At 43.6% G+C, this 57,671-nt stretch carries 46 protein-coding genes (1 of these 46 running past the window's edge); 21 read left to right on the forward strand and 25 right to left on the reverse strand.

All coding sequences use genetic code 11. The annotated features are described in order from the left end of the window. Window positions 1-581: 581 nt before the first annotated feature. Window positions 582-1,496, forward strand: a complete 915-nt coding sequence (locus L2W36_RS08330) for a hypothetical protein (RefSeq protein WP_107166309.1) — start codon at window positions 582-584, stop codon at window positions 1,494-1,496. Between the two features lie 255 nt (window positions 1,497-1,751). Here L2W36_RS08330 and L2W36_RS08335 read toward each other — a convergent pair whose 3' ends face one another. The 8 genes from L2W36_RS08335 to L2W36_RS08370 form a co-directional block, all read right to left on the reverse strand. Next, entirely contained in the window at window positions 1,752-2,624 is an 873-nt protein-coding gene (locus tag L2W36_RS08335) for an HDIG domain-containing metalloprotein (protein WP_236109791.1), read from the reverse strand. Window positions 2,625-2,653: 29 nt separating this feature from the next. Beyond that, window positions 2,654-3,922 carry an integrase gene (locus L2W36_RS08340; RefSeq protein ID WP_236109792.1) on the reverse strand — a complete coding sequence of 423 codons (1,269 nt, stop codon included), beginning with the start codon at window positions 3,920-3,922 and terminating at the stop codon, window positions 2,654-2,656. A gap of 16 nt (window positions 3,923-3,938) precedes the next feature. Beyond that, window positions 3,939-4,127 carry a hypothetical protein gene (locus tag L2W36_RS08345; protein ID WP_038230201.1) on the reverse strand — a complete coding sequence of 63 codons (189 nt, stop codon included), beginning with the start codon at window positions 4,125-4,127 and terminating at the stop codon, window positions 3,939-3,941. A gap of 458 nt (window positions 4,128-4,585) precedes the next feature. Next, window positions 4,586-4,864, reverse strand: a complete 279-nt coding sequence (gene rplY / locus L2W36_RS08350; RefSeq protein WP_006071740.1) for a 50S ribosomal protein L25 — start codon at window positions 4,862-4,864, stop codon at window positions 4,586-4,588. 167 nt (window positions 4,865-5,031) lie between these two features. Then, a complete protein-coding gene (locus L2W36_RS08355; protein ID WP_236109793.1) occupies window positions 5,032-6,393 on the reverse strand; it encodes an ATP-binding protein in 1,362 nt (453 codons plus the stop codon). Beyond that, window positions 6,386-7,042 carry a response regulator transcription factor gene (locus L2W36_RS08360; RefSeq protein ID WP_038230203.1) on the reverse strand — a complete coding sequence of 219 codons (657 nt, stop codon included), beginning with the start codon at window positions 7,040-7,042 and terminating at the stop codon, window positions 6,386-6,388. The genes L2W36_RS08355 and L2W36_RS08360 overlap by 8 nt, the downstream gene beginning before the upstream one ends. Window positions 7,043-7,056: 14 nt before the next feature. Continuing rightward, entirely contained in the window at window positions 7,057-7,470 is a 414-nt protein-coding gene (locus L2W36_RS08365; protein ID WP_236109794.1) for a PepSY domain-containing protein, read from the reverse strand. Between the two features lie 70 nt (window positions 7,471-7,540). Continuing rightward, window positions 7,541-9,277 (reverse strand): DEAD/DEAH box helicase, encoded by a 1,737-nt coding sequence (locus L2W36_RS08370; RefSeq protein ID WP_236109881.1) that lies wholly within the window; start codon window positions 9,275-9,277, stop codon window positions 7,541-7,543. Window positions 9,278-9,347: 70 nt separating this feature from the next. On the opposite strand from L2W36_RS08370, the gene rsuA reads away from it, so the two are divergent. From rsuA to L2W36_RS08385, 3 genes are all read left to right on the forward strand, one after another. Next, window positions 9,348-10,046 (forward strand): 16S rRNA pseudouridine(516) synthase RsuA, encoded by a 699-nt coding sequence (gene rsuA / locus L2W36_RS08375; RefSeq protein ID WP_236109795.1) that lies wholly within the window; start codon window positions 9,348-9,350, stop codon window positions 10,044-10,046. 229 nt (window positions 10,047-10,275) lie between these two features. Next, window positions 10,276-11,481, forward strand: a complete 1,206-nt coding sequence (locus tag L2W36_RS08380; RefSeq protein WP_062459378.1) for a Bcr/CflA family multidrug efflux MFS transporter — start codon at window positions 10,276-10,278, stop codon at window positions 11,479-11,481. Next, window positions 11,481-12,134: a DUF2913 family protein gene (locus L2W36_RS08385; protein ID WP_062459382.1), complete on the forward strand. Its 654-nt coding sequence runs from the start codon at window positions 11,481-11,483 to the stop codon at window positions 12,132-12,134. Before L2W36_RS08380 ends, L2W36_RS08385 begins: the two co-directional genes overlap by 1 nt. 65 nt (window positions 12,135-12,199) lie before the next feature. Here the strand turns inward: L2W36_RS08385 and L2W36_RS08390 are convergent, their stop codons facing one another. Then, window positions 12,200-13,621 (reverse strand): DUF2867 domain-containing protein, encoded by a 1,422-nt coding sequence (locus L2W36_RS08390; protein ID WP_236109796.1) that lies wholly within the window; start codon window positions 13,619-13,621, stop codon window positions 12,200-12,202. Between the two features lie 266 nt (window positions 13,622-13,887). Here L2W36_RS08390 and L2W36_RS08395 point away from each other — a divergent pair, with 266 nt between their 5' ends. The 7 genes from L2W36_RS08395 to fabV all read left to right on the forward strand — a co-directional run bounded on the left by L2W36_RS08395 (window position 13,888) and on the right by fabV (window position 24,365). Next, a complete protein-coding gene (locus L2W36_RS08395; protein WP_006074745.1) occupies window positions 13,888-14,559 on the forward strand; it encodes an ABC transporter ATP-binding protein in 672 nt (223 codons plus the stop codon). Next, window positions 14,540-16,993 (forward strand): ABC transporter permease, encoded by a 2,454-nt coding sequence (locus tag L2W36_RS08400; RefSeq protein WP_006074744.1) that lies wholly within the window; start codon window positions 14,540-14,542, stop codon window positions 16,991-16,993. Before L2W36_RS08395 ends, L2W36_RS08400 begins: the two co-directional genes overlap by 20 nt. Then, the gene (locus L2W36_RS08405) at window positions 16,994-18,109 is read left to right on the forward strand and encodes a lipocalin-like domain-containing protein (RefSeq protein WP_236109797.1); all 1,116 of its coding nucleotides are present in this window, start codon (window positions 16,994-16,996) and stop codon (window positions 18,107-18,109) included. 309 nt (window positions 18,110-18,418) lie between these two features. Beyond that, a complete protein-coding gene (gene nhaA / locus L2W36_RS08410; protein WP_006074742.1) occupies window positions 18,419-19,588 on the forward strand; it encodes a Na+/H+ antiporter NhaA in 1,170 nt (389 codons plus the stop codon). A 389-nt stretch (window positions 19,589-19,977) separates the two neighbouring features. Further along, on the forward strand, window positions 19,978-20,613 hold the full coding sequence (locus tag L2W36_RS08415) for a TetR/AcrR family transcriptional regulator (RefSeq protein ID WP_081411584.1): 636 nt from the start codon (window positions 19,978-19,980) through the stop codon (window positions 20,611-20,613). Between the two features lie 79 nt (window positions 20,614-20,692). Beyond that, complete coding sequence (locus L2W36_RS08420; protein ID WP_006074740.1) at window positions 20,693-22,975, forward strand: acyl-CoA dehydrogenase; 2,283 nt, start codon at window positions 20,693-20,695, stop codon at window positions 22,973-22,975. Window positions 22,976-23,162: 187 nt separating this feature from the next. Beyond that, window positions 23,163-24,365, forward strand: a complete 1,203-nt coding sequence (gene fabV / locus L2W36_RS08425) for an enoyl-ACP reductase FabV (RefSeq protein WP_236109798.1) — start codon at window positions 23,163-23,165, stop codon at window positions 24,363-24,365. Between the two features lie 115 nt (window positions 24,366-24,480). Here the strand turns inward: fabV and L2W36_RS08430 are convergent, their stop codons facing one another. Both L2W36_RS08430 and L2W36_RS08435 read right to left on the reverse strand, forming a co-directional pair. Next, window positions 24,481-26,163 (reverse strand): aspartate:alanine antiporter, encoded by a 1,683-nt coding sequence (locus L2W36_RS08430; protein WP_088877499.1) that lies wholly within the window; start codon window positions 26,161-26,163, stop codon window positions 24,481-24,483. A gap of 254 nt (window positions 26,164-26,417) precedes the next feature. Continuing rightward, window positions 26,418-26,684, reverse strand: a complete 267-nt coding sequence (locus tag L2W36_RS08435) for a GrxA family glutaredoxin (protein WP_006074737.1) — start codon at window positions 26,682-26,684, stop codon at window positions 26,418-26,420. Between the two features lie 409 nt (window positions 26,685-27,093). On the opposite strand from L2W36_RS08435, the gene L2W36_RS08440 reads away from it, so the two are divergent. Continuing rightward, entirely contained in the window at window positions 27,094-28,320 is a 1,227-nt protein-coding gene (locus L2W36_RS08440; protein ID WP_236109799.1) for an iron-containing alcohol dehydrogenase, read from the forward strand. A gap of 53 nt (window positions 28,321-28,373) precedes the next feature. Here L2W36_RS08440 and L2W36_RS08445 read toward each other — a convergent pair whose 3' ends face one another. From L2W36_RS08445 to L2W36_RS08465, 5 genes are all read right to left on the reverse strand, one after another. Next, window positions 28,374-29,228 carry a MurR/RpiR family transcriptional regulator gene (locus L2W36_RS08445; RefSeq protein ID WP_006074735.1) on the reverse strand — a complete coding sequence of 285 codons (855 nt, stop codon included), beginning with the start codon at window positions 29,226-29,228 and terminating at the stop codon, window positions 28,374-28,376. A gap of 335 nt (window positions 29,229-29,563) precedes the next feature. Next, window positions 29,564-31,216, reverse strand: coding sequence for a pyridoxal-dependent aspartate 1-decarboxylase PanP (gene panP / locus L2W36_RS08450; RefSeq protein ID WP_236109800.1), 1,653 nt, complete (start codon window positions 31,214-31,216; stop codon window positions 29,564-29,566). Window positions 31,217-31,400: 184 nt separating this feature from the next. Then, window positions 31,401-31,913, reverse strand: a complete 513-nt coding sequence (locus L2W36_RS08455; RefSeq protein WP_006074733.1) for a hypothetical protein — start codon at window positions 31,911-31,913, stop codon at window positions 31,401-31,403. 98 nt (window positions 31,914-32,011) lie between these two features. Further along, window positions 32,012-32,917 (reverse strand): lysine exporter LysO family protein, encoded by a 906-nt coding sequence (locus L2W36_RS08460; RefSeq protein ID WP_006074732.1) that lies wholly within the window; start codon window positions 32,915-32,917, stop codon window positions 32,012-32,014. A gap of 90 nt (window positions 32,918-33,007) precedes the next feature. Then, the gene (locus L2W36_RS08465) at window positions 33,008-33,931 is read right to left on the reverse strand and encodes an HDOD domain-containing protein (RefSeq protein WP_006074731.1); all 924 of its coding nucleotides are present in this window, start codon (window positions 33,929-33,931) and stop codon (window positions 33,008-33,010) included. Window positions 33,932-34,305: 374 nt separating this feature from the next. Between L2W36_RS08465 and L2W36_RS08470 the strand changes: the two genes are divergently transcribed. Beyond that, the gene (locus tag L2W36_RS08470) at window positions 34,306-34,896 is read left to right on the forward strand and encodes a TfoX/Sxy family DNA transformation protein (protein WP_006074730.1); all 591 of its coding nucleotides are present in this window, start codon (window positions 34,306-34,308) and stop codon (window positions 34,894-34,896) included. Between the two features lie 52 nt (window positions 34,897-34,948). Here the strand turns inward: L2W36_RS08470 and L2W36_RS08475 are convergent, their stop codons facing one another. The 3 genes from L2W36_RS08475 to L2W36_RS08485 form a co-directional block, all read right to left on the reverse strand. After that, entirely contained in the window at window positions 34,949-35,494 is a 546-nt protein-coding gene (locus tag L2W36_RS08475) for a hypothetical protein (protein ID WP_006074729.1), read from the reverse strand. Window positions 35,495-35,804: 310 nt separating this feature from the next. Then, on the reverse strand, window positions 35,805-36,302 hold the full coding sequence (locus L2W36_RS08480; protein ID WP_062459398.1) for a response regulator: 498 nt from the start codon (window positions 36,300-36,302) through the stop codon (window positions 35,805-35,807). Window positions 36,303-36,313: 11 nt separating this feature from the next. Further along, window positions 36,314-38,266, reverse strand: coding sequence for an ATP-binding protein (locus L2W36_RS08485; RefSeq protein WP_236109801.1), 1,953 nt, complete (start codon window positions 38,264-38,266; stop codon window positions 36,314-36,316). A 147-nt stretch (window positions 38,267-38,413) separates the two neighbouring features. Here L2W36_RS08485 and L2W36_RS08490 point away from each other — a divergent pair, with 147 nt between their 5' ends. From L2W36_RS08490 to L2W36_RS08500, 3 genes are all read left to right on the forward strand, one after another. Beyond that, window positions 38,414-39,694, forward strand: a complete 1,281-nt coding sequence (locus tag L2W36_RS08490; RefSeq protein ID WP_171393114.1) for a DUF945 family protein — start codon at window positions 38,414-38,416, stop codon at window positions 39,692-39,694. A gap of 131 nt (window positions 39,695-39,825) precedes the next feature. Beyond that, on the forward strand, window positions 39,826-40,920 hold the full coding sequence (gene serC, locus L2W36_RS08495; protein ID WP_236109802.1) for a 3-phosphoserine/phosphohydroxythreonine transaminase: 1,095 nt from the start codon (window positions 39,826-39,828) through the stop codon (window positions 40,918-40,920). A gap of 202 nt (window positions 40,921-41,122) precedes the next feature. Next, window positions 41,123-42,418: a hemolysin family protein gene (locus L2W36_RS08500; RefSeq protein ID WP_236109803.1), complete on the forward strand. Its 1,296-nt coding sequence runs from the start codon at window positions 41,123-41,125 to the stop codon at window positions 42,416-42,418. A 105-nt stretch (window positions 42,419-42,523) separates the two neighbouring features. Here the strand turns inward: L2W36_RS08500 and cydC are convergent, their stop codons facing one another. From cydC to trxB, 3 genes are all read right to left on the reverse strand, one after another. Further along, window positions 42,524-44,245, reverse strand: a complete 1,722-nt coding sequence (gene cydC / locus L2W36_RS08505; protein WP_236109804.1) for a heme ABC transporter ATP-binding protein/permease CydC — start codon at window positions 44,243-44,245, stop codon at window positions 42,524-42,526. Then, window positions 44,238-46,025, reverse strand: coding sequence for a heme ABC transporter permease/ATP-binding protein CydD (cydD, locus tag L2W36_RS08510; protein ID WP_236109805.1), 1,788 nt, complete (start codon window positions 46,023-46,025; stop codon window positions 44,238-44,240). The genes cydC and cydD overlap by 8 nt, the downstream gene beginning before the upstream one ends. Window positions 46,026-46,140: 115 nt before the next feature. Next, window positions 46,141-47,094, reverse strand: a complete 954-nt coding sequence (trxB, locus tag L2W36_RS08515; RefSeq protein WP_088877488.1) for a thioredoxin-disulfide reductase — start codon at window positions 47,092-47,094, stop codon at window positions 46,141-46,143. Window positions 47,095-47,611: 517 nt separating this feature from the next. Between trxB and L2W36_RS08520 the strand changes: the two genes are divergently transcribed. After that, entirely contained in the window at window positions 47,612-48,271 is a 660-nt protein-coding gene (locus L2W36_RS08520; RefSeq protein WP_236109806.1) for a 2OG-Fe dioxygenase family protein, read from the forward strand. Beyond that, on the forward strand, window positions 48,255-49,478 hold the full coding sequence (locus L2W36_RS08525; RefSeq protein ID WP_236109807.1) for a cysteine desulfurase-like protein: 1,224 nt from the start codon (window positions 48,255-48,257) through the stop codon (window positions 49,476-49,478). The genes L2W36_RS08520 and L2W36_RS08525 overlap by 17 nt, the downstream gene beginning before the upstream one ends. 46 nt (window positions 49,479-49,524) lie before the next feature. Here L2W36_RS08525 and L2W36_RS08530 read toward each other — a convergent pair whose 3' ends face one another. The 3 genes from L2W36_RS08530 to L2W36_RS08540 all read right to left on the reverse strand — a co-directional run bounded on the left by L2W36_RS08530 (window position 49,525) and on the right by L2W36_RS08540 (window position 53,155). Beyond that, on the reverse strand, window positions 49,525-50,349 hold the full coding sequence (locus L2W36_RS08530; protein ID WP_236109808.1) for a DUF2797 domain-containing protein: 825 nt from the start codon (window positions 50,347-50,349) through the stop codon (window positions 49,525-49,527). A gap of 65 nt (window positions 50,350-50,414) precedes the next feature. Beyond that, a complete protein-coding gene (locus L2W36_RS08535; protein WP_236109809.1) occupies window positions 50,415-52,106 on the reverse strand; it encodes a sensor domain-containing diguanylate cyclase in 1,692 nt (563 codons plus the stop codon). After that, window positions 52,103-53,155: an extracellular solute-binding protein gene (locus L2W36_RS08540; protein ID WP_236109810.1), complete on the reverse strand. Its 1,053-nt coding sequence runs from the start codon at window positions 53,153-53,155 to the stop codon at window positions 52,103-52,105. Before L2W36_RS08540 ends, L2W36_RS08535 begins: the two co-directional genes overlap by 4 nt. A gap of 343 nt (window positions 53,156-53,498) precedes the next feature. Here L2W36_RS08540 and L2W36_RS08545 point away from each other — a divergent pair, with 343 nt between their 5' ends. The 3 genes from L2W36_RS08545 to L2W36_RS08555 form a co-directional block, all read left to right on the forward strand. After that, complete coding sequence (locus L2W36_RS08545) at window positions 53,499-55,208, forward strand: type I secretion system permease/ATPase (RefSeq protein ID WP_236109811.1); 1,710 nt, start codon at window positions 53,499-53,501, stop codon at window positions 55,206-55,208. Continuing rightward, the gene (locus tag L2W36_RS08550; protein WP_006070790.1) at window positions 55,205-56,509 is read left to right on the forward strand and encodes an HlyD family type I secretion periplasmic adaptor subunit; all 1,305 of its coding nucleotides are present in this window, start codon (window positions 55,205-55,207) and stop codon (window positions 56,507-56,509) included. The genes L2W36_RS08545 and L2W36_RS08550 overlap by 4 nt, the downstream gene beginning before the upstream one ends. Window positions 56,510-56,584: 75 nt before the next feature. Continuing rightward, window positions 56,585-57,671: the beginning of a calcium-binding protein gene (locus tag L2W36_RS08555; RefSeq protein WP_236109812.1), read on the forward strand. Its footprint extends 1,397 nt past the window's final position; 1,087 of the gene's 2,484 nt are visible here — the first part of the coding sequence; its start codon is at window positions 56,585-56,587; the stop codon falls past the right edge of the window.

Here is a 57,671-nt window from a genome sequence, read left to right on the forward strand (position 1 = left end):
CTTCTTTTCTTTCTGCTGGTATACGAGACAAAGTTTACTCAATACCGCCCATACTGGTTAAATTTTAACAGTGACAACAATCCTGCCAGAGGGGGATACCAAATAGTCAAAATCTAGTAACGAATTAAAATGACTGGCCATCACTTTTCATGAAGGATGGCTTTTTCGTTTTTATAGTAGTTGCAACCGTCTTTGTAAAATGGGGCAGGCCTTGTCTTTTGCCCTACGTATTCTCATCTATATGCCCGGTATTCACAAGAAATCATAACTCAGAATTGTCCATTAGACTTCGTACCCCATGACTCACCGCCATACTCAAAAATAAAGTACAATTTTTTGAAGAAAGCTTGCTGTGTTTTAAAAGATTTGTTATTCATAAAATATGAAACGAATTTATGTGAACGCAATTAACACGACCACTACCACCATGATAGATTTCGGGGGGTAGCTTTTTGCGTCTTTAAAAAACCCTCTGAGTGAAATTTCCAGAGGGTTTTTTTATACCTAAAACTCTAATTTAATTAGTGAAAATCAAAATTTTCTGAGTTGAACAGGATAGACAAGCTTTACTTGGAGCAGATATGAAATTAGCAAAAAATGAAAAGATAGATAACTCGGCTCCGCAGGTGCGTGGTGAAGCAAAGGCTCCCACTGGGGCGGCTGAAACAACGCCAGTCATCATTTACGGCAAGCGTCGTATCAAGGATGGCATGTTAGAAGAGTTTAAGATCCAATATCAAGCATTTTCCAAGTCTGTCTACGAGAGCAATCCAGACGTTAAGGCTATCTTTGCATTTCCTGACAAAGAAGAACCATTGGTTTACTGGCATGTTATCTGGGTTAAGAGTGCAAATGCTTTCGCTAACGATTGGGGCCGACCAACTGAGAGTGAACCGTTATGGGCTACTTATAAAAGTACAGCAGAAGATCCTGATACACTGATTGTGTATGGTGGTTGGGATAAGGATACACTTGCTGAGACTCAGAATATTCCATGTGTGCGTTACGATTTTAAGAAAAGCATGGCTGGTTTTATTAAAGCTGATGGCGGAGGAGAAGAGGGCCCTGCATTATTTGGATTTACAATGCGCTATGTAAAACCAGGCCAGATGAAAGAGTTGGGGACTTCTTTTCAGACTGTATGTAATTTATGGTATGAAAAAATTCCAGGGATCTTGATGGCCGCTGCATTTCCTGATGAAAAGACCCCGAATTTAGTCCATGACTTAAGACTCTTTGCAAACCATAGCGCATTTTTGGCGCATGTAGATAAATCAGATAAAGAGTTGACGGAAGCGATGGGAAGGTGGTTTGAAAACTACGACACAAGCATCCCATTCACAGGTCAGCTTTACGCCGCCAACACGAAAGATGATGCTCTACATACAAGCTCGATCAAGTCCAGCTCAACGCCGCGAGCGCAGCTTGAGACGTTCCATTTTGGGGAGTCTGGTATGTTGGGCCAGATGCCAAATATGACGAGAAACGACTCGTGAACAATCGACTCTAATAATTCGAAAAACCAGGCCAATGTTACGGCGCTTCATGCCTCTACATTGGCAGGTGCGCAACGCATAAACCATGGTATTACCTAATCTAAAATTGTCGCTATAGAGTGATTAATCTAAATTGTTTATGTCCAGAAACGTGCTAGCGAGAGCTATGTCAAATCTCGCTAGCATGCTCGACGAATGCGAATTTACGGAACATCAATTAAAGCTGATTAAAGTGCGCCTAACCTCGTACGTGTTCTACCCAAAACGCTTAAGGGGCGTTCTAGAACGCAAAAACCTAGTGACCTTTCCATTATCACGCACGACTTTAAACCAGAACCGGCTAGGCATCCCCTCAAACTTTCTAACACAGTCGTCGTCGCAGGCAGAGTCCTTATCTGCATTGCGAACAATGCTTACGATAGGGCTACTCACATTTCTAACGCTCGCGCTTGTCGCCCAGCAAGCCTCTAGAATGTCAAGCCAGCTCGGTTCCCACCTGTAGAGTGCGCTTATTGCTTCGGCAAGTATCACCATGGTTTTTTCTTCATGGCTATTTGGCACGTATTTAAGCTCGTTTGTACAAGCAGCATGGAAGCACTTGCCAATATCGTGAAAAAGGGCGCCGATGATACCTACTTGTACTTCCTCGTCAGACTTATTGAGCGCGGAGAGGCGATCGAGCGTAAGCTGGGTAACTTCTACCGAATGTGCTAACAGTCCATGTGGACACGAGTGATGATTGTCCATACTAGCAGGGATGGTGATGAATGCTTCCAACAAGCCTTCGTCATGCTGCAGTTTTTCAACGAAGGGTGTTAAGGCTGGGTGGCTCACCTTTTCTACAAAGTTGTTGAGCTTGAGAAAGTCATCGATGAAGGTGGCATTTAGGCTAGCCATTCTATTTTTGTAGCCTTCTGGCAGTGGAATCAAAAGGGGGAGTATGTTTTCGGAATCGGGTTTATGGGAGCGCCAATAGATATTATTCAAATAGACACTTCCGTGGCATTTTAAACTCGAGGCATTTGCTCCGAAGAAGCGAGTAGAGCTCGCATCACCTGCAAGTAAAATGTCAGCAAAAGGAACGGTTCCTGTTCCAACGTTTACGACAATACCAATTGAATATGACATGTCTTTCTCCTCAATTTTATTTTTTTGCACTATCTACAGGGCGCAGGCACACGAACTTCACAATTATTTTCCCAAATATCGAGTGGTTCGACCTCTACCCAGGTTAATTCAGCCTGTTTTGTGTAGATTTCGGTTGTCTTAGTATTGCTGTGAGCCATTCGTGCGCTTGGGTTGTAGCCGCGTCGTTCAAACTCTCTAGCGGACAAACCGCGTATCTCGTGAAAAGTCGGGCGTTCGGCTTTTGGTAGGTTCGCTTTTACACCTACTTCATCGCGAACGCGACTGAATGCTTTACTCAGGTACTGGCTATCAAGTTGAAAAGGGTGATCGTTGCCTTTCGCCGTTCCTCTTTGTGATTGGCGCGGACGTCGTCTAACTGCGTAGGGGCAAACAAGGCGATCGGTTTTTGCTAGTTCTATGGTTTCATAAATGCCTCGAGTCACAGGGATAGCGACCCGAGAGCTGTCATGGTTTCTGGATTTTTGTCTGTGGATGTAGAGCGTGCCATACACTTCGATACCATTGATGCGCATTGGCTGGCGTTTGTCGTTCCAAACAATGCCACATACGCCTTCTTTAGGGCGGGGGATGGTGTGTTTGATTCTCGTGATTTCTTTCACCGCATGAGTCGTTTCAAAAGCGAGTCTCATTGCTACTTTAAGAAACGTAGGGGCAGCGTCATGAATCGCCATGAAGTCTTCCATTGTTAATGGCTGACGTGTCTTCTTGCCTTCGCTGCGCGTGATTTTTCGGTTCTTTTTGTTGCGCATGAAGTTATCCAAGATGTAGGTCTTATCCGCGAGGTAGCTCGCCAACTTCTTAATATGAGCAAGAATGTTATTGAAGTTTTTAGCGCTCGTAGACTGGTAGTGTTCTTCAAGAAACTCATTGACCAGTTCTAAATTGAGGTTACGTGTTAGCACTCCTCCTAACTCGCTCTCAAGCTTAACCATGGTGCTTCGATACTTTTGTAAGTAACCGTCGGAGAGCTCTTCTCGTACGACTTCTTTATCCACAATCTGAATAGCGTCGCTTAAAGGAACATTGAAGCGGCTCCCGGTTGGTTTCTTGGCGTGGCCGTCATCGCTTATTCGGTCAAAAATAGCTGATGTGTCGCGGTAACGGATGTTGTAGTTCGTTGCTTGCATCTTAGCGATATGGGGCGAGACGCCAGGCGGGAGCGTGATACGAGTTTTATCGATGAGTTCCAACTGGAATCGGATTCGACCTTGCGCATCTCTGTAGCGATAGAGATAGGGTGGAAGGTCTGAATTGCGCGCGGTGCGTCTGCGTCCCATATCGTCTTACCAAAGCTTATAGATCAGTGCGAGCGGTAAGAGAAAGGACGTACTCGTCGATGACCACCAGCCTTTTACCTGTGGGAGTCAGGACGAAGGTGAGCAATCCGCGATCGAGCCAGTTATAGACAGTGCGGATACCAATCCCAGAGTCGGGATAGAACTCATCGAGAAATTGTTGGGGTTTCAAAGTCCGATATTTCATAAGCGCCTCCATTAGCAGCAAACATCACGCTTTTATTGTGGCGACTAAAAAGTAGAGGAAAGCGGATTAAGCAGCCCAAATGACGTCCCTTAAAGAAAAATGGCACTTTATTGAGTGTTGGTATGTTGGCTAAATGGCTTTCCAGCTAGGCAATGTTTTGAATGTTTATTCACTTTTCTAGCCTGATGGTAGGGGCTGAAACCGGGGTTTTCAACTACTGTATATTGTAATTATTTTGTAATTTTACTGATCGTGAAGGGGAGTGCGAAGAAGAGAGAAGGGTAAAAAGTCTTTATTAACCATAGGTTAAGAGAGTTTTGCTCCCTTTTAAAACGGTGAAACCCCGATGTTGGTAGCATCGGGGTTTCGAATTTTTCAAGAATTCTTGGTTGGTAAAGCCGAGAATCTTTTTTATGCAAAAGGTTTGGATTTGATCCGAATAATTCCTTGGTAGGGAATTAGATGCGGATGAAGTCCATGTGCTCAACTTTTGGCTTGAACGCGTGACGTTGAACGTCTTGTGGCTTAACCTTAACTTCTGCGCCGTCGATCACTAGAGTGATGCCTTCGTAGAATGCTGGCTTGTCCATTTGGTTGATCACGTCATCGTGGTTTAGAGCGATAGAAACAGGTGCTGCTTCACCACCGTAAACGATTGCTGGGAATTGGCCAGCGTGACGTAGGCGGCGGCTCGCACCCTTACCTAGTTCAGTACGTACTACTGCTTCGAATTTCATAGTATTTACTCTCAAAATAGTAAAATTAAAGTAACTGTTTTGACGTAGCGACCTAGTCAAAACTATAGCCGTTCCGAAGTATCGAATCGATACATTCAAAACGAGCGCGGATACTAACATTCAAATCTAGGCGGAGCAATAGCAAATCGCTTATAACGTTACAATTTTTACTCTTTTGCACGTTGCAGTTTAAGGACTGCTCGTAAACCGCCCAATTTGCTCGATTCCAAAGCTAAATCACCTCGATAGCTATGCGCCATCTCATTGACTATATTAAGCCCTAAACCGGTGCCGGGTATCGTTTCATCTAGGCGAACTCCACGTTTCAGCACTTCTTTTAGCTTCTCTTGAGGTATGCCGGGGCCATCATCTTCGACGATGATAGCGATCTCGTGATTATCGAGCAGTTCGGAATATACGCGGATGAAGCTGTTACCCCATTTGTAGGCATTTTCTAGTAGGTTGCCAAGCATCTCGTCGAGGTCCGCTTTTTCTACTGCTACGTATTGATCGGTATCCAGTTCGCTCACCAAAGCGATATCGCGCTGAGCATAAACCTTATCGAAAGCCAATGAAATCGCATCGACGCGTTCACTCGGTGATGACTTAACAGAGAGAATATTCATTGCGCCTGCCATTCGAGTTCGACCCAAATGGTAATCGATATGTGCTTGAATCTGCTCTATCGAGGGTTGTAGCCTCTGTCGGTCTTGTTCTGAAAGTTGGTGTAACTCATTCTTTAACACCGAGAGCGGTGTTTTGAGTGCGTGCGAGAGGTTACCTGCGTGATTACGTGCGCGCGCTAATAACTCTTGATAGTGGAACAATAAGGCATTGAGGTCGCTTACGAGTGGGGCAATTTCTTTGGGATATTGTTCGTCCAGTGTTTGTCGCTCACCCGTTTTTAATAGTTTCAGTTCTTTCTGCATCTTCCCTAAAGGTCTGAGTGACCAGCTGACTTGAACTACCACTAAAGTCAGAATACCAATGGAAAGAACACCTAAGATCAACCAAAGTTGGCCTGTCAGTAAATTTAAGGTGTCATCGATACGATCTTCATCTTGGCCAATAATTATTGTGACGCCGTCACTTATATCGGGTAAGAAGACTGTTCGCTTTATGGCAATAAGTTTCTCGTCTTTGGCACCGAAGTAAGTTGCTTTGTGTTTCTCATTCTTTATTCGAATGGTGCGATCCCATAAAGATCGAGAGCGTAGTTTGTCTGAACCACTGTCGACGCTCCAGTACATACCACTGTATGGCTGATTAAAGCGTGGGTCTGAAAGACGAGTTTGTAAAACCAGTTGTCCTTGTTTATTCACTTCTAGATTAGCGGCGATTTCATCCATAGTCAGTCCAAGCTTAGTTTCTAAGTCTTGACTAAGGTAATCACGGACTAGACCTGGAATGAGAATACCGGCGGCGATCATCATGGCTGACAACCACAAGGTGGCTGCCAGCAATAATCGCGTTTTTAGACTGAGTCGCTTGAACTCTGTTTTGAGCCGAGTCGCGCTAATATCAGGCATTAAGTTGATACCCTAAGCCACGTACGGTTTTGATGATTTTGGGAGCGATTTTTTTACGGATTCTACCGATGAACACTTCAATTGTGTTTGAGTCTCTATCAAAGTCTTGTTTGTAGATATGCTCGACTAACTCAGTACGAGAAATGACCTTGTCGGCATTATGCATAAAGTAAGCAACGACCTTATATTCCAGTGCGGTTAAGCTTACTGCGTTACCTTGCCACATTACTTTTGAAGTTCGTGTATCTAAGCTTAAGTCACCGACTTGCATCAACGGAGAGGCGTTGCCAGAAGCGCGTCGTAGTTGAGCTCGGATACGTGCAATAAGCTCAATCATCTCAAATGGCTTGGTAAGGTAATCATCTGCACCAGCATTTAGGCCCTCAACGCGCTGACTTAAAGTGTCACGTGCGCTAAGAATGACGACTGGTGTGTTAATGTTTTCGTCTCGAATGCCTTTAAGTACCGTCAAGCCATCAATCTTAGGAAGTCCTAAATCCAAAACAATAGCATCCCACTCTTCTGACGTAGCGCGGTAAAGCGCATCGATTCCGTCTTGGGCAAGTTCTGGCACCCAACCTGCGCTTTCTAGAGTTTCTAATATTTGTTCACCCAGTCTTGGGTCATCTTCCACGACAAGAATTTTCATTATTGTTCTCTATTTTATTTTCTTATGACTCTTTGAAGATTATGGCCTTTGATTTCCATCATCTCCAGTGTGGTGGCGTTATATTCGACTTTAATAACATCTTGTTCATGAAGCAATTTTAGCTCGTAAATCCACTCATCGTCGTCTTCTTCTAGTTCGACTTTGATCACTCGACCATTGAGGTCGCGTTCTACCGTCGCAAACAACTCAGAAAATGGTTTGATAAGCCCTTGCTGTACAGCGTCATAGACCTCGTCTTGGTCCTCTTCAAACTCAATGCGGGCACCATCCGGTTGCACATCCTGCACGAGGTCGTGACCACTTGGTTTGCTTGAGTCTAAGAAAAATTCGGCATGGGCGCTAAGCGGTACTGCCAATAATAGGGAGAGCGAGACGATAGATATTGTCTGTTTGGTTTTATTTAGCATGGCGGAGACCCAATATTTTCAACATAGTTAAAATATACATTTGCAAACATGAATGAAAGCTGAACAGTGATTAGTTCAGTTCGTCGTCAAAAACTTTGTCTCTCATTTTCCAAAATCGACCACTTTTTCTGGCTATGACGAATGCGGGCAATCGGAAACGATGTTGATTGTTCACGACTTTTGTTGGCGAAGTGGCATCAAACTCACGATGCTTGTCGGCCAAATGTGGGCGTACAAACTTAGCGAGAAACGATTCTTTCTGCTTTTTGGTATTTAATGACCAAAACTCGCTGACTTGGGCATCGTTCTCTCCAATATAGTTAACTCTAAGACTGTTTTTACCTTTTTCATCTTTATGAACAACAAGGTTCATGTCGGTGCATTCGAAGACTAGCGCGTCTTTGAGGTTAAGGGCTTCTTTGAGTTTTTTATCTGGGTCTACCAAAGTGGCGTCGCATTCGTGACAGATTCGCGCGGCGATATCGTTATCCGCGCCGCATTCAGAGCAGTACTTGGCTCTAAAGCGATAGTCACAGTGTTCACGTTCTCCGGTTTCTTCGTCGGTGAAATAGCCCTGACATTTGCGACCAAAGTGCTCAATTAAAAAACCATTGGCATCGAGTTTACCCCAGAAGTCATTATTGAACCCGCACGCAGGGCAGGGGATGGTGATAATTTCGGAATCAGAATCAGGTTTAGGGTTGCCGACTTCAGGTTGATACAAATCGTACGTGTTGCCCGCATAGTCTAGAACGAGACACTCTGACTTGCCCTCTGATAATCGTAAACCACGGCCAACGATTTGCTGATATAAACTGACGGATTCGGTTGGACGAAGAATTGCAATCAGATCAACATGGGGCGCATCGAATCCAGTAGTTAAAACCGAAACGTTAACCAAGAACTTGATCTTACGATTTTTGAAGTCACTGATGATAGCGTCGCGCTCAGGTGTTGGCGTATCACCAATGACAATTTGGCTGTTTTCACTCGGTAGCAGCGACAGGATTTCCTGCGCATGACGAACCGTCGCAGCGAAAATCATGACACCTTGTTTGTCTTCACTATAGCGTTTTATTTGCTCCACAATTTGCGGTGTTGCACGTTTTGATTGCTCAATAACAAGATCCATTTCAGATTCTTTGTATTTACCCATACTGGTAGGTTTGAGCTGAGAAAAGTCGTAGCTAAGGACCGGAGCGTCGATCAGTTTCGCAGGTGTTAAAAAGCCCTCATCGAGCAAGTATTGGATAGGAAGCTCGAAGATACAATCTTTAAAGAAACGAGCTTCGTCGTTGCGAACCAGTCCTTTGGTGTGATATTGATAGATCCAGCCAACGCCAAGACGATAGGGGGTTGCAGTTAAACCAAGGATCTTAATTCCAGGATTAATCTCGCATAGGTGGCTGATCACTTTTTGATAGCTTGATGTTTTGGTTTCTGGTACACGGTGACATTCGTCGATAACAAGCAGTGAAAATTGATTGGCAAATGCATCCAAGTTTCTAACTACTGATTGAACGGAGGCGAACACCACTTGTTCGGATGTCTCTTTTCTACCTAAGCCGGCAGAGAAAACAGAGCCTTTGAGTCCATAGCCTTCGTATTTTGCGTGATTTTGTTCTACGAGCTCTTTAACGTGCGCTAGAGCCAAAACACGACCTCGCGCTAGCCTTGCAAGTTCGGCAATAACTAAGCTTTTTCCAGCCCCAGTGGGCAATACGATCACCGCGGGGGTGTCGTTTTTGCGGAAATAGTGGATAACAGCTTTAACAGAATCGGCTTGGTAGGGGCGAAGCGTGTACATACGGCTCAGTTTTACTCTACATTTCAAAAAACCGCTCTATAATACCTCACGAAATGAAAACGAGGTATTCATGCGTTTAGATAAGTTTTTGTGTGACGCTTTAGGCGCAACACGTAAAGAAGCAACAAAAATCATTAAATCCGGTGATGTTACCGTTGATGGCTTAGTACAAAAGAGCGGTGCATTTAAAGTCACTGAAGATAACAGTGTCGAATGGCAAGATAGAGAGGTCCGCATGCAGGGTCCGCGTTATATCATGTTATTCAAACCAGATGGCTTTGTTTGTTCTCATGAAGATGGCTTTAATCACACAGCGTTTGTGTTGCTCGATGAGGTCAAAATGGAGAACCTTCATTTTGCAGGTCGCTTAGATGTTGATACAACAGGTTTGGTGTTAATTACAGACGATGGTCAGTGGTCTCATCGAATTACCTCACCGAAACATAAATGTGCAAAAACTTATCGCGTATGGTTAGCAGACCCTGTGCAAGATAATTACATCAAGGCATTCGAAGAAGGCATTGAACTTAGAAATGAGAAAGCGCCAACTCTGCCAGCACAACTTGAAATTATTGATGAAAAAGAAGTGTTATTAACCATTCACGAAGGCAAATATCACCAAGTCAAGCGTATGTTTGCGGCGCTAGGTAATAAAGTTGAAGGTCTACACCGTGAAAGCGTCGGTGACATTGTTCTTGATGAAATGCTTGAGCCAGGAGAGTATCGATATCTCACTCAAGAAGAAATTGACTCTGTCTGGAAAAAGTAATACTAATAAACTGTTTTGATAGATAAAACGTCTACTCGTCCAGAGTAAAAGTAATACCCGTAATGAGTCATTACTCTCGAACTCTGAGAGCCTTCCTTATATTACGGTTACCCCGAAGATAGCGCTCTGTTGTTGCGCTATCTCACTTCACTCAATGGGATAAATTGAGTCTAGGTTGTTTATTTGTTGGCACGGATCGCACACAAATAAAGATTTCATTAGGAGCGATATGAGTTCTAAACCAGTATCGCAGCCCGACATACCTCAACTAGGTTTAGTTCTTTTCCTAGTTCTCGGAGCCATAGGCGCGTTAACGCCTCTTGCTATCGATATGTACTTGCCCGCGATGCCAACTATCGCACAAGATTTAGGGGTAACAGCCGGGGCTGTTCAGATTACATTAACGGTATACACTGCCGGATTTGCTATCGGCCAACTTTTACATGGTCCTCTCGCTGATAGTTTTGGTCGCCGGCCGATCCTGCTATTTGGTGTGTTCTTTTTTGGCGTTGCTTCAGCGATATCAGCCACCGCGACGACCATTGAATCTTTAACTTATATTCGTACTGCCCAAGGCTTTGCGGGTGCAGCGGCAGCGGTCATTATCCAAGCTGTGGTTCGCGACATGTTCGATAAGGAAGATTTCGCGCGTACCATGTCTTTTGTCACCTTAGTCATTACCTTGGCTCCGTTAGTGGCGCCTATGATAGGGGGCCATTTGGCGGTCTGGTTTGGGTGGCGTTCGATATTTTGGGTGCTGACAGCATTTTCTGGAGTGGTAATAGCAGCGGTACTTTGGAAAATTCCGGAGACTCTAGCTCCAGAAAATCGACAACCACTTCGTTTTCGAACCACGATCAGAAATTACCTGAGGTTGTGCAAGAATCCGGTCGCGATGGGACTGATGTTCTCTGGAGCGTTTTCGTTTGCTGGTATGTTTGCCTTTCTTACCGCGGGCTCGTTTGTCTATATTGATATCTATGGTGTGACGCCAGATCAGTTTGGATATCTGTTTGGCCTGAACATTGTCACAATGATCATCATGACCAGCATTAATGGCCGTATGGTGAAGAAAGTTGGCCTACATGGCATGCTTCGTTTTGGGCTAAGCATTCAGCTGTTCGCAGGTCTAGGACTTTTAGCGAGTGGTATTTTAGATCTTGGGATTTGGGGCACGGTTCCTTTCGTTATGTTATTTATTGGTACGCTGTCGACCATCGGTAGTAATTCAATGGGCTTGTTGTTAAGCGGTTATCCAACGATGGCGGGCACGGCTTCTTCACTTGCAGGAACATTGCGATTTGGTACTGGCTCTGTCATTGGAGCGATTGTGGCAATGCTTCCGGGTGGAACAGTTTGGCCTATGATTGCATTAATGGCTATTTGTTCGGTATTATCCGCCGCCTTATATTGGACGTTTGGGAAAAAAGCATAATGTCTGACTACTATTCAGAGATCCAAAAAGTCGTAAACAGTGCACTTGAAGAATTGGCGAATGAGCATGCTTCAGGCAAATTGATTAATTCTCCAGTGACTAACAATCACTTTCTTGTTCGATGGGTAACAAAAGCGATAAAAACTCAGCGTTTTGGGAAAACGACCAGTGCTAACCTAATTCAATGGCAGAAATCTGGGCGTTCCAAGGGTAATGATTCAATGCTTGAACCTTTGTTTAAGCGCATTTCTGCTTACTATGCTGAGTTTTTTTCTGGTGACGTACAACCAGTAACTGATGCAAAGATTGAACAGTTTATTGAAGACATGGAAGCGGCGGGTTGGGGTGTCTGCACCTCAGAGATTCTGACTGATGGCAGTAAAGTTCAATTCTTCACCGATGGTCATAACTCTTTCGCACTGTGCGCGAATCAATGTGACGACTGCTTTGATGCAGAAAACCTGGTGAAGCCGATGAGTTGGTTTGTACGTGGTAATCATGCGGAGTTTGTGACTAAAGCGTACGAGGCTGGCTTTATGCTCCACAAACGCACTGATTACAAATCGAAAGTAAAGTATCACGGCGAATATCTTATTTATCCAATGAACAAAGGGACACAGCTAGCTGAAATCCCTCTGTCATTTAAAGCTTAAGTTAAAGCTTAGTAGTATGAGAGTATAATTGTCGCAAAGCATAGAGGTTGAAGTATTTGTAACGACTAGGCTTTGCGACAGATCGCCCTTACCATTCCTTTAAAAATGAACAAGTGTGCAGGCATCATTGCAAACCAATAAAGCAGACCTTTGAATCCTTGCGGGTGCCACCACGCAGTCACGTTGATTTCTCTTTTGTCGCCATGATCAGTAATGGTGAATTCCAGTCGCCCCAGTCCAGGGCCTTTCATTCCGAACAATAGTGACAGAAAATGCGGCTTGTCACATCGAATGACTTTCCATGAATCGATAAAGTCACCCACTTTTAATTCTGGTCCTTCAGGTGAGCGCCTTATTGGTCTTCCTGCACCAAACAGTACATCTAACCATTCTCGAGTGCGCCACAGTGTGTTAGCAAAGAAATAGCCTTCTTTCGGACTGCCGATTTGTTTGACGACCTCCCAAAGCTGCTCAGTGGATTTATCAGTGAAATAGCTGGCCCCAGTCTTCTTTGGGTAATAGCCAAATCCTGCTTGCCATCGCGTTAATGCCGCAGGGTCGTAGCCCCAAACATTGCTACGAACAAAGGTACCTTCTTTTTCTATGGTTTCTGAGACTGAGTCAGAGTAGGAAACCATATCTTGTGGGTAACGAGCTCTGATTGCTTGAGAATCGGCGATAAAGTCATGCTCTAGCCCTGCCAATAATGCTTTGCCAATGCTTGAAGGAACCGAAGTTACAACACCGAGCCAGTATGAGGCGAGTTTAGGTGTAAGAAATCGCGTTGACCAGAGTCGTAGTGGTTTGTTTATTTTGCTGCAAATAACGGCGAACTGCTCGCGGTAAGACAAGGTATCGGGGCCACCAACCTCATAAATAATTGAATCGGGTGATGTCTCTTTAGCCAGTTCGATTAGGTAATAATTGAGGTTTTGTAAAGCAATAGGATTCGCTTTGGAGTCCACCCATTTGGGGGCGATTAAGATAGGTAGGTTATAGACGAAATCCCTCATGATTTCGTAAGCGGCAGAGCCGGGGCCTATAATAACACCTGCACGCAGTTCGGTAATTGGCACTTTACTGGTACGAAGAAGCTTGCCGGTTGCTTTTCTGGCTGCAAGGTGCTCGGAATTACCAGTTTGAGGTTGAATTGCGCTGAGATAGATGACGTGTTCAACATGACCAATATCGAGCGCATCTTTGAAGTTTTGAGCAAGAGAGAGCTCGTAGTCCAAAAAGTCATGGCCATGAGCCATACCATGTACCAAGAAATAAACGATATCGAACTTAGGAATGAGTGCCATTGTGGCGTCTCGATTAGCGAGATCAAGATACTCAAACTTAAGCATCGAGTGGGGGACGACACGGCTTTTTAGGTAGTCTATTTGACGAGCCGCTGCTGTTACTTCGTAGCCTTGGTCCAGTAGGATAGGAATGAGCTGAGAACCGACATAACCCGACGCCCCTAATACCAATACGCGCTTCATATTCCGTTATCTCTCTTAATTGTTATCTCTATAAAATTTAACACATTTTTCTAGTTTATCTTCATTTGTTTACAATACATGATGGCTAATTAGGGTGTTTTCACGCGTATATGTTCCAAATTCCAATTCTTTTAAAAAACGATATCTTGAATCGAAATTGAGCTAAACCGACTCAATGTAGGGGCTTTATGGCCAAATTTGCTTCCTAGAACTGCAAATTTAGTGTAGATTCACACTCCAAATTTACCAGTGATTGAAGAGATTGAATGCTTAAGTTGTCAGACCTTTGTAAAGGCTATATTGACGGTGGAGAATTCCATCCTGTATTGCAAAGTGCAGAGCTAACACTGTCGCAAGGTGAACAACTGGCATTGATGGGTGAAAGTGGCTCGGGTAAGAGTACACTACTTAACTTAATCGCTGGCATCGATAAGGTCGATTCTGGGGAAATCTGGTACCCCGATTTTGCTATGCATGACGCAAAAGAAAGTCTTAGAACGGCTTATCGAAGAAATAACATTGGTCATATCTTTCAGCAGTTCAATTTGCTACCAACTCTTAATATTGCCGACAATATTCGATTCTGCAGACAGATTAAAGGACTGCCAGAAGATCGAGGGCTTTGGCGTCAGATTTTATCCGCTTTAGATTTAATGGCGTTGCTTGGTCGTTATCCAGAAGAGCTTTCTGGGGGGCAACAGCAGCGTGCGGCTATTGCTCGCGCGCTCTATATGGAGCCAAAAATCCTGCTAGCCGATGAGCCAACGGGTAGCTTGGATGAGCGTAACGCTGAAGCGGTAATGCGACTTCTTACTTCACTCACAAGACATCTAGAGTGTACCTTGCTTGTCGTCACCCACAGTGAAAAAGTCGCTTCTCACATGGACGGTTCTATCCGCCTTCAAGGGGGGCAACTTCATGTTATGGCCCGTAGTTAAAGCACTACTTGGCCATTATCGTCGCCACCCGCTACAAATACTTCTCGTCTGGCTTGGTTTAACGCTTGGTGTATCGTTATTAGTTGGCGTTACGGCTATAAACCACCACGCTAAACAGGCTTACGCAAGCGGTGAAAAACTTTTCGCTAATCCCGTTCCATACCGCATTCGTCCTAAGCACGCAGAAACCAAAATTCCGCAAGGCTTCTATATCCAACTGCGCCGCGAAGGGTTCAAACAATGTGTTCCTTTTGATATCCAAAAAGTAACTACAGTCGATGGTTTGGAACTTAACCTAGTTGGTGTAGACCCAATTTCTTTATTGCAGCTGCGTAATGTCGTCACTATTGGCGATATCGCATCGCAAGATATGATAAAAGTCCCGACGACAATTATTGTGAGTCATGATCTTGCCGAGCTTAAGGGTTGGCAAAATGGTGATACGTTGACGCTCAATAATGGAATTCAGTTAGGCCCTATCAAGATTGATTCTAAGAAAGGTATTCGCGGCACGCGTATCTTAGCGGATATGTCTTTAGTCCGTGCGATGAAAAAATCGTCTGGGTTGTCTGTAATTGCTTGTGGTGAGATGAGTGCAGCCAAACTTGAGAATCTTCGTAAGATGATTCCAAATGGTATGACGTTATCACGCAGCTCACAATCAGAACTGGAGTCGCTCACTAAAGCATTCCACACCAACTTGTCTGCGATGAGTATGCTGTCTTTCGTTGTTGGCCTGTTTATCTTCTATCAAGCGATGTCGTTGTCTTTAGCTCAGCGTCAGCCTTTGGTTGGTAGTCTGCGCCAAGTCGGTGTCTCGGGGTGGCAGTTGACTCAAGCCTTGTGTCTTGAACTAGCGGCTTTAGTGTTCTTGAGCTGGCTAGGTGGCAATCTGTTTGGCTTAGCATTGGCAAATCAGTTGATTCCGGCGGTTTCACAGAGCTTGAATGACCTTTATGATGCTAACATTGGTTTGAGCATTGAGTGGAGCTGGCAGTGGAGCTTATATAGCTTCTTATTGGCGTTCACTGGTGCTGTGGTCTCGTGCGGCTGGCCGTTAGTCCGACTTTTGAAATCTCAACCTATTCGACTTTCTGCTCGTCTATCGTTAATGCGATTTACCGGGGCAGAGTTTACATGGCAAGCGTTTGTAGCATGCGGATTTTGTGTGGCTGCAGTTGCAATTTATCAAGCACCTAAGTCGCAGAACTCAGGTTATGCCATCATTGTTTTGATGCTGTTAAGTGTCGCATTGATTACGCCGTTTATTACTTGGAAAATCTTCACGTTATTCTCGTACTCTCTCCGCTGGGTGAAAGTCCGTTGGTTCTTTGCGGACGCGGCAGCCAGTATGAGCTACCGCGGTGTTGCCAATATGGCCTTTATGTTAGCTATGGCTGCTAATATGGGGGTTGAGACTATGGTTGGTAGTTTTAGAGATACTACTGACCGATGGTTAACCCAAAGGCTTGCGGCCGATATTTACGTCTATCCAACCAACAATAATGCAGTTCGCATGAGTAAATGGTTGGAAGCTCAGCCCGAAGTTGATCGCGTCTGGTGGCGCTGGGAAGAGGAGATTCCGACAGATCATGGCATGATGCAAGTGGTTAGTACGGGTGACTCAGAAGGTGAACGCGACGCGTTAACTGTTAAAATTGCTGTTCCTAACTATTGGTATAATCTTCACCACTCTCGCAGTGTCATGATCAGCGAATCTATGGCACTTAAGTTAGATATTCGTCCGGGCGATTATGTCGATTTAGGCCCACCACTAGGTGGGAACTGGCACGTGATAGGTGTCTACTATGATTACGGAAACCCTTATCATCAAGTACTGTTATCGCAAAATCGTTGGCTAGCCAACTTAGAAGGTTCTGGTGATGTGGCGTTGGGCGCGGTGCTTAATGATAAGTCGCAATCGCTGTTTGTCGAAAGACGCCTGCAATCGACATTTAGGCTAAACAGTGAACGGATTTACGACAACACGTCTATTCACGCTAAAGCAATGACAACCTTTGATCGTACTTTTGCGATTGCTGACACCCTGGGCAATATCACTTTGGTGATTGCTGTGTTTGGTATCTTCTTTGCAACGATAGCAGGGGAGATCTCTAGACAACGTCATACCTCATTACTGCGCTGTCTAGGTATTTCGGCAAAAGAGCTAGTGTTAATGGGTGGCTTACAGTTGCTGGTGTTTGGGCTTATCTCTGCCATTATTGCTATGCCGCTTGGTATTGCACTGGCGCAACTGATTGTGGATATTGTGATCAAGCAGTCGTTCGGTTGGTCTTTACAACTGCAGATTGTCCCATGGCAGTATCTCACCACATGTTTGTGGTCTCTGTTGGCCTTGGTAGTTGCAGGAGCGCTACCAGTGCTGAAGTTGATACGTAATACACCGATTCATTCGTTAAGGGATGCGTTATAGATGAATCGTATGCAGAAGCTTATTTTCTCATGCTTGCTGGTAGTGGTGGTCGCTAGCACTTCAATTTGGCTAACGGAATCACGCGAGTCAAAGCCCAGTGTGACTAAAGCGACCTATATCAATACTGTATTTGGTTCTCCAGGTCGTAAGGTTTTTGAACCTGTTTTACCCGACCGAGAGGTTGAGCTACCAAGAGACTTCCGTTTTCATCCTGAATTCCAACATGAATGGTGGCAAATGGTGGTGCAGCTGAAAGACGAATCTGGTCAGGCATACTGGCTAAGATGGCGCTTTTTTCGCTATGCCAGCGATGACCGTATTGCAACGGGTTGGCAAGATCCACAGATCTACATCGCAAATTTAGTGATGAATAGCCATTTAGGAATGTTTACTGATCAGCGCATCGCTCGTGGTGGTATCGGTCAGGCGGGAGGTCTTAGCCGTCCATTTCGCGTTTGGATTGATGAGTGGTCTTGGCGTTCTCTGTCTAATCAGCCACTGCCCGGGAATCTGCGCTTATCCAGCGATAACTTCAGTGTGAATCTTCAGTTAAAACAAACCGGGCCATATGCTCTTATTGGCGAAAATGGCTACCACGCCAAACATGATCTACTCCCTCGCGCATCTTATACTTTTGAATCGCCGTTTGTTGCATCAACAGGAGAGTTGACCCTATCAGATGGTAAGGTGCTGAAAGTGACAGGCCGCGCTTGGTTAAGTAAAGAGTGGGGTAGTGAGCTTGTTGGTGCAAATTATGTCGGCGAAGATAACTTTCTTCTTTGGCTGAGCGATACTGAAGCGCTACAGGTGAGCCAATATCGTTACAAAGACAATATGCCCTATACCACGGCTGCTTTGATTGATATTAAAGGTAACATCATTAACATCCCATCGGAGGACATCATACTTAAGGCACTCAACTATACGGAATTTGCGTCAGGAACTCGTGTGCCTCTATCCTGGAATCTACAAATCCCCAGCCAAAATGTCGACTTGGTTATTAATGCTCGTAAGCGAGATAACTGGGTGAATTTCGTCGTACCACAATGGCAAGGGTCAGTTACGGCCAAAGGTTCAGATTCTGCCATTGGCTTTATGCAACTTAGTGGTTATTAGGTAAGAAAAACCTTTTTGTTGTTATATAGTTACAAGTAACAATCTGTTACTAATTCTCTTCTGCCTTCAACTCTCAAATGATATTGACTACAGCTAAGTGATTGAATTTATCAATGACTAGCTGCTCATCTATGCACTATACTTCTATCTAACACGGCCATTACTTGTGAGGATATCTCGAACGGTTTAGTTTTATATTTCGGAAATTCCTTAGTATAAACTCCGTAGAATCGATTTTTTCTGAAAATTAACTAGATATACAATTTTTAACATTCTGACAAGATGAATAACTATTAAGGGCTTTACAACATGAATGACGTCATTCGTAATTTTTTCAAGATGGAGTCAGCTGGAGGTATCATCCTCGTTATTGCTGCTGCGATCGCTATGTTCGTCGCAAACTCTCCATTGAACGAAATGTATCAAGGCGTGCTTCATACCTACGTGTTTGGTCTGTCTATCTCACACTGGATCAACGATGGTTTGATGGCGATCTTCTTCTTCCTGATCGGTTTGGAAGTAAAACGTGAGCTACTGGAAGGTGCATTGAAGTCTAGAGAGACTGCTATCTTCCCTGCGATTGCCGCAGTTGGTGGCATGTTAGCTCCAGCACTTATTTATGTACTGTTTAACATGGGTGATCCTGAAGCTATGAGTGGCTGGGCAATCCCAGCAGCAACGGATATCGCGTTTGCTTTAGGTATTATGGCGTTGCTGGGTAAGCGTGTCCCTGTAGCTCTGAAAGTATTCCTACTCGCGCTTGCTATCATTGATGACTTAGGCGTTATCGTTATTATTGCGTTGTTTTATAGCAGCGATCTGTCTACGTTGGCGTTAACTATTGGCTTTATAATGACCGCCGTGTTGTTCATGTTGAATGCGAAGAAGGTGACAAGCATACCTGTTTACCTCTTGGTTGGTGCGGTTCTTTGGGTGAGCGTATTGGCCTCTGGAGTGCACGCAACCTTGGCTGGTGTGGTTTTAGGCTTTGCTATTCCTCTTAAAGGCAATGAAGGCGAAAAGTCACCGCTGAAACATATAGAACATGCGCTTCATCCATACGTCGCATTTTTGATTCTACCTATCTTCGCGTTTGCCAATGCTGGCATCTCGTTGGAAGGCGTGTCAATGTCGGGTCTAACGTCGATGTTGCCACTTGGTATTGCGCTAGGTCTCTTGGTTGGTAAACCACTAGGTATCTTCAGCTTTAGTTGGTTAGCAGTGAAACTTGGTGTGGCAAAACTGCCTGATGGTGTGGACTTTAAGCAGGTGTTTGCGGTATCTGTTTTGTGTGGTATTGGCTTCACCATGTCGATTTTCATATCATCTCTGGCGTTTACTGGAGTGAGCCCCGAGTTTGATACATACGCTAGATTGGGCATTTTGATGGGCTCAACAACAGCAGCTGTTCTTGGCTACATATTGCTTAACTTCTCGCTTCCTAAAGAAGAGGCGCCAGAACCGAAGGTTCAATACTAACTGCCAGAAACTATGATTACACAAACCCAGCTTAGGCTGGGTTTTTTTATGTTTGAAAAACGGATAAAAAAAGCCCAAACCAATGTTGGTTTGGGCGGATACAAAAATAGGAGTTAATAAGAAAAAGCAGCATATGTCATCAACAATAACAATGGAAATCAGTGTCATGTCGGTAAAACAAGTCATTGTTGATAACACTTAAATAGACCCGATAACGATGAGTTAGTTCATTAAAAAAACACGTTTTTTTAGAAAATTTTCAAAGTTTAATGAAAACAGGTGGTTATAAACCTTATCCGACCAGTCTTGCGTGTTTATTAAAAAGTTTGATGTTAATCACTTGTTATCTTGCTGTTGCGAGAGTATATTCAAACATGTGTTTGATACGGATGATTGAAATGACCAATAGAGTAACTACCAAGGATAAGATTCTCGATGTCGCAGAGATACTGTTCGCTGAGCATGGATTCAACGATACCTCTCTACGAACTATCACTAGCAAGGCTAACGTGAATTTAGCCTCCGTGAACTATCATTTTGGCGATAAAAAAACTCTGGTTCGAGCAGTACTTAATCGTTATCTAGAAGCGTTTATGCCAGCTGTAGAAGCGGCGCTCTACGAACTGAATGAGCGTGAGCACTACACAATGGCCGATGTATTTGGTGCGCTAAAGTCACCTTTGCTTAGCTTGAACCAAGTGAAGCCGGGAGGAGCGAGCAGATTCATGTCGCTAGTTGGACGTGGCTATACTGATGTTCAAGGCCACTTGCGCTGGTTTATCACTACTCGGTACACCGAAGCGCTAGCGATGTTCACTCAATCCGTGATGAAAGCGAATCCAAAGTTAGATGCAGAAACCCTGTTTTGGCGTTTGCACCTAACACTGGGTACATGCGTATTCACTATGGCATCGAGTCAAGCATTATCAGAAATTGCTTTGAGTTCCTTTGATAAAGAAGTAGACGCAGAAGCAATCATCAACCAAATAATTCCCTATCTCGCTGCAGGTGTAGCGGCGGAATAATGACTACCAAGCTAAAACCTTAATCAAACTAATAACCCAAATAATAACAAGAAATAATCTGAACAAAAGGATAGGTATCATGAGCTCTCTGAGAAGAAAATGGATAAGTGACCCTGCATTCAAAATGTTTAAGAAGGTATTGCCACCACTATCGGCAACCGAGAAAGAAGCAATGGAAGCAGGGAGCGTATGGTGGGATGGAGAGTTATTCTCTGGAACGCCTAACTTTAAAACACTACACCAGTACCCCAAGCCGACGCTGTCAGCAGAAGAGCAGTCCTTTATGGACAATGAGCTTGAAACACTGCTAGAGATGCTAGATGACAACAAAATCGTGAAAGAAGACCGCGATTTACCGAAAGAAGTATGGGAATACTTGCGTAAAGAGCGTTTCTTTTCTCTCATTATCTCTAAAAAGTTTGGCGGTAGAGAGTTCTCGCCACTAGCGAACTCTACCATTGTAACTAAAATTGCGACTCGCAGTATTAGTGCTGCCGTATCGGTTATGGTTCCAAACTCACTAGGCCCGGGTGAGCTTCTGTCTCACTACGGAACGCAAGAGCAGAAAGATTATTGGTTGCCACGCTTGGCTGACGGTACTGATATCCCATGTTTCGCATTGACGGGCCCTGAAGCGGGTTCTGACGCTGGCGGTATCCCAGATAAAGGTATCGTTTGTTATGGCGAGCATGAAGGCAAAGAAGTATTAGGGATTCGCCTTAATTGGAATAAGCGTTATATCACGCTTGCACCAGTTGCGACTGTGTTGGGTCTTGCTTTCAAATTGCACGATCCCGACAAACTTATGGGTGACAAAGAAGATATCGGTATCACTTGTGCACTGATTCCAGCAGACCATAAAGGTGTTGAGATCGGTGAGCGTCATGACCCATTGCATTTGGCATTCATGAACGGTCCGACACGTGGTAAAGATGTATTTATCCCAATGGATTGGCTGATTGGTGGTCAAGAGTATGCTGGTCGTGGATGGAGAATGTTGGTTGAATGTCTGTCCGCAGGTCGAGGTATCTCACTTCCAGCACTAGGTACCGCTATTGGACACCTAACAACACGAACAACGGGTGCTTACGCTTATGTTCGTAAACAGTTTGGTATGTCTATCGGTAAGTTTGAGGGTGTAGCAGAAGCTATGGGCCGTATTGGTGGCTTAACCTACCTACTTGAAGCGACTCGAACATTAACGACTACCTCGCTGGATATGGGGGAAAAACCAGGAATCGTTACAGCGATTGCCAAATACCATATGACTGAGATGGCACGTACTATTCTCAATGACTCTATGGATATTCACGCTGGACGTGCCATCCAAGATGGTCCTATGAATTACCTTGCTTCGAGCTATTTGGGTATCCCGGTAGCTATCACAGTAGAAGGTGCAAACATCCTCACTCGTAACTTGATGATCTTTGGTCAGGGCGCAACACGTTGTCATCCATATGTCCTTAAAGAGATGGAAGCGGCAGCTAACCCTGATGAAAAACAGGCTGCTGAGGACTTTGATAAGTTACTGTTCAAACATATCGGTCATGCAACTAAAAACACCTTGGGTGCCTTTACTGCAGCATTAACGGGTTCTGCATTTGTCGGTGCTCATATGAGTGGTCCAACGAAACGCTACTACAAAGACCTAACTCGCCTAAGTAAAGCCTTAGCAGTGAGTGCCGACTTTGCCATGTTGACATTGGGTGGTGATCTGAAACGTAAAGAGATGATCTCAGCACGTTTAGGTGACGGTCTTGCTTACCTGTTCATGGCCTCTGCGGCGTTGAAGAAGTATGAAGATGATGGTCGTCAACAAGCTGACTTGGATTACGTTCATTACTCGGTTCAACATTGTTTCTACCATGCAGCGAAGTCACTGAACGAAGCTTACCGCAACTTCCCAGCACGATGGGCAGGGGTGACTTTGAAAGGTCTATTATTCCCGATTGGTAACCATTTTGAGAAACCATCAGACGATCTAGGGTTGAAACTAGCAAAAAGTATGATGGTACCGGGTGCGCATCGTGATCGCCTGACTCACCTATGTTACATCGGGCCAAAAGAGGACGATAATGTCGGTCTTATGGAAAACGCCTTTATCGCGATGTACAACATTCGTGACCTAGAGAAAAAGCTGTTTGTTGGTGTGAAAGAAGGCAAAGTGGCGAAGAAAGGTCTATTGGAAGATCGATTGAACCAAGCACTTGAAGCTAATGTTCTGACTGAAGAAGAAGTCGCTAGAATTCGTGAAGCGGATGCTCTTCGCTACAAAGCGATTCAAGTTGACCACTTTAGCCATGACATGTCTGAAGTAAGAACGCACTCAGAGTCCAAACCAAAGTTGAATAGTGTTGCCTAACTAGGACAGAAACTATTCTTGTTAATTGCAAAAAGCGCCTTTTTATAGGGCGCTTTTTTTATAGAAATCGAGGATTAGGCGCCGAAAGTGCTCCAACCACTTAGAAAATTCAAGGAAATTGACAGAAATAAGATGCGAACTGGGATTGAAACTCTTATCCTACTAGGGATTTTTTGAGGAACTGAATATGATCATCAAACCAAGAATTCGTGGATTTATTTGTACTACTACTCACCCAGTAGGTTGTGAAGCAAACGTAAAAGAACAAATCGCTTATACCAAAGCTCAAGGACCAATTGCAAACGCGCCAAAGCGTGTACTTGTTGTTGGTTCTTCTAGTGGTTATGGCCTGTCTTCTCGTATCGCTGCGGCATTCGGTGGTGGTGCGGCGACAATCGGCGTATTTTTCGAAAAACCAGGTACAGAACGTAAGACTGGTACAGCAGGTTTCTATAACTCTGCTGCTTTTGACAAGCTAGCAAAAGAAGAAGGCTTGTACTCGAAGAGCATCAACGGTGATGCTTTCTCTAACGAAGCAAAACAAAAAGTTATTGATTTAATCAAAGAAGATCTTGGTCAAATCGACATGGTGGTTTACTCATTGGCTTCTCCAGTACGTAAGCTTCCAGAAACGGGTGAGCTGATTCGTTCATCGCTAAAACCAATTGGTGAGACTTACACTTCTACAGCAGTAGACACAAACTCAGACACAATCATTGAAGCAAGTGTTGAGCCAGCGACAGAACAAGAGATTGAAGATACTGTTACTGTAATGGGCGGCCAAGATTGGGAGCTATGGATTAACGCGCTATCAGATGCTGGTGTACTTGCAGACGGTTGTAAGACGGTTGCGTATTCATACATTGGTACTGAGCTGACATGGCCTATCTATTGGGAAGGCGCCCTAGGTAAAGCAAAAATGGACCTAGATCGTGCCGCTACCGAGCTTAACGATAAGTTGGCTAAAACTGGTGGTAGTGCCAATGTAGCGGTTCTTAAGTCTGTTGTGACTCAAGCAAGTTCGGCGATTCCTGTTATGCCTCTTTATATCGCAATGGTATTTAAGAAGATGCGTGAAGAGGGTATCCACGAAGGTTGTATGGAGCAGATCTTCCGTATGTTCTCTCAGCGTCTTTACAAAGCTGATGGTAGCGCTGCAGAGGTCGATGAAAAGAATCGTCTACGTCTAGATGACTGGGAACTGCGTGATGATATCCAGAAGCACTGTGCAGAACTTTGGCCACAAATCACAACTGAAAATCTGAAAGAGCTAACTGACTACGTTGAGTACAAAGAAGAGTTCTTGAAGCTATTTGGTTTCGGTGTTGACGGTGTGGACTATGATGCAGATGTATCACCACTCGTAGAGTTTGATGTTATCGACCTATAATCGAGACATTAGCTGATAATGAAAAGGGGCGCTTTATGCGCCCCTTTGCTATTTGCGGTATATAGAAATAACAGTTTTAATAGAACCGTTGCCCTAGAGCTTTCGTTATAAAAGACTAGGACAAAATGATAAGTATGGTACCTGCTAGTGTCATTAGTATGTTAGCAATAGCATAGGTGCCCGCATAACCAAGTGCCGGTATAGTTGAACGTGCGTGTTCATTAACAACATCCATAGCCGGTGCGCAAGTTCGTGCACCCACAATCGCACCTATCAACAACGCTCGGTTCATTTTCAGAACGTACGCTCCAACAAGGTAAGCTAAAACAACAGGCACAACGCTAACTAAGAAAGCTATCGCTATGACCTGAGGACCGACTTGAGTTAAGTGCTCAAACATCTTGCCGCCTGCACTCAAGCCAATACCAACCATAAAGAACATCAAGCCAAGATCTTTGACCATGTTCAAGGCTCCCTGAGGAACATAACCAAAAGTAGGGTGGTTGGCTCTTAAGAAACCGAGCGTGATCCCTGCAAGCAAAAGACCTACAGCGTTACCTAGACCAAACGAAACTTGTCCAAAAGTCATGGTAATCAAACCAAACATAATGCCAAGAATAAAGAAGCTACAAAACGCAAGCAGGTCGGCCATTTGACTGTGGATCGAAATGAAACCAATTTTCTCTGCAAGGCCATGTACACGACTCTTTTCACCACTGACTTGAAGAATATCCCCTTTTGCCAGCACGATATTGGCGTCCATTGGCATTTCAATTTGCGCTCGAACGACTCGGTTGAGGAAACAGCCATACTCGGAAAGGTTTAGGCTCGATAAGCTCTTTCCTGCAATGTTGTCACTTTTTACTACGATCTCTTCTTCAACGATTCGCAGGTCGAGCAAGTTGCGGTCGAATACTTCTTTACCGTTGCGGAAGCTTGGGTCTAGACGAGCGTGACTGTCAGGGAAACCAACCAAGGCAATCTCATCGCCTTCTTGCAAAATAGCATCGCCATCTGGGTGAGCCAAGATGCCATTACGGCGAATTCGCTCGATATAACAGCCTGTTTGGCGATAAATACCAAGCTCTCTCAAGTTTTTCCCATCCGTCCAGTCGATTAGCTCTTGTCCGACACGGTAAGCACGAATAATAGGCAGATAGACTTTTCTCTGGCCTGAGCCGCCCAACCCCCGTTCTTGCGCGATTTGCTGTGCAGAGTCGTGCAGGTTTTGCTTTTGCAACTTAGGCAGTAACTTGGCAAGCATGATCATACTGATAAGGCCGATCAGGTAAGCCATTGCATAACCTACAGAAAGATTCTCTATGACCAAAGAGAAGTCCATTCCACGCGGAATCGTCGCAAGCCCTGAATTTAAGGCGTCTTGAGCACCTACTAACACTGGTGTAGCGGTCAAAGCACCGGCCATCACACCCGCGGAAAGACCGTAATCAAGTCCCAAGTAGTGGCTAGCAAAGTAGGTCACTGTCAGTGCGGTGACCAACACAACAAGACTGAGAATTAAATAATGTTTTCCGTCACGGAAAAAGATGCCAAAGAAGTTGGGACCAGCTTCAATACCCACACAGTAGATAAATAGCATAAAGCCGATGGTCAAGGCTTCCGCATTAAAACTGAAACCTAAATGTCCCATGACGAGAGAGGCAATTAAAACACCAATAGAGTTGCCGAGTTGAAGATTACCAAAGCGAATTTTGCCAAAAGCAAGGCCAATCGCTAAAGCGACAAAGATGAGAAGAATCGGGTTTTGATCTAGCAAATTTACTACGTCGATATTCACTGTATGTAGCTGCTCGAAGAGGCTTAAGTTGAGATTAATAAAGTGTGGCGATTGTAGCCGAAATAATCAAAAAGATAAGTGATTTTTTTTATGTTTTACTATTAGATTACGTATTTCTATCCTAATCCAGACAAAGCCTGACAATCGATGACAGTCTTGATGAAAACGGATGCAGCTCGCAAATAAAAAAGCCAGCTTATATCAGCTGGCTATTGAGACTCTTTTTTCAACTACACTATTGATAGTGCAGACGATTATTCGTCAAAAAGGCCAAGATTTTCTTTAGCGTAGGCTTCGAATTCAGTACAGCCGCCAATGTGCTCTTGGTCAATGAAGATTTGAGGTACTGTTTCAACAGGTTTACCTACAGTTTTCTCTAAATCTGCTTTTGAGATACCTTCTGCATGGATATCAACGTAACGGTAGTTAAAATCGTCACGTTTTTCTTTTAGCTTTTCAGCGTGCTCTTTTGCACGAACACAGAATGGACAACCAGGGCGACCAAAAATCACTACGAACATTGACTTTCTCCTTGAAGATTAAACTTTTTCTGAGCATCTAAAGAGACCAAGTCTCAGCTCTTTCATATTGTTGGAAACCACTATGCCTCAAGATGAAAAGGAAATAAAGTGGCAAATCCCACTTGCTCTAATAGGTGAAAACTATCAGAGCATAATTTACTCAGTTAGATGCAAAGTTGAACATAACGGAGTGTGATTTATGGCAAAGTTGTCGATATAAAATAGAGCAAAAACTAAGTAGCTTGGTTTAAATCAAGTTTTTGCAGCAAAGGAAACTGCATGCTTATCGAAGCTTTTCTTTTCTATGTTTGCACTACCAATAAGACTCACACTTAGAGTATTTGTATTGCTAGTTTCATAGGCAATGGTTTGATTAGTGAGTCGAATGGTATACCTAAAGGATATTGGTATGTTTCAGTTAATGACGTCTAGTCGTATTATCTTCGGAGAGGGCGCGCTTCAATCTTCCCTCTCAATCATCAATCAGTTTGGATACAGTGTGTTGCTGGTAACAGGGCAGGAGCGTCAAAGAGCCGACCCTGTGATTCATTATCTTCACAGCCAAAACATGCGTTATCAGCATGTCGCCATTCGTGGTGAGCCTAACATTACCATGGTCGAGGAAACGGCGATCATGGGTAGGCGTTTTAAGCCTGACATGGTGGTTGCTATTGGTGGTGGCAGTGTTTTAGATATGGGTAAGGCACTTGCTGCGATCATTCCCAATCAGGGTGATGTCTACGACTATGTTGAAGTTGTGGGTCGAAATGTGCCATTAAAAACCAAACCTATTCCCATGATCGCAATTCCAACTACAGCCAGTACCGGAGCTGAAGTGACCAAAAATGCGGTACTTAAATCTGGACAAGATAAGGTTAAAGTGAGTTTACGGAATCCGGATATGTTGCCTGATGTGGCGATTGTCGACCCTGTTCTAACCTACGGTACCGATGCTTACACTTCGGGGCGGGGTGCAATGGATGCATTTACTCACTTAATGGAAGCGTACGTTTGTGGTGAACCCAACCCATTGACTGATATGGTTTGTGAAGAAGGTTTGAGACGCCTCAGTTATTCCATTATCTCAGGTTGCAAACAAGATAATCCCAAATCACGTGCGGATTTGTCCTTTGCCGCGATGTTAGGCGGGATGGCGATAACTAATGCCAAATTGGGGGCTGCTCATGGCCTTGCCTCAGCGCTTGGTGGCAAAATTACCGCGCCACATAGCGTGATTACCGCACGACTCGCTCCACATGTTATGACTGAGAACATTAAAGCAGCGAAAAGAGCAGGACGCAGTGACGTGTTGAATCGATACCGTAATATGGCGCAAATTCTTACTGGACGAACCAATGCCAGTATTGAAGACAGCGTGCTATGGGTGAATATGATACTCGAAAGGCTTGAACTGCCACTACTATCCGAGTTTGGCGTTTGTAATACGTCTTTCGAGCAGGTTGCTGCTGATGCAATGAAGTCAGTAGCTATTAAAGGCAACCCTATACCATTAACTGAAGACAGACTTATTTTTATTCTGAATCAAGTGTGTCAATGTCAGTGCGATGGTCATCCGCAAACCCATGAGGACTCAAACCAAGTAGAGATTCGCAATAATCCAGTCGAGACAGATTAACGAGCAATAAAAAAGAGGCCATTGGCCTCTTTTTTTTAACGGATTTTCTATGACTAGTAGTTAGGCATTTTGTTGTAGCGAGAATCTTTTAATGCTTCTTTCACGCGTTTTAGGTTGTCTCTGAAGCCAGAGCCACGACGCAATGTAAAGCCTGTCGCTAAGACATCGATGATGGTCATCTGTACCACGCGGCTAGCCATCGGCATGTAAACGTCAGTGTCTTCTGGTACGTCGACAGTAATAGATAGTGAACTGGCCTTATCTAACGGCGAGTCTTTCGCGGTAACGGCAATAACTGTTGCACCGTTTTCCCTAGCAAGGTGAGCAATTTCAACTTGGCTCTTAGTACGACCTGTGTGAGAAATCAGTACGATAACATCGTTGTCTGAACAGTTGATGCAGCTCATACGTTGCATTACTACGTCTTCGTAACAAGAGATAGGAATGTTGAAACGGATAAACTTGTTTTGAGCATCTCGAGCAACCGATGAGGAAGCACCTAAACCAAAGAAAGAGATTCGCTTTGCTTGAGTCAGCAAGTCAACGGCACGATTGATTTGCATCGGGTCTAGGCTGTTCTTTGCAACGTCCAAGCATGCCATTGTCGACTCAAAAATCTTGTGAGTATAGGCATCCGGACCGTCGTCTTCTTCGACGTTACGGTTCACATAAGGTGTACCATTCGCCAAACTTTGTGCGAGGTGCAGTTTAAAGTCTGGGAAACCTTTGGTGTCTAAACGACGGCAGAAGCGGTTAACAGTTGGCTCACTAACATCCGCCATCTTAGCGAGTGTCGCGATACTTGAGTGTATGGCAGTCTGGGGGGATGCCATAATAACTTCAGCAACCTTACGTTCAGATTTGCTGAAGTTCTCTAAATTTTTTTGGACTTTCTCTAGTGTATTCATAGTGTTCACAGGGTAAAGAGAACAACTTGCTGGCGATTCTATTAGTGAAGAGCAAAAGGTAATTTCGCAAATCTCAATCTAACATTGAGTTCTTATAGTACGTTAGAAATACGCCAACTCCATGTCCTCAGTATAAACGAAGCAGCATACGAGCTGTAATAAAAGCTCACATGAAATCTTTAGAATATGACAGGCATCAAACAAAAAAATGGAAGAAAAAAACAATTGAAGAAAAAACAGCCAGAAATCGCCAGTTTCTAGCTCGTTTTTACCGTATTACTCCCACAAAACAGAAAGAAATTTTCATAACTGCGAGAATGAAATTGATTTCACTTTTAGTCTTTTGTACGAAGGATCTCGTGAGAGACTTGATCAAGTCTTGCCATTAAGTTAGGCACCGTTTTAGCAATATCTCTTTGTTCTTCAAGTACTGAACTTAACACATCCGTTGTAGTTAAAGGGTTGGCTAGTACGACTCTAAACACAATAGTGTCGCGCAGTGTCCATTGAATTGGATTAAGTTGTGTGCGAGATACAAAGGAGAGCCCGGTTTCTCGCTGTTTTTTCTGAATGACTTTGGTCAGTTCATTTAGCAAGTTATGGATCTCGGTTGTCTGCTCGGTTGAAGCACTAGCCAGTGCATTACGGACATATTTTGGAACGTAGCGATAGGTCAGGAGACACAATTCTGGTTCGCTTACGAGCTCGAAATCGTCTTGTTGTTTAATGAGGTCAGCAAAGTAACGAGCTTTCTCTATACTCTGATTGATCAACAGCTCATAACCTGGACGGCTAATTATATGCATTGCGGCATACACGAGCATTGCCATGCCTGAGCGTGAACCTTCTAGAGTGTGACTGCCCAAGTCTTTCGACCCTTTACGCAAAATATACTGAGCGTGGTGCTCGATGCTTTTCATGGCATCTGGTTGCTTAAACAACACCATACCCGCACCCATAGGGATATAAAGCTGCTTATGCGCATCAATTGTCACTGAATCCGCCAGTTCCACACCATCTAGTAGAGAGCGATATTTAGCCGACATCAAAGTAGCGCCGCCCCATGCCGCATCAACGTGAAAGTGACAAGACTCTTGTTGGCAGATTTGAGCGATTTCTCTTAATGGATCAACGTTACCTGTTTCGGTTGTCCCGGCAACGCCAATGACCGCAAAAGGTTTGATCTTGTCTTCTTTGAGCTGAGCAAATTTGGCTTTTAGATCTTCAGGGCAGATTCGGTTAGAACTATCCGTTTTAACTGCGACCAGACCTTGTTGACCAATGCCAAGGACGTCGGCAGCTTTTTTTAGAGAATAATGCCCACGTTCAGAGACAAGCACGGCTAGACCTTCATAACCGTAATGTTTCATTGCCTTAAACAACCCTTCTTTTTCCACGCCAAGAAAATCACCTTGTGCTTTTAACGCGTTATTGCGTGCCACCCAAAGTGCGGTGATATTAGCAATGGTGCCTCCCGAGCAAAATGCACCAAGAGAATGGTTAGCACTGTGCATCCATCGACTATAGAAAGGGTCGGACTCACCATAAATCAGTTTATGGAGCATACCCAGAACTTGGCGTTCTAGAGGCGTGAATGCTTTGGAGGTTTCAATCTTTACCAAGTTCTGATTTAGCGCGATCATAATTTTCGACAACGGCATCAAGAAATAAGGCAAGGCCGAGGTCATATGACCAATAAAACTTGGTGAAGAGGTGTGTACCGAGTGCGATACTAACGTATCAAGAAGGTGTTCAGTATGGTCCGAAACAAACGCTGGTTGTTCTGGAATAACAGCACTAGAAAAGTCCTTTTCAATTTCATGTAAAGGCTTTTCTTCTGCCACTATATGTTCGCGCAAAAACTGGTTTAAGTTCTTGGACAATCCTTCTTCGATTTGGGTCAGAGTTGAATCTGGTCCTTCAGGGATAGTGAAGATTCGAAGAAGGCTTTCGAAGCTGACATCAGCAATTTTCTGCTCAGATACCATACCGTGATCTACTATTATTCCGTTACTGCAAGCGGCACAATCTAAACCAATTAGCGGTGAAAGTCTCGCAAAAATTGGAATGGGAACTTAATTTTCATGGGGTTGCGTGCGAAGCATTGTGTGAATGGTCAAATAAAATGCAAAAAGCTGGCAGTTTGCCAGCTTTTAAAATGTCGTTAATCCACTATTTACACTCGGTTTTTTCTACCTTCTGGATAGCCGAGTTGTATTTATTAAGTGCGGTGTCGATCTTCTTTGGGTGGCTGAGTAAATCAGCAAACGCGCTACGCAGATCGTAGTTCTGTTCATGAGGTTTAGCTTGACGATCAGCGAAGCTCTTAGCAGCAGCTTTACCTAACATATCATTACGCTGTGCTAGCGCTTTTACATCTTGTTGTTCTAGTTGTAGCCAACTTTCGATAGAGCGCTCAGTTGCTACTTTGGTTGGTTCGTTCTTTAAGTAGTAATGAACGGCCTCGCGATTAAGTTCAAAATGGTTTTTACGACCATCTAGAAACCATTGTCCAACGCTTTCAAGTTCTGGATATTGCTGGGTCGTTAATTGAACGAGATCATCATACCATTGGATAGATGCATCGATATAAGCATCGTATTTCTTCTCTAAGCATTGCGTGTCAGCTGAAAATGAGGAAAAAGAAGTTCCGACGAGCATTGCTGCGATAAGCCATTTTTTCATTATATTGTCCTTTGAATTGGGCTAACTAAATTATTAATACGTCTTTATTGTTGTTTTGATAGCGAAGCATATCTGAAAAATCGCTGTTTTCCTGCGATCTAACCAGCAAGTGATACAAAAAATAACATCATCACTGGTACCAATAGACTCAAAATAAAACCACTAACGATGGCGACTGGGACGCATCTTACGCCACCAGTGCTTTGAATGACGGGTAGGGTAAAGTCCATCGCAGTTGCTCCTGCATAACCTATGGCGGTACAGGGTTTTCTGGTGATTAACAATGGGATAAAGACAAGTGCAACCAGCTCTCTTAACAGTTCAATCATAAAAGATGCGCCACCGTAAACTGGTCCAAATGCATCGCCCATTAGAATTCCTGCTAGTGAATACCACCCAAATCCTGACGCCATAGCAAGACCTTTGTAGACAGAGATATCAAGTACCATTGCAGCAATTGCACCACCTATGAGAGAGCTCACGACAATAATGAGTGCGATCGCCATGCCTTGCTTGTTTACCAGAATCTGTTTTAGCGTGAGTCCGCTGTTTCTTAATTGAATACCGATAAAAAATAGTAGAGCGAGCAGAATCCACTCACTGGCAGTTTCTACCCAGCCTAAACCTATTGGCAACAATAGGCCGGCTACTAAGCCTGAACCGACCACTAATATGAGCTTTAGTGACTCTAACGCCATGGCTGAAAGGGGTAGGTTACTTGTCAGATTTTCGGTCTTTAGTGGCAGAATACGGTCGACCAGTGGTAAAGACAGCAAATTGCAGGCACCGATTGACACAAAAAACACCAATGTCATGGTAACAATGGTCTTGAGGTTGCTTCCGAAGTTATCTAATGCGGCTAGGCTCAGTCCCATTAGGAACAAGATGATGTAAATCAGCCATGAGGTCGCTTTATTTAACGTCTCAAGCAATGATTTATTATTAATAGAAAAAAAATAACCGATGACTAGCGGCGTAAAAATATACAGCATCCCTGAAAACATTGACGCGACGATCCTTCGTTATTATTAGCGTATGCGGTATTGTGAGAGGTTTACTTCACAAAAACAAGAGTGAGATAGGAGATTGCTCTCCTACATTCCTGCTGAGCGGATAATTTCTGATGTCTTGGTTTTGAATTCCTGATCAGACATCGTCGTTAACTTATACAGCACTTCTGCACCATCTACGTTTATTTCAACTTCATGTTCTTCTAATGCTTCGTGATCTTGCTTTCGATACAACAACACGTGATTGGCGATTCGTGCGATATCGAGATAAGACACTTCCGGTCGCTCTAGAGACTTAGGTTGATTCGACGCCACTTCGATAAAGTCATTGTCGAAGCCCCAAGTTTTTAATACTTGCTCACTGGTGATAGGGCAGCGCGAGTGGAATATTTGCATCGCGAGGTTGGAGTCAAGGTAGTTGCCTTTCTCTAAATAGAGGTGATACTCGTTGACTAGGCAGAACAGTCCAATGTCTGCTAGGAAGCCAACAAGTAACGCTTTTTCTTGCTCAAGATATTGATAGGTTGTTGGCGCTTGATCTTGGAAAGCTTGGGTGACCATCACCATGGTCGCAGCGAGCTCTCTTGATACTGCTGCACTTTGTACCAAAACATCCTTACATTCCTCAGTCAGATTGACGGAGTGCTTAAGAAGTTCTATTGATTGGGCAGTTACAATATCTCTGACACGAAGGATACCTAAGCGAGAGACCGCGGTATTAAGGTCCTTACAGGTCACATTGCCACGATTAAAGATGACAGAGTTGGCGACTTTGAGCACGATAGCTGCTAGTCCAGGATCTTCTAACAGGCAATTTGCGATGTCCGAAATCCCGGTGGACTCTAAGGAGCACAGTTTTTGAATCTTGAGAACAACTTCGGAAATTGGAGGAAGAGATATTTTTCCGGTATTAATTGATTGTTCTACGAGCTCAGCAAATTCGGTTTCTAAGCTCTCTATAAATAATTGTTGGTTGTCTGGTAGCCAGTAAAAAGATAAGTGGTTCATAAGATTTCGACAGCTGGAGATAGAAGGTCAGTTTACCTGTCAGGCTTTACAATTGACAATAACCTAAATGCCAAAATGTAGTCTTAGGTCAATTGTTTGACGTTTGAAACACCATTCAATTAGAAAATTGTTAATGAAATCGGTTGTATAATAGGAATCATGTGAAGTGACTCGCAAAGCTTTTGCTTTTAAGTCGCACATTTGTGACGTTGAGCCAGACTTATTTTGCATTGTGAACTATTATAATTACACATAAAACAAACAGAGCAGTTACTACTTATCTTGACTGACTCTAAATAATATTTTTTCGCATTTATCCGCTGCTATTTCTGGTGATCGTATTAATCGGGGTAAAAGATTAAGGATCAAAGGAAATGATAGAGCAATCTTTTTACGACTACACAATTCAATTCGGTATCTCTCAAAAGCGCTCCATGTTTGGTGGTACAGGGCTGTTTAAAGACGGTGCTATGTATGCGCTTATCAGTAACGATAGAGTTTTTATTCGTGGTGGCTGTGCTTTAGACGAGACGCTACAAAACCTAAATTGTGAAAAGTTTAGGCATGTTAAAAAGCAATCTACAGCAACCGTTAATTACTATGACATTACGGCGTTGTTTAATGAAAGAGCACCGATGCTAAGTGACTTAGTGCAGCGTTCCATTACTAATTCTGTTGAACAGCAATCGAGCAAAAAGTCTGTAGAAAATAGAAGACTTAGAGACCTACCGAATATGCAGCTCACGCTCGAACGTATGGTGAAGAAGTCTGGCATTGAAGATGTAAAAACATTCTTGGAGTTGGGTGCGCCGCAAGTGTTCAATAAAGTAAAAAGAACCTATGGCAATGATGTGGATGTAAAATTGCTTTGGAAATTTGCAGGGGCGGTTGAGGGAATACACTGGAAGTTGATTCAAGACCCCCGTAAACAGCAACTGCTACAGTACTGCTCAGAAATTGATTAAATAAAAAAGGTCGTGCTTAGCACGACCTTTTTCGATCCGTTCGCTAATAGCCTTAGAATGCAAAGCGAGCAGTAAACATAAGTTGATCACCATAGATATGGTTGATACGGCCCTCTAAGCCTAGTGAGAATAGTTCAGTTGAGTGGAAGCGACCATATACGCTACCCATCCAACGATCTTTATCACCAACGTTCAGGTAACCGGCTTTACCACCAATCTCAAGCTGTGGACCTAACCATTGGCGCACACCTAGGTTAACTTCCATACCTGTGTCTGTTTTGTGATGCTCACCGCTATCGTGGATGTGAGCAAGCATTTCACCAGTAAAGTCCGCCCAGTTATTTACCGGAGCGTGGAAGCCAACACCACCAGAAAAGTCGTAATCGCCTTCAAACTTAGAATCAATGCTACCAACGATATGAGCGTTAGGGTGGATTGACTTGCTAATTGCAGCACCGAATGTCATCGGACTTGCACCAATTCGAGCTTCAGCATAATCATAGTTGAAGTTACTCATTGTAGCTCGTGGTTCTTCTTGGTTTGCAAACGCCTGCTGAGAAGTGATTACCATCAGAGCGGCTAATAGAGTTTTGCGCATAGTGTCTCTAAACCTTTTTGTTGAAATTAATTCCTTGCCCATAAGAAGCACGCGCGTCGCATCAAGCTTATGGCGACAATCATTATCGGAGTATGATAATCCAATTTGTGATTGATTCACCAATAAAAAGTGTCTTTAACGAGGGCAAATTCCCAAAAATTTACATTGTCATACAGATTTCAATCAAAACGTCCGCATTCTGTAAGGAATTAGTAACAGAAAACCTGAGAGTAGCCACGCTATAATTCCCGCAACTACAGTCTGTTATAAAGTTATAGTTCACAGAATTAGCACTTGGGATGAAACTCGGTTATTCGCCAAAGCTCATTCGATTATCTGATAGGGCCTTAAAAATCCGTTCTGTGTCTAAGATTCGACCCCAAGGGGCGAGGTTCTTATCGTGTTCTATCACAAAATCAGTAAGTTGCTGTTTAACTACTTCTCTCAGGTGATCGCCTTTCCATGGTTTACTAATGTAGAAATCAAGACAGGCATGATTGACAGCTTCTATTGTATCTTCGTGGCCTGCTTGTCCTGTTAGTAATACCTTACGACAGTGCTTGAACTCTTCATTTTCACTAAGCTCGATAAGGAAGCTGACGCCTGTTTGTTCCGGCATGATGTGATCGCAGAGAATCAATGCTAGTCTTGTACCATCTTTAGCGTGTTCTTGAATCACTTCTCTTGCTTCATCAACTGATTCAGCACCTTCGACAACAAAATGTTCCTCATAATCATCGAGGTCCTGTAGAACACTGTCCAACACTTCTCGCTCATCATCTACACATAGGATTAGGTATTCGCTCATCGTAATACTCCTTATAATTTGTCATCGTTGTCGACAGGGATGAGTACAGACATATTGGTATAAACACCAATTTCAGAGTCGACTTCTATCCAGCCTTTATGTTGGTTCAAAATTTGTTGGCAAACGGAAAGACCGATACCCAGTCCGAAGTTGCCTTCTTTCTTGGTCGTGAAGTTAAGTTCGAATATCGACTCAAGTTGATCGGGAGGAATGCCAGCACCATTGTCGATAAACTGATACATGTTATATAGCGAACCTTCCCGAGCGACGCAGTCAGTCCGAATTGTCAGCTGCCCTTTTTCAGGGAGTGCGTCTAGCGCATTAGAAATAAGGTTGGTCCAAACTTGCTGCAAGGCAATGGGTTTGCAAAGTACCGGTTGGAGCTTTCCATACTCTTTAATGAGAGAGTGCCGTTTTAGTCGGTTCTCAAAAATGACTAACGTATCTTCGATGCCTTCATGTAAGTCGACACATTCGTAAGATTCATTATCTGGTCTCGCATAGCCTTTTAGGCTCTTGACCATGTCGGCAATTCGTTGGGCACACACTTGAATAGAACGCAGAGTGGCCCCGGTTACTTGAAAGTTCTCAAGTTTATCTAGCTCACTCGTTAGCTTATCTGGTGACAGCGTTGCTTGCGCTAAAAGCTGTTCATTACCTTGTAAGTTGAGATTGACCAGTCGTTTGGCTAGTCGGCGCTCTTTGAGCGTCTCTTGAAGCTTTTTAGTTCTTGCTCTTATTTCCGAGGTGGAGAGTGGTGTGGAGTGTCTAGCTTGCTCAAGGACATTCAATCCGAGTTCAAAAGTGGATGGGTCATGGTTTTGCTTAAGTATAGAATCAATTTTCTCTGAAACGGTCTCTGCACCTCTCAAAATCGCAGAAACTGGGTTGTTTAGCTCATGGGCAACACCTGCGACAAGCTGCCCTAACATTGCCATTTTTTCTTGTTCTATGAGCTGTTGATGGGCCGATTCCAATGATTCCAATGTCTTTTGCAACTCGAGTTTAGTATCAATACTACGTTGTAAGCGACGGTTAAAGTGTCTCAGCAACAAGTTAGTGAAGAGTGGCAGTAAGTCGGTATTAGAATGCATTACTTGAGTGAATACCTTTCTATCTAACTTAATAACTTGCGTTGCGGTCAATGTCATAGCGGTTGAGAACGAGCATTCGCCAGTTACAAAAGACATACCGCCGACAATACCGCCTCGACTGTGTCGTACTACTTCACGCTGTTGACCTAACTCATCTTTTTTATACAGTGTCACCTGACCTTCGACGATAAACCACAGAAATTCATTAGGCTGGCCTTCAACGGTTAACAGGTGTTCGGGCGAATACTCTCTTACCGCACGAGTTTCGTCTTTTTGGGCAAAAAATCCCAACAGAGATTCAATGACTTGGGCGGCGAGTTCTTTGTCTGATAGTTCATGGAAATCGTGAATAAAACTGGCCCGATAGGAGTGCATTTTTTGGTCGATGTGGGCGCGGAGAATCTTCTGTTGATCGAGTACCTTGCCATAATGAAGTAGGTTGTCTTTCTCGTGAGTGATAACGAATTGAGTGAGCTCTTTGACGACCGTTTTGTGTAACTCTTTTTGTTCTAAGGGTAGAGTAAGGCAGTGGTCTAGTCGTCCTTCGTTGACTGCATTTAAAATCGCTTGAACGTCTTGGAAGTTAGTTCGGCTCACCAGTATCTTTCGCGCTGATTGAGCATGAAGAGTTTGTTCTAGCTGAATAAGAAACTCTCCACCATCGAAAAGACGACTATGTCTGGCAATTACCATCGCCAGCTGTTGCCCTTGAGCACCGATATATTGCAACAGTTCGTGTCCTTCACTGATGGACGTCACCAGATGAATATCAAAGTGTGACTGATAGAGAGACAGCTCAGTATCCAGAGTGTCCAAATTAATCAGATCATTGTCTAAACAGAGTACGGCGTATTGATTTCGCTTTGTCATGAACCTGCGCTATTCGATTCTCTCAACAGTAATTTTAATATATCAATAAAAAGCATGGGGTTATGAGAACTAGGTATGAGATTGGAGATCCTAGCGACTTGAGTTAGACTGAATGAAATATACTTCACAAAATGTCTTAAATACTCTATGAATCAATTGAAAAAATATGGCGCAATCGGCGGTGCAGTAGCGCTTGTTTTATGTTGGCCACTGGCTGTTGGACATATCGGGCAACAAGTTGTTGAGGATGGTGTAGAGCAACTAAACAACGAAGGTGTTACAGCAGAGATTGTAACTTACGATCGCGGTTACCTTTCTTCTAACGTAGAAACTCGCTACCAAGTTAACGATCCTGTTCTGAAAGAACAGTTAGAAGTGGATGGTTTGCCCACAGAAATTGTGGTTCAAAGTGAAATTAGTCACGGCTTATTCAGCTTAACAGCGAACTCGCATATCCAGAATTACCCTGATTTCCCTCTCGCGTTAAAAACAGTGACGCAGCTGAATGGTAATACTGAATTTGAATTGTCACTCGATAGTTGGAGTTATCAAGGAGATGATGCACAGAAAGTTAGCATGTCTATTTCTCCGTCAGTGGCAACAGGTACTGCAACCGTTCTAGGCCAGTTGACGTTCAATGCTAATATCCCTTCGATTCAATTGGATTTTGAAAACGGTGAACAACTGACATTAACAGACTTATCTGCAAATGGTGTCGGGAAAAAAGAGCAAGGTTTTTGGCTTGGTGATCAGAGTGTGATGTTAAAAAACTTCACCATTCTCGATGAAATGCATACTAGCATTTTGAATATTGATGATCTTGGCTACACCTTCAAATCGTCTTTTGATTCTGAAGTGGATCGCATTGATACCCAACACATATTCAGTATGAGTAATATGACCTATCCGGATGGTGGTCAACTGAGCGACCTCAAGGTCGACTTTGCGCTAACCTCGCTAGATAGAGAATCATTCGAAGGACTGGTCGACTTGTATCAAACTAATCCAACTATCGCGCAAGCAGATATTACTACTTTAGCCCCTTTGATTGAGACGTTGTTTGCGCGTGGCTTTAACGTTGCGATGAACGACATGCACTTCAAGGTAGCGGACGATGAGTTCAAATCTAACTGGCTACTAAAAGTGCCTGAAGGGACTGAAAATGTATCACGTGATCCAAGTGTGGTGATGCCAGCGCTGACTGGTAACATGAATGCGTATATGTCAGAAGGCATGGTGAATGTTAACCCGATGCTTGCTCAAGGTATTGATGAATTGGTAGTGATGGAGATGGTGACGCAACAAGATGCAGGCTATCAAATGAAGGCTGATATTGAAGGCGGTCAACTAGTATTTGCTAATGGCCAGAAAATTCCACTAGTTGCACTTTTCTTGCCGCTCTTGATGGGGCAATCAATGGGGCAATAATCGCTAAGTGAGTACAAATTACACTAGTGATTAGAAAAGAGGTCTGATGGCCTCTTTTCTTGCTTTTTATCTCCGTAAAAACGTGATATTACTGGCACTTCTTTATGTATTTAGTCAGGAGTATAAAGGTCATGGAGCCGATTTCACATAACGTATTCAATTTCAGTGCTGGTCCTGCTGGGTTACCTCGAGCGGTACTACAAAAGGCACAATCTGAGTTGCTTGATTGGAATGATTTGGGTACGTCGGTGATGGAAATCAGCCATAGAAGTAAACCTTTCATCAAGGTTGCGGATGAGGCTGAACAAGATTTAAGAGACCTGCTAAATATTCCTTCCAACTATAAAGTACTTTTCTGCCAAGGTGGTGCGAGAGCACAATTCTCTGCTGTACCACTTAACTTATTAGGTTCAAAGACCAAAGCAACTTACATTGACGCTGGTTACTGGGCCGAAAGTGCGATTGATGAAGCTGAAAAATACTGTACACCTGTTGTGCATAAAGCGAAGACAGAAATAGATGGAAAAGTTGCGGTTCAACCTGTGAGTGAATGGACCATTGATGCCGACTCGGCATACGTTCACTTCTGTCCAAATGAAACCATCGACGGTATTGAAATCAATGAACTACCGCAGACTGAGCTACCAATTGTAGCGGATATGTCTTCGACGATTCTTTCACGTCAAATCGATGTGTCTAAGTACGGCGTTATTTATGCGGGCGCGCAAAAGAACATTGGACCTGCCGGTATCTGTATTGCGATTGTACGCGATGATTTGCTTGATCTAGCCAACGATGTCCTACCGACCTTTTTAAATTACAAAGTACTCGCTGAAAAAGACTCTATGTACAACACGCCGCCAACTTTTGCGTGGTATTTGTCTGGTTTAGTGTTTAAGTGGCTGAAAGAGCAGGGTGGTGTTGCTGCAATTGAAAAGATTAACCGAGACAAAGCGGCGATTCTTTACAATCACATTGATGCTTCTGACTTCTACCACAACAATGTACACGAGAACAATCGTTCGCTAATGAACGTGCCGTTCCAGCTATCAAAGCCTGAACTAGATGCTAAATTCTTGGAACTGGCAGATGAACGTGGTTTGCGTGCACTGAAAGGCCACCGCGCCGTAGGTGGTATGCGCGCATCGATCTACAATGCGATGCCGATCGAAGGTGTACAGGCGTTAGTGGATTTCATGAAAGAGTTTGAAGAGCAATTCGCTTAAACGGTACTGACCATTTCTGATAGAGCCGAGCAGTTAAGCTCGGCTTTTCTTTTGGGTAAATGACAATTTTCTCTCGTATTAATATTATCTATTGTGTCCATAAATAACCCAATAAACAGAACTCGGTAATTATGCACTGATTCACAGCTTCATCGCTGACAACTCGTTTATGCTTGCTATGTGTGCATCACTGGATTGGTTTATGGACATTATCTTATTAGCAGGTTTAATTGGGCTGAATGGTTTATTTGCCATGTCAGAAATCGCATTAGTGGCAGCGAAAAGTGGTCGACTGCGAAAAATGGCAGAACGACAGAAATCTGCGCAACTTGCGTTAAAGCTTAAAAATAACCCCACATTATTCCTCTCTACTATTCAAATCGGTATTACTGCAATCGGCATCCTCAGCGGGATATTTGGTGAGGCAGTTTTATCTGCACCGTTGTCAGTCTGGTTGCACTCAAAAGGCATAGACCCGGAACTTGCGAATATCTTGGCTACGGCGAGCGTAGTTATATCGATTACCTATTTCGCGATCGTAGTAGGAGAGCTGGTACCCAAGCGGCTCGCCCAAAACAACGCAGAGCGAATTGCCATTCTCGTTGCCTATCCAATACATTGGTTATCATTATTAACCAGCCCTTTTGTTAAGCTGTTATCGGTATCCACTGATGCGGTGCTTCGTCTCTTTGGTCAAAATGAGGGACAAAGTGATTGCGTGACCGAAGAAGACATCATTTCTTTAGTGCGAGAAGGTTCAGAAACGGGCGCTATAGAACAGCAAGAGTTAGTGATGATCCGTAATTTATTGCATCTAAATGATAGAGCGGTAACGTCACTTATGACGCCCCGTAGCGATATACATCATCTTGATATAGATAAACCAATTGAACAAGCGCTCAAAGAACTTAGGCAAACTAAGCACTCTGTATGGCCTGTGTGTCGTGGTGGTCTTGATAACATCATTGGTACGGTATCTTCAAAGAATCTATTGGATGAGTATGAAGTGCTTTCGGCGGGTAAACTCGCGAAAATGTTACGTAAGCCAAGGTTTGTTCCTGAATCAATGAAAGGGTTAGCTCTTCTCAACCACATGCAGCAAACCAGCTCTGAGATGGCGTTTTTAGTTGATGAGTATGGTGACGTCCAAGGGTTAGTTACTCATTATGACTTGCTTAAGTCTATTGCTGGGGAGTTGGGGATGGCTCCGCAACAAGTTTGGGCTAAGTTGCTTGCTGATGGAAGTTGGATTATTGATGGATTAATTCCAATCAACGAGCTGAAACATAAGCTGGATATTCAAGAACTAGAGGGTGAGTTTGATGAGGGCTTCCAAACCTTGAACGGTTTTTTGTCCTGGCAGCTAGGGAGTGTGGCAAAAGCCGGGACACACATTTGCTATCAACAATGGGACTTTGAAGTACTGAAGGTCAAAAATAATCGCATCACCCAAGTAAGAGCACGTAGAGAGTGTGGAACTCAAGATACAGAGAAGTAGGATAAATAGAAAACTATTGCTACTACAATTAATTGGATGAAAAAGCCCGCTTCAATATGTTAGTGACATAGGGAAGCGGGCTTTTAGTATGGTGAATATTAGCCGTTAAAGCGTTTGATGCAGTTCGTAGTATCGACCTTTCTCGTCAAGAAGCACTTGGTGGTGGCCGTACTCCAACACTTCACCGTCTTCGAGTAAGCAGATGGCGTCAAATGTTTCTAAATGCACTAAGCGGTGAGTGATGAAAATAACCGTTTTACCGTTAAAGTGTTGGTCAAACAACTGCATGATTTGTTGCTCAGTCTTTTTGTCTAAGCCTTCAGTAGGCTCATCAAGTAATAAGATCGGCGCATCATGTAGCAGTGCTCGTGCGATACCAATACGGCGCTTTTCGCCACCGGAAAGTTGACGTCCGCCATCACCCAACCATGCGTCCAAGCCATTGCCTTCAGCCAAATGTGCCAAGTCTACTTTATCTAGAGCAGCGATAAGCTCCTCATCAGAAGCGGACGGTTTCGCCATAAACAAGTTATCACGTAGTGTGCCATTCAAGATGTCGACTTTCTGGCTAACAATGCTAGTTGCTTCGCGAAGTTGACCTTCACTCCAGTTTTGAATCTGAGCACCGGAAAGGGTAATCGTCCCTTGGTCGACATCCCAGTAACGTGAAATGAGCTGCAACAGCGTTGACTTACCTGAACCAGTTTGACCAACAATGGCCAAACGATGCCCACTCTTCACTGAAAGTGACACGTCGCGAAGTGCTTTTTCGTTAGCGTCTGGGTAGCTAAAGCAAACGTGATCGATATCGATGGAGTACTCGTTCGAATGCGTTACAGGCTCGTCAGGGAAGGTGACTTCCGGCGTTGCTAGAATCACCTCATTTAGTCTCTTGGCGGAGGTCAGCGTCTGACCTAGATACTGGAATGCACCTGCAATAGGCATCAGCAGTTCAAAGCTTGCCATAGTCGCAAAGGCCATTAACGCGATTAGTGGGTCAGGCTGATTTCCACCCACGCCATCCGCTGCTAGCCACAGCATCAGTATGAGCAGCCAACCATTAGCAAGAATCAGCAGACCCTGAGCCAAACCAGATATTTTTGCGTGAACCAACTGGTTAGTAATCAACTTGTCTTGCGCAGTCACAATAGCTTTTCGGTAGCGAGATTCAGCGCCAAAAAGCGTCAGTTCACTGTAACCTTGTAACCAGTCTAAGGTACGAATGCGAAGCTCAGCTTTATTTAGTGTTAACGCTTCCCCATTCTTGCTTCCCAAGCGGTAGAAAACGATTGGCCACGTGATAAGCAGCAGCATTAGAATTGCGCCAAGCGTGAGGCCTAGCGTCATGTCAAACCAACAAAGAACAGCGGTCAGACATAAGATACCAAATACACCGACGATAATTGGGCTAATAAGACGCAAATAGACGTGGTCCATGGCATCAACATCTGCCACAAGACGGTTGAGCATATCCGCATCGCGAATGTTGACGGCTTTACCGGGAATAAGCGGCGCTAACTTGGTGAAAAAGAAGATTCGAAGATCGGTGAGTAGTTTGAAGGTAGCGTTGTGGCTGACTACACGTTCACCCCAACGTCCAGCGGTGCGCGCCATTGCCGCGCCACGTACACCGGCACCTGGCAACATATAGTTAAAAGTTTCGCGAGCAATGGTTAAGCCTGCGACCGCAGCAGCAGATATAAACCAGCCTGATAGAGTGAGTAGGCCAATGGACGCAAAAAGTGTTGCAAAGGAGAGAAGCATACCCAAAGACAGGCCAAACCAATGCTTTTTATACAATTTTAAGTAAGGGAGTAAATCACGCATCTAAATTCCCCTTATCTTGAGCAACGGATGATTGATGGGCAGATAACATGGTGCGGAATAGGCCATCTGAGTCTGAAAGCGAATCATAACTGCCTTGTTGTTCCAGGCGGCCTTGATTCATCACTAATATGGTATCTACGTTCTTCAGTTGAGAGAGCTGGTGGGTGACCATCAATGTCGTTTTACCTGCGGTACTGGTGTGTATACCTTGAGTAACAAGACGTTCACTTTTGGCGTCCAGACTTGCAGTCGGTTCATCTAGTAACCAAAAGTTACCGTTTTGTACCATTGCTCTTGCTAACGCGATACGTTGAGCTTGACCGACCGAAAGACCTCCGGAACGATCGGTAACTTGATAATCCAATCCATGTTTTTCGACAAACTCAGCCGAGAACGACGCCAAAAGAGCATTGTTGACTTGCTCTTGGTTAACATCATTATTACCTAGGGTGATGTTGTCGCGAATCGTTCCGTGAAGTAGCAGTGGGTTTTGGCCAACCCAGCTGATGTTTTTACGCCAGTCGGTTTGGTCGAGGTCTTTAAGTTCAATACCTGCCACTTTTAATGAACCTTGATAAGGCATAAATCCTAAAATGGCGTTGACCAAACTGGTTTTGCCTGCGCCGCTCGGGCCGACTAACGCAGCGGCTTCGTTGGCGTTTATTTTGAAGCTAATTGGACCGACAAGGCGAGTCCCCTCAGGGCTGAAAACTTCTAGATCTATTGCTTCGATAGAGATGCTTTGAGGGTGAGAAATGTTCTGACTGCCCTGTGGTAATGCGGTAACTTCTGTATCCAAGAACTCGACAATACTTTCTGCTGCACCGACGGCTTGTGCTTTAGCATGGTAGAAAGTACCTAAGTCGCGCAGTGGCTGATAAAACTCAGGTGCTAAAATCAAAATGAATAAGCCAGCGAACAAGGTAACGCCGGCACCATAATGACCAAAGTTAAGCTCACCAATATAGCTGAAGCCAAAATAGACAGCAGTGATGGCGATGGAGATTGATGTAAAGAACTCCAAAACCGCAGACGAAAGGAAGGCAAGTCGCAATACATCCATTGTGCGTTTACGAAATACTTCAGACGCACCACGTAGTACCTCTGTCTCAGTTTCTGTGCGATTGAAGAGACGAATTGTTGTCATGGATTGCAATCGGTCATAAAAGTGACCAGAAAGACGTTGTAAAGCCTTAAAGTTTTTACGGTTAGCGTCGGCAGCCTTCATTCCGACGAATGCCATAAACAGAGGAACAAGTGGTGCGGTGACAAGGAAAATTAGACCTGCAGCCCAGTTGATAGGAAATACAACAATAAGGATGATAATAGGGACAGCAACAGCGAGGGACATTTGCGGCAAGTACTTAGCGAAGAAATCTTGCATTTCTTCCACCTGTTCAAGAACTAGTGTTGCCCATGTGCCAGCAGGTTTGCCTTTTATATAAGTTGGTCCTAGTTCGCGTAACTTATCAAGGATGAGTTGCCTTATGTAACAACGTATCTGCTCGCCACATTTGAATCCAGCGATTTCGCGCCCCCAAGCACATCCAGCACGCCCAGCAACGGCTACTAGTAACCCTAAGAAGTGCGGAATGAGTTCATATTTGTCGACATGCTCAATAATGAGTTGGTGCAATATTGTGGCGATAAGCGCAGCTTGCGCTAGCAAAAACAGGCTTGAAAGAACGCCAAGGCCAATCGCAATAGCGAGCCAGCGTTTAGCAAGCTTACTTTGCGTCTTGAGCCAATTATTCAAGCTCCGTTGTTTTTTCTTATCCATGTAGAAGGCTTAATGAGTATTATTATTAGAAGAAACGGCGATTATACAAAAAGAAACCCACAGGGCATACCTATGGGTTTCTTGTTTTCAAAAATAATGAGACGAAATGTTAAATTTATGACTGTGCGTCAAGGAAACGCTCAGCATCTAACGCTGCCATACATCCTGTTCCGGCTGAAGTAATCGCTTGGCGGTAGTTATGGTCCATTACGTCGCCAGCAGCGTAAATACCGGGAATGCTTGTTTGCGTAGCATTGCCTTCTAGGCCGGATTTCACAACAATATAGCCGTTGTTCATTTCAAGCTGACCTTCGAACAAGTCAGTATTCGGCTGATGACCAATGGCGATAAATGCACCCATAACATCAATGTGTTCAATTTCTTCTGACTGTGTATCTTTAATTCGTACGCCAGTGACGCCCATATCATCACCAACGACTTCTTCCAACGTACGGTCGGTATGCAGGACGATATTGCCTGACTCTACTTTGTCCATCAAACGCTTAACGAGAATCTTTTCCGCACGGAATGTGTCTCTACGGTGGATTAGGTGAACCTCTGAAGCGATATTTGATAGATAAAGAGCCTCTTCAACAGCGGTATTGCCGCCGCCAACAACCGCAACTTTCTGGTTGCGATAGAAGAAACCGTCACATGTCGCACAAGCTGAAACACCACGTCCTTTGAACGCTTCTTCTGATTCTAGGCCAAGGTATTTGGCTGATGCGCCCGTTGAGATGATAACTGCATCGGCAGTATAGCTCTGAGAGTCGCCAAACAACTTAAACGGGCGAGTACTGAAATCGACTTTATTAATGTGATCGAAGATCATCTCGGTCTCAAATTTCTCAGCGTGCTCTTTCATACGATCCATTAGAGCAGGGCCCGTCAATCCTTCGGCATCACCTGGCCAATTTTCCACTTCAGTGGTCGTTGTGAGCTGTCCACCTTGTTGCATTCCTGTCACTAGAACAGGATCGAGGTTGGCACGTGCCGCATAAACAGCCGCGGTATAACCAGCAGGGCCAGAACCTAAGATAAGCAATTTACAGTGTTTTGTGTCAGCCATTTTGTTGTCTCACTTCAGTCATTCTTATTGCACCTTCTATCGGTGCATCTTAATTACCTAATATATTGGGGTTACGGTGAATTAATCAATACTAGATTTGTGATAACTGATGTCATTTTGAGCAGTTAGTTGTTAATCGAACGCATCAAATGCATATTTTCCATTTGTTCCGTCCGATTAGAGATAAATACTAGGACTGATAATCTAGATGGTGGCTAACACTTTAACGATTCACCTTTGCAAAGACGATGAGTTAATAGTTATTTTTTTCATAAATCATTGTTAAATAATATAATATTTTCTTGTCTAGTTAACAATGCTAGGTTTTTAGTGGGTTGAAATCGATAATTGGAATATGATGCTAACTAATAGATGTATTGCAGGTAATTGTGCCTTTTTATTGGAATGTATGGTTTAAAAGGCTGTGAAATGTTGATCTTGCAGAATTGTTAATATTTAATGGTTTGTAAATAAAATGTGAAACGCATTGTTTTTGGCATAACATTGAAAGGAGTTAATGATGCTGCATAGTGTTGAAAGTACATTACATCTTACTAACCTGAGTGGCCGTTCCACTGAACAATTGGCCCCATCTTTTGCCACGCTACCTAACACGGAACATGCTGATGGCAAATATCGCTTACGTCGTTATTCGGTGGTGCGTTTCGAAAAAGGTCAAATTGTAGACAAAGGTGATAATTGCTTTGTTCAGTCTGAGCATTTTAACCACTTTCAAGGCGATGTGATTAGACAGTTTGAACCCGTTTTAGAATCGACTCTGCAGAGCTCTGCGATGTTGGAACTGGTTACGCTTTTTGTTAACACGAATGCCTTACCTGACGGACAGGAAATTGAAATTCATCAGATGAGGATCGCAGCGGTTTACGATGAAACCGAGGTTGCTCCAGAAGGTGTACATCAAGATGGATTTGACCATATTGCCTTGGTCGGTATTGGTCGAGAAAACATCGTAGGCGGTGAGATCATGCTCTACAACGATAATGGTGAAGCTCCGTTTTTCAGAAAAGTACTGGAAAATGGGGAAGTAGCTATCCTTGACGACTCTAAGCTTTGGCACAATGCTCAGCCAATCCGCTGTATTGATAATCAAAACGCAGGCTACATGGACGTGTTTGTATTAACCGCTAAGGATATGCGCAATGCACTTCACTCCTAGTTCTGCTCGAGAGCACTTTTCTGCTCTTCATCAATCTTATAACGGCCAGTCAGTGGTATTCCTTGATGGTCCCGGAGGTTCCCAAGTACCAGGCTCAGTTCTTAAAGCCATGACGGATTACCTTGGCCAGTACAATTCCAATTTAGGTGGTCACTACTTTTCTAGCAAAGAAACAGTGGAGCTTGTTACAAAAGCCCGCCACCACGGAAAAGCACTACTTAATGCCGAAGAAGTGGACAACATCGTGTTTGGCGCCAACATGACATCGTTGACATTTCAGTTGAGTAGAACGATAGCGAGAAACTGGCAGCCTAATGATGAAGTCATCGTTACGGCGCTGGACCATTACTCAAATGTATCAAGCTGGCAACAAGCTGCAGAAGATAAAGGTGCGGTGGTCAAACAGGTTAAAGTCGATGAAAGTGACTGCTCTTTGGATTTTGAACATTTAGAGAGTCTAATTTCTGAAAAAACCAGATTGATTGCCGTGACTTACGCGTCCAATACCACTGGTTCTATAACTGATATTAAGCGTATTGTGGAGCTGGCAAAACGGGTAGGGGCACTAGTCTATGTCGATGCGGTTCACTTTGCGCCACATGCATTGGTAGACGTACAAGACCTAGAGTGTGATTTTCTGGTCTGTTCTGCATACAAGTTCTTTGGACCTCACTTAGGGTTAGCCTATATCTCACCGACGTGGTTGCAGTCATTGAAACCATATAAAGTCGAACCAGCAACAGATATTGGCCCAGGGCGGTTTGAAACTGGCACGCAAAACTTTGAAGCGATGGCTGGTTTCATTGAGGCGGTTCGTTATCTAGCTAGCTGGGGTAAAGGGCAGAGTTTACGGCAACAACTTGTGTCCGCGTTCAAGGATATTGGTTACCATGAAGAGCAAATAAGCCGCTACTTTTTGGAGCGACTATCGCGATGTGATTCGTTAAGCCTTTATGGAATAGCTGACTCGGCTCATAGCAGGCGCACACCGACGTTTGCCCTTCGTTCAAGTCTGCATTCACCAGAATTGATGGCAAAATCTCTTGGTGAACAAAATATCTGCGTATGGAATGGTCACTTCTACGCACTAGGATTGGTCAAACAACTCGGACTAGAAGATAAGGGCGGTGTATTGCGGGTCGGTTTTATGCATTACAACACTCTCGAAGAAGTTGACCGATTTTTCGATGCCATAGAGAATATCTAGTGATAGAAAAGCCCGCGTTTGCGGGCTTTTCTTTGGATGTTTTTCGTTAGGCGGAAACTTCAACTTCATAGGAGGTGAATTTGCGAATATTGATCACTCCAGTATCAAAGATTAAGTACTGACCTTTGATACCCTGTAACGTTCCTGTGACCACGGGCTCTTTATCAAAGTTATGCGACTTAATCTTGGTCGGATAAACTTCAACTGGATAGCTGATCGGCGTAATCACTTCGCTTAGTACTTCTATCGCATCGTTACCATATTGAGCTTTAATCTCTGCAATTTGGTCGGCGACAAGCGGTAATAGTTCTTGTGCTTTTTCCACTAACTCCATCGGGTCACCATCTTGCTTTAACAAGGTTCTCCAGTTGGTTTTATCCGCAATGTGTTTGGCAAGCTCAACTTCGATCAAGCCTGATATCTGACGCGTTTTAACTTTCAGAATCGGTAAACCTTGTGTTGCCCCTTGGTCTATCCAACGAGTAGGAATTTGCGTATGACGTGTAATACCTACTTTCAAGCTGGAGGTGTTAGATAAGTAGACGAAATGATCAACCATGCAATTGGCTTCGCCCCACTCGGGTTCACGACAAGTGCCTTGATCATAGTGGCAAGTTTCAGGCTTCATAATGCACATATCGCAGCTTGCTAGTTTTTTCATGCAAACAAAGCAATGGCCTTGTGAATAGCTCTTCTTTGTTTTTTTGCCACAAGAGCTACAGAAAATGTTACCAGTATGGGTAAGGGTCAGCGTCTTTCCAATAAACGAGGTGAGTTCTACTTCTTGTTCACCAACGGGTAAACGGTATTGAACTTGCGAATCTAGAGAGGCACGCATTTTGGACAGCGTACCTGAGGCTAATAGTGACATGACATTACTCTTTTAGTTGTTTTGCCCAGTGTAGCAAAAACAAGAGTTAGAATCTGTCGAAAAAACTATCGAAAGGGAGTGTGCCAATAAGTTTGAGCATGGCCATTTTTCTTAGCTTCATACATAGCTTTATCAGCCAATTGAATGAGTTCTATGGGCTGACTAGAAGATTCTGGGTAAATGGCAACACCTATACTAAGTGATAGATTTTGATGGTGTAACCTTTCACAGCCAACGAGTCTCTCCATCGACTGATGCAGCTTGTCGCAAATCGTATGTATGATGGTCAACTGCCTAAGATTTGAAAGCAAGATGATGAACTCGTCACCACCATGCCGACATACCAGATCACTGCTACGCAGCTCTCCAGCCAGAACATGAGCTATTTTCTTTAAGAGTTCATCTCCGGCATGGTGTCCGATATGGTCGTTGACCAGTTTAAAGTTATTAACATCAACAAACAGTAGTGCAAAGTGAAGTTGATTGATTCGATGGTGTTGGATTTCGTTCTCTAACCGAACAGAAAAATCTTTTCTGTTCGGCAGGCCTGTTAAATCATCCTTGCGAGCAAGTTCTTGAAACTTTTGTTCCGAGTTCTTGAGCTTTTCATACTGGACGTTGAGATTGTTTTGAAGGTAATTGAGTGCTTGCGCGACATCTCCAATCTCATCTCGTTGGTTATATTGATAAGGAGTTGTTTTCTTTCCCAACGTAATCCTTTGTGCAAAGGAGGCAATGTGAGTGAGGGGCAGCGTAACGTATCGAAATAGAGAAAATGAAAATACAGATGCGATTGACAGCAATACCATAGTAGTAATCAGTACGCTCTTGATTGTGTTTTCCCGCCACAGGCTACCGATGGAGTCTTGTCTGACGTGGCCCAAAATATAGGCACTCGAAGTTTGATGGATCTGAAGCTTTGCTAACGCGAAGCTTGCGTAATACAAGCTGTTATCTTTAGTGTTCGTATTTAGTTCAAAGAAGCTTGAATGTCCGTGATTAACGGTTGTCAGCGCATTTGGATAGTCATTCTGGACTTGTTCAACTTTTCCTCTCATAAAACTAAACTGCTTGTCTCTGTCTGGGTGAAGCAAATAATCTCCATTGGTGTTAGCGATCATAAACGTTGTCGGGTCATCCATTAAAGAGGTCGCTTTTTCCATTAAGGCTTTGATATCGATAGTGAACAATAAAGATGTACTTTCATCACTCTTGAGATTGAGAGGATAAACAATAAATACGTAAGGCGTAGATTCATGATGAACGATACGGTCATAATGGGTAGAAACTGGAGAGACGTAGATTTCTCCCGCATGAATTTTTGTAGCTTCGACAAACAATGGAATATGAGTAAGGTTGTTGAGCTCATTTAGTTCTACAGCATGTATTTTCTGGTTAGGCCCTGTTTGAATTCTGAGGATTTCTCTAAGTGCTGTGTTTTGGTGGATAATCGAGACACTGTTATAGGTTGAGTTGTTTTGAATAAATGGAATGATGGCTGCTGCCAGCTCAGTTTTAGCATACTGTTTGTCGAGCTTATCTTTGACCAACATCGCTAACATATCATTGGTTCGCTCAATATCTTGCAGTTTCTCCTGCAAAGCGCGAGTGGCAATTCCTGTGGTTTGTACCATTTTTGTTTTGATATTATCGGCAAGCAGTGCCTTAGAGCCTTGATAGCTTAGCCAAGCTAGAGTTGAAAATGAAACTAACAATGTACATGTGAACATCAGTGTAATTTTCGTAGAAAGCTTCATTGCCTCGTTCTCTTGGTATGTTCCATTACCGTGGGAAGTGGCTTACCGCTGTATACTGAATCCCACATGGCTTCACGTTTTTCCGGTGATTCTACAGGTGAAAGCCATATCAACTTTTCCTTATTATCGCTTTCAGAAAACTGGTTAAGAGGACTTTGTAGTCCATGACGCTTAGTTAGTTCAAGTTGAACCCATGGTTCTAGCACAAAATCAATCCAGCGGTGAGCAAGTTCAGTCTGTTTGGAAGTAGACAAGATTGACCAACAATCTAACCAAGCCAATGCTCCCTCTTTTGGAATCGTATATTCTATATTGGCACCCGTCTTTTTAAGCGAATCAACTTGTTGATGGCCAAAATTCGCAAACATGATTGATAGTTCAAAGCGATTAAATAGCTCTGTTGCCTCCTCGAGTGAACGATAGAACGTTAACGTATTCTCTCTCAGCGATATCAGTTTTTTAGCAATGAGCTCGTCGTCTGATTTTGGAATCTTAAAAGGATCGGGTAGCTCCAATGCCAGTGCGGCTAAACTCACATTATGTGTCCCGCCATCATATCCAAGTGTTTTGTGATGGTATTCCGGTGACCAGAAATCTTGCCAAGAAGTTGGAGCAGATTTTACACGATCGGCATTGTAGATGATTCCCATTGATGAATAGGTATAGGGGAGGCCGTAGATATTACCTTTAAAGGTGATTTCTGGGTTTGTTGACAGTGGTGCGAATTGATTGCTGATCCATTTACTATTTTCTATTTTGGATATGTCGATTGGAATAAATTTTCGCAATTTGATATATCGTTGTAGCTCAGAGGAGTTTAGGGCAACAAGGTCATAATCTTGATTTCTATCATCAAGTTTCTCTCTTAACTGTTTGTCATTATTTACATAAGTTACTTCAATGTCGATGTTATTTTTATTTTCGAAAATAGATACAATATCTGTGTCGGTATATCCATGCCAAGATAATATTTTTAAAATCTCTTTTCCGTAAACAATATGACTGAAGAAACTCATGCACAAAATTGGTGCAATATAAATGCGCATCATAATAATGCCTAGGTTAATTAGCTTTTTAGATTATATGAATCAGTCATCTCTAATTTCAAATTGTTAGTCTGGTATTAAACGAAAGTTTATTAATATAGTTATCAAAATGCGATTTATATCACAATATTACTGATTTTTGTGACAGTTAATGCATTAATTGTGTAAAAGTTATGTAACGGGTCTCAAAAAGTGGAACAAGTGTGGTTGGTTAGGGTTAGCCAAGCATTTTGTAAATAAAGTGTCAGAAATAGGTCTAATATCGAAGTCGGCAATATTTAAATAATTCCTTTGTCATTTTTATTTATTAAATCAATGACAGGATAAATAACCGTCTGAGGCTAACATGACGTCTACTTTAAGCAAGGATGCTGGTAGTTTTAATAATACGCAGTACTTTAAAATAAACAAGAAAGTTCTTATTTTTATTACCGTGGTTTCTATTGCGGTAAATGTGCTTTTTCTTGTGCTTCCTTTATTTTCGATGCAAGTTTTTGATCGTGTTCTTTCTTCCGAAAGTCGCGAAACGCTTGTAATGCTTGCAATAGTTGCATTGTTCCTCTTATCTATTCAAGCGCTACTCGATTGGGTTCGCGGGCAAGTAATGTTGCGTTATGGATATGGCGTTGAGCAACAGTCCGCAGACTTCGCCTTTAATGTTTCTATGCTCAAGTCACAACAAAGCAATGGAATATTCAGCCAATCTCTAACTGATTTATCTCGAGTTAAAGAAACTCTCACTTCTCCTGGGATCTTTGCGTTATTTGATGCTCCATTTGCACCTGTTTTTTTAGCGGTCATGTATCTCATGCACCCGCTACTTGGACACTTTGCGTTAGCAGGCGCAACGGTTCTCTTTGTTATATCGATCATAAGTATGATAGTGACGAAGCGCTTGCAGAATAATGCAAGCCAACATGCGAGTACGTTCAATACATTAACTAGTGATTGGCTTAAAAACGCTGAGATTGTTCAAGCATTAGGTATGAATGACAATTTGGTCGCGAAGTGGCGTAAGGAATCAATAAATCCGACAGTAGACAAAGCGAACGCAGACAGAATTTCTCGAGCGATTTTAGCACTTGCTAAGTATGCTCGGATGCTGTTGCAAATTGGAGTGCTATGCGTTTCGGTCATTCTGGTATTAGAGAACGAAGTTGGTGCTGGAGTATTGATTGCCGCATCGATGATTATGAGCCGAGTTTTAGCGCCAGTTGAGCAGGCGATCCATAACTGGCAAAACTGGTTAGAAGGTTGGAAAGCACATCAAAGATTACGCAAGTCTTATCTCGAACAACCAAAAGAAGTCGTCGAACTACCAAAGATTAAAGGCGCTGTCGGATTCGACAAAGTTTTCTTAGGTCACCAAGGTAGTGAGAAGCCGTTGCTCGAAGATCTTACTTTTTCCATTCCTGCTGGTGCATCGGTAGCTATTGTTGGAGGCAGCGGTGTAGGCAAATCAACATTGGTCAAAGCTATTCTAGGTTTGGTTAAACCTGTAAGCGGTGAGGTGCGCATTGATGGCGCAACACTTAACCAGCGCCAAGTATCAGATCTAGGGAGGCAAGTTGGCTATGTTTCTCAAAATAGTCAGTTGCTATCGGGCACGATTGCGCAAAATATTTGCCGATTCGATGAGAATGTTGATGCGAAGGACATCGTCGATGCAGCCAAATTAGCTGGTGTTCACGAGATGATTCTGTCACTCCCAAATGGCTATCAAACACTGGTTGGTGCACTAGGAATCCGATTGTCTGGTGGACAACAGCAACGAATTGCCTTGGCTCGTGCGCTATATACAAAACCAGCCTTACTTATATTGGATGAGCCCGATTCTAATCTTGACCATCCAGGGCAGGCGGCACTGATCGATTTCATTGCTCATGCACATCACAAGCAAATTACCGTCATTGTCATTTCACACCGTATGTCGATTATTCAGCATACCAGCTTATGCATGGTGTTAGGTGAAGGACGCCTCCAGCAATACGGTAAAACGACCGAGATCTTAAATATTCCAGCATCGTCAGCAAACAGCATAGGGAGTGTGTCATGAAACTAAATCATTCAGAGACATCCCGTTCGTTCAATCTCTCTTTGACCAACTTCATTCTGTTTGGTTGGCTCGTATTGTTGGTTTGCTTTATTGGAATTGGCTATTGGAGTTATAGCGCACCATTAAGTTCAGCCTCGTTGGCACCAGGGAAATTGGTGACAGAGCTCGAGAATCAGAAAGTGCAGCATCATACCGGAGGGGTAGTCGAAACGCTTCTCGTCAAAGAAGGTCAGCGTGTCGAAAAAGGAGATTTGTTACTGGTGCTCTCGGATCCATTGCTTGTTAGTCAACTCGAACAACTGAATCAAAAACGTTTTATCGTCCAAGCTCGCTTAGCTCGAATTGACGCAGAGCTTTCAGGAGAGGCGCTTAATTGGGGGAATGAGGAGAACCTGACTCCGATTCAGAGTCAGATACGTCGTGATCAAGCATCACTGTTGAACCAGAATCGTCTGATTCATAAAGAACAAATGATGTCACTCCGCCAGCAAATGGCTCAATCAGAGAATGATAGAGACAGCTACAAGGCTTGGCTTTCAAGCGACGAACATTCTCTGACATTGCTCAACGAAGAAATCGAAGCGAACTCAGCTCTATTAGAAAAAGGGTATGTATCAAAAGTTGCCTTTCTAGAACTAAAGAGAGAGTACTCAAGCTTGGTGGCAAAAATAGCGGAGCACCGTACTCGAATCAAAAGAACCAATAACAAAGTTGCTGAGCTTGAATCTCAAATGGACGCACTAAAAATAGACTTTATGCGCACCGCTCAAGAGAAAAAGCAAGAGCTAGTTTCAGAAGAGCAAGCAATCTTAAAACAGCTAAAAGCGTCTAATACGCTAAACGACCGCATAGAAGTACGCGCTCCAGTTGGAGGCGATGTGATCAATCTCGTTATTCACACTCAAGGTGGTGTTGTTGCTCCAACAAGCACGATACTGGAGATCGTCCCTAACAACACCCGAGTGGTCGCAAGCGTTAACATTCAACCCAAGGATATCGAATCGGTGTATGAAGGTTTGTCGGCAAACATCCGCCTGACTTCATACAGCTTTCGACAAGTCCCAGCGGTAACAGGTGAGCTTATACACCTCTCCGCGGACAGCATCGTAGATGAGCGGCTAGGCGGTCATTTCTATCAAGGAAAGATAGCGCTCGATGCAACGGAGCTTCTGGATCTTGGCTTAGATCTGAAACCGGGTATGCCGGTAGAAGCACAAATAGTACTAGAGGAACGCACTGTTCTTGATTATCTACTTTCTCCGCTGATACAGAGTATGGAGAAGGGGATGAGAGAGATTTAGTGAATGATGTTGAATAGTGTACACGTGCACTTGATGTATCAACAACAGATTGGCAAAGGAAATAGGGAATTAATTATGGCTACTGAAAAAGTTTTTTTAGATGGAAGTGAGACTTTTATTCGACTTGATGCCGATGATAATCATGTGTTCGGAAGTAATAAAGCGAGTGAACATATCATAGGAAAAGCTGGTGACGACCAAATTATTGGTGGTAAAGGAGAAGATATTCTCGAAGGGAATCGTGGCGATGATACTCTGAAAGGTGGAGATGATAGCGACCTGTTATTCGGCGGCGTTGGCAATGATAGGCTCATCGGTGGGGAAGGTTCGGACACGTTTGCAATGCGTATCACACATGGCGGTGAAAATACCATTACGGACTTTAAAGTCGGAACCGATAACTTACAGTTTATTCTTAACCGAAAACACTTTATTTCAGAAAACGAGTTAACACGTAATGAGAAACATGAATCTAGAGTTGACGAAAAACTTAGTACTAAAGTCGAGAAGTTAGACAACAAGTTTTTTGGTGAGGACTTGACCTTTAACGAAGACGCTACCGGATTAGAAAAAGCTGATGTGTTTGTTGATAAAGCCATTGCGGAAAAACTTTCGATTTCGGTAGAGAACAGTAATCTTGTGCTCACTTTTTTCGAAGATGTTGGCAAAGGTAACAAGGGTACGACTATTACGTTGAATGGCTTAGCCGAAGATCCGTATATTGCACGAATCCTCGATGATGCTGAAGACCCAGTTGATGCGCAGACAACAGAAAATATCGTAGGTATCCTAACTGGTGAAATTCCGGTATTTGAGGGTTCAGTATTAGACTATCACTATCAAAATCGCCTTACAGTAACAGATACTGTTGATGACCGAGATGGAATAGTCCAACTCGATAAAACCGTTGAGAAGGCAAGTTTTGCCGACGGCACGTATACATTAGTGACAGGTCATAACGCATACGATAATTTGAAAGCTGAAGATGGAGTTGATTCTCTTCTAATCGGTACACATGGTCATGATGATCTTACTGGTGGTACAGGCAATGACGTGTTGATTGGCGATAATGGTGTTGGTTTTACCTACAACGGTGGAAACGACAACCTCAATGGTGGAGCAGGTGATGATATTCTCCATGGAGGTGCCGGTAATGACCGCC

Source organism: Vibrio sp. McD22-P3 (assembly GCF_021568915.1).
Classification (GTDB): Bacteria; Pseudomonadota; Gammaproteobacteria; order Enterobacterales; family Vibrionaceae; genus Vibrio; species Vibrio mediterranei.

What these genes read in the sequence shown, in the direction of transcription:
- L2W36_RS08380 (WP_062459378.1), top strand. Translation starts at nt 10,276, where the DNA reads ATGAGTTCTAAACCAGTATCGCAGCCCGACATACCTCAACTAGGTTTA.
- L2W36_RS08365 (WP_236109794.1), bottom strand. Translation starts at nt 7,470, where the DNA reads ATGCTAAATAAAACCAAACAGACAATATCTATCGTCTCGCTCTCCCTA.
- L2W36_RS08500 (WP_236109803.1), top strand. Translation starts at nt 41,123, where the DNA reads ATGGACATTATCTTATTAGCAGGTTTAATTGGGCTGAATGGTTTATTT.
- L2W36_RS08460 (WP_006074732.1), bottom strand. Translation starts at nt 32,917, where the DNA reads ATGTTTTCAGGGATGCTGTATATTTTTACGCCGCTAGTCATCGGTTAT.
- L2W36_RS08415 (WP_081411584.1), top strand. Translation starts at nt 19,978, where the DNA reads ATGATTGAAATGACCAATAGAGTAACTACCAAGGATAAGATTCTCGAT.
- L2W36_RS08525 (WP_236109807.1), top strand. Translation starts at nt 48,255, where the DNA reads ATGCACTTCACTCCTAGTTCTGCTCGAGAGCACTTTTCTGCTCTTCAT.
- fabV (WP_236109798.1), top strand. Translation starts at nt 23,163, where the DNA reads ATGATCATCAAACCAAGAATTCGTGGATTTATTTGTACTACTACTCAC.
- nhaA (WP_006074742.1), top strand. Translation starts at nt 18,419, where the DNA reads ATGAATGACGTCATTCGTAATTTTTTCAAGATGGAGTCAGCTGGAGGT.
- L2W36_RS08400 (WP_006074744.1), top strand. Translation starts at nt 14,540, where the DNA reads ATGTTATGGCCCGTAGTTAAAGCACTACTTGGCCATTATCGTCGCCAC.
- rplY (WP_006071740.1), bottom strand. Translation starts at nt 4,864, where the DNA reads ATGAAATTCGAAGCAGTAGTACGTACTGAACTAGGTAAGGGTGCGAGC.
- L2W36_RS08440 (WP_236109799.1), top strand. Translation starts at nt 27,094, where the DNA reads ATGTTTCAGTTAATGACGTCTAGTCGTATTATCTTCGGAGAGGGCGCG.
- L2W36_RS08405 (WP_236109797.1), top strand. Translation starts at nt 16,994, where the DNA reads ATGAATCGTATGCAGAAGCTTATTTTCTCATGCTTGCTGGTAGTGGTG.
- serC (WP_236109802.1), top strand. Translation starts at nt 39,826, where the DNA reads ATGGAGCCGATTTCACATAACGTATTCAATTTCAGTGCTGGTCCTGCT.
- L2W36_RS08465 (WP_006074731.1), bottom strand. Translation starts at nt 33,931, where the DNA reads ATGAACCACTTATCTTTTTACTGGCTACCAGACAACCAACAATTATTT.
- L2W36_RS08360 (WP_038230203.1), bottom strand. Translation starts at nt 7,042, where the DNA reads ATGAAAATTCTTGTCGTGGAAGATGACCCAAGACTGGGTGAACAAATA.
- cydD (WP_236109805.1), bottom strand. Translation starts at nt 46,025, where the DNA reads ATGGATAAGAAAAAACAACGGAGCTTGAATAATTGGCTCAAGACGCAA.
- L2W36_RS08445 (WP_006074735.1), bottom strand. Translation starts at nt 29,228, where the DNA reads ATGAATACACTAGAGAAAGTCCAAAAAAATTTAGAGAACTTCAGCAAA.
- L2W36_RS08455 (WP_006074733.1), bottom strand. Translation starts at nt 31,913, where the DNA reads ATGAAAAAATGGCTTATCGCAGCAATGCTCGTCGGAACTTCTTTTTCC.
- L2W36_RS08530 (WP_236109808.1), bottom strand. Translation starts at nt 50,349, where the DNA reads ATGTCACTATTAGCCTCAGGTACGCTGTCCAAAATGCGTGCCTCTCTA.
- L2W36_RS08475 (WP_006074729.1), bottom strand. Translation starts at nt 35,494, where the DNA reads ATGCGCAAAACTCTATTAGCCGCTCTGATGGTAATCACTTCTCAGCAG.
- L2W36_RS08550 (WP_006070790.1), top strand. Translation starts at nt 55,205, where the DNA reads ATGAAACTAAATCATTCAGAGACATCCCGTTCGTTCAATCTCTCTTTG.
- L2W36_RS08540 (WP_236109810.1), bottom strand. Translation starts at nt 53,155, where the DNA reads ATGATGCGCATTTATATTGCACCAATTTTGTGCATGAGTTTCTTCAGT.
- L2W36_RS08485 (WP_236109801.1), bottom strand. Translation starts at nt 38,266, where the DNA reads ATGACAAAGCGAAATCAATACGCCGTACTCTGTTTAGACAATGATCTG.
- L2W36_RS08490 (WP_171393114.1), top strand. Translation starts at nt 38,414, where the DNA reads ATGAATCAATTGAAAAAATATGGCGCAATCGGCGGTGCAGTAGCGCTT.
- L2W36_RS08390 (WP_236109796.1), bottom strand. Translation starts at nt 13,621, where the DNA reads ATGAAGCGCGTATTGGTATTAGGGGCGTCGGGTTATGTCGGTTCTCAG.
- L2W36_RS08340 (WP_236109792.1), bottom strand. Translation starts at nt 3,922, where the DNA reads ATGGGACGCAGACGCACCGCGCGCAATTCAGACCTTCCACCCTATCTC.
- L2W36_RS08385 (WP_062459382.1), top strand. Translation starts at nt 11,481, where the DNA reads ATGTCTGACTACTATTCAGAGATCCAAAAAGTCGTAAACAGTGCACTT.
- L2W36_RS08435 (WP_006074737.1), bottom strand. Translation starts at nt 26,684, where the DNA reads ATGTTCGTAGTGATTTTTGGTCGCCCTGGTTGTCCATTCTGTGTTCGT.
- L2W36_RS08335 (WP_236109791.1), bottom strand. Translation starts at nt 2,624, where the DNA reads ATGTCATATTCAATTGGTATTGTCGTAAACGTTGGAACAGGAACCGTT.
- trxB (WP_088877488.1), bottom strand. Translation starts at nt 47,094, where the DNA reads ATGGCTGACACAAAACACTGTAAATTGCTTATCTTAGGTTCTGGCCCT.
- L2W36_RS08395 (WP_006074745.1), top strand. Translation starts at nt 13,888, where the DNA reads ATGCTTAAGTTGTCAGACCTTTGTAAAGGCTATATTGACGGTGGAGAA.
- cydC (WP_236109804.1), bottom strand. Translation starts at nt 44,245, where the DNA reads ATGCGTGATTTACTCCCTTACTTAAAATTGTATAAAAAGCATTGGTTT.
- L2W36_RS08420 (WP_006074740.1), top strand. Translation starts at nt 20,693, where the DNA reads ATGAGCTCTCTGAGAAGAAAATGGATAAGTGACCCTGCATTCAAAATG.
- L2W36_RS08345 (WP_038230201.1), bottom strand. Translation starts at nt 4,127, where the DNA reads ATGAAATATCGGACTTTGAAACCCCAACAATTTCTCGATGAGTTCTAT.
- L2W36_RS08480 (WP_062459398.1), bottom strand. Translation starts at nt 36,302, where the DNA reads ATGAGCGAATACCTAATCCTATGTGTAGATGATGAGCGAGAAGTGTTG.
- L2W36_RS08355 (WP_236109793.1), bottom strand. Translation starts at nt 6,393, where the DNA reads ATGCCTGATATTAGCGCGACTCGGCTCAAAACAGAGTTCAAGCGACTC.
- L2W36_RS08330 (WP_107166309.1), top strand. Translation starts at nt 582, where the DNA reads ATGAAATTAGCAAAAAATGAAAAGATAGATAACTCGGCTCCGCAGGTG.
- L2W36_RS08370 (WP_236109881.1), bottom strand. Translation starts at nt 9,277, where the DNA reads ATGTACACGCTTCGCCCCTACCAAGCCGATTCTGTTAAAGCTGTTATC.
- L2W36_RS08535 (WP_236109809.1), bottom strand. Translation starts at nt 52,106, where the DNA reads ATGAAGCTTTCTACGAAAATTACACTGATGTTCACATGTACATTGTTA.
- panP (WP_236109800.1), bottom strand. Translation starts at nt 31,216, where the DNA reads ATGGTATCTGAGCAGAAAATTGCTGATGTCAGCTTCGAAAGCCTTCTT.
- L2W36_RS08520 (WP_236109806.1), top strand. Translation starts at nt 47,612, where the DNA reads ATGATGCTGCATAGTGTTGAAAGTACATTACATCTTACTAACCTGAGT.
- L2W36_RS08545 (WP_236109811.1), top strand. Translation starts at nt 53,499, where the DNA reads ATGACGTCTACTTTAAGCAAGGATGCTGGTAGTTTTAATAATACGCAG.
- rsuA (WP_236109795.1), top strand. Translation starts at nt 9,348, where the DNA reads ATGCGTTTAGATAAGTTTTTGTGTGACGCTTTAGGCGCAACACGTAAA.
- L2W36_RS08470 (WP_006074730.1), top strand. Translation starts at nt 34,306, where the DNA reads ATGATAGAGCAATCTTTTTACGACTACACAATTCAATTCGGTATCTCT.